A 54,344-nucleotide genomic window follows, 5' to 3' on the forward strand; every position below is an offset into this window, starting at 1 on the left:
CCCCCCCCCCCCCCCCCCCCCCCCCCCCCCCCCCCCCCCCCCCCCCCCCCCCCCCCCCCCCCCCCCCCCCCCCCCCCCCCCCCCCCCCCCCCCCCCCCCCCCCCCGCCGAGGACGGCGACGACGACGTCGACGACGCGCCCGAGCAGCAGCGGCACGAGCACGAGCCCGGCGCTGGAGGCGGCGGTGGTGACCAGCGCGCCCAGCAGGGTGCGCCGGTGCGCGCGGGCGGTGGCCAGCAGGACGGCGCCGGTGCGCCGGGCGGTGGCGACGGGCAGCGGCGCGCCCGGGGCCGCGCCGGCGCCGGGACCGGTGGCCGGGTCGGTGCGGGGACCGGTGCCGGTGGCGTCCGGTCCGGTGGCCTCCGGTCCGGTGGCGCGCGGGTCGGTGGTGGCGCTCACCGCAGCACCGCCGCGGCGTAGGCGGGCTCGCGCAGGAGCTCGGCGTGGGTGCCGGCGCGGCACCCCTCGGCGGTGAGCAGCACGACGCGGTCGCAGCGCGCCAGCAGCATCGGGGAGCTGGTGAGCACCACCGTGGTGCGCGCCGCGCGCGCTCCCGGGGGGCCCTCGCCGTGGCGCAGGGCGCGCAGCCCGGCGGCGACGGCGTCCTCGGTGACGGCGTCCAGGGCGGTGGTGGGGTCGCGCAGGACGAGCACGGGCCGGTCGGCGGCCAGCGCCCGGGCCAGCGCCAGGCGCTGCTGCTGGCCGCCGGAGAGGTTCGCGGCGCGCTCGAGCAGCGGGGCGTCCAGGCCGCCGGGCCGGGCGCGCACGACCTCGTCGGCGGCGGCCGCGGCCAGCGCCGGCTCCAGGCGCGCGTCCACGCCGTCGCGGCCGGGCCCGGAGCCGGTGGTCAGCGCCTCGCGCAGGGTGGCGCCGAGCAGGTGCACGGTGTGCGGCTCGACGAGCAGGGCGCCGGTGGCGGCGGCCGGCTCGCGGGCGGGGTCCAGGGCGCCGAGGCGGACGGCCCCGGCCCGCGGCGCGCGCTGCCCGGCGAGCACCCCGGTGAGGGCGTCGGCGACGGCGACGTCGGTGGTCACCACGCCGAGCATCTCCCCCGGCCGCGCGGTCAGGTCCACCCCGCTCAGCGGGCCGGCGCTGACGCCGTCGAGCACGAGGGGCTCGGCGCCGCCGGCGGGGGCGGCGCCCGGAGCGGTGGCCGCGGGGCCGGTGGGCCCGGGCAGCAGGGCGGCGACGCGACCGGCGCTGGCGCGCGCGACGGCCAGGCCCTGCACGCACCGGGTGATGGTGCGCACCGGGTCCTCCAGGAACGCCGCGGCGCCGACGACGGTGACGAGCTCGCCGACGTCGATGCGCCCGCGCACGGCCAGGGCGGTCGCGGCGGCGGCCGTGCCCAGCAGCAGCAGCCCGGTGGCCAGGGTGCTGGCGCCGACGACGGTGGCGGTGGCGCCGGCGGCGCCGACGGCGGCGTCGCGGGAGGTGCGGCTGGCGGTGCGGTAGCGGCGCACCGCCTCGGGCACGCCCCCGAAGCCGCGCAGCGGGCGCAGGCCGGCGAGCAGGTCGGCGGCGGTGGCCGAGGCCAGGCCGGCGGCCTCCTGCCGGGTGCGCACCCGCCGCTCCAGGCGCGGGGCCAGGCGCTGCAGGCCCAGCACCAGCAGCGGCACCGCCACCAGCAGCCCCAGGCCGAGCAGGACGTCCACGCGCAGCAGCACGACCGCGGAGACCGTCATGCCCACGCCGGCGGAGAACAGGTAGCCCAGCAGGGCCAGGACCTGGGCGGTGTGGCGGGTGTCGGAGGTGGCCACGCTGAGCACGTCGCCGTCGCGCAGGGCCGGCGCGGCGGGCGGGCGGTGCAGCACGGCGCGCAGCACCTCCACGCGCAGGTGGTGCGCCTCGCGGAACTGCGCGCCGTCGATGGTGACGAACGCGAACGCGCCGGCGGAGGTGAGCACCGCGAACAGCGCCAGCACCCCGGCGACCGACCAGGCGATCGCGCCGGTGTCCCCGGTGGCCACGGCCCGCTCGACGACCAGGCCGACGGCCACCGGCACGAGCGCCTCGCAGACCTGGTGCACGGTGGAGGCCGCGCAGCCCACCAGGGCGGGGCGCCGGCGGCGGCGCAGGACGTCGGCGAGCAGCCGGCGCGAGGGGTTCACGGGAGGCGACCCTAGTGCCGCCGCCGCGACGCCCACCGCCGTTTCCGCCGCCGTCGCCGTCGCGGCCCGGCGGGCCGTGGGGGTCCTCAGCCCTGCGCGAGCGCGGCGCGCACCGCGTCGGCGCTGCGGCGCGCGGCCCCGCGCAGCGCCGCCGGGGCCGGGCCGGCGGCGAGCACCTCGCGGGAGCTGGCGGCCAGCACGCGGTGGCGCGCGTCGCCGAAGACGGTGCGCAGGTCCTCGGCGGTGGCGCCCTGCGCGCCGACGCCGGGGGCCAGCAGCCAGCCGTTGACGGCGGCGAGGTCGATGCCCAGGTCGGTCACGGCGGTGCCGACGGTGGCGCCGACGACGAGGCCGACGTCGCCGGCGGGCGGGGCGCCGGCGTTCTCGGCGGCGGCGGCCTCGGCCACGGCCCGGGCCACGGAGCGCCCGTCGGGCCCGAGCGCGTGCTGCACGCCGGGGCCCTCGGGGTTGGACGTCAGCGCGAGCACGAACACGCCGCGGCCGTGCGCGGCGGCGACGTCGAGCAGCGGGCGCAGGGAGCCGAACCCCAGGTACGGGGAGGCGGTGACGGCGTCGCCGGCCAGCGGGGAGTCCCCGGCGAAGGCGTCGGCGTAGGCGGCCATCGTGGAGCCGATGTCGCCGCGCTTGGCGTCCACGAGCGTGAGGACCCCGGCGTCGCGGGCGTCGGCGATCACGCGCTCCAGGGCGGCGAGGCCGCGCGAGCCGTGCCGCTCGAAGAACGCCGCCTGCGGCTTCAGGGCCGCCACCGACCCGGCGAGCGCCTCGACGACGGTGCGCCCGAAGCGCTCCACGCCGGCGGCGTCGTCGGGCAGGCCCCACGCCGCCAGCAGGGCGGCGTGGGGGTCGATGCCGGCGCACAGCGGGCCGTGCTCGGCGACGGCCGCGGCCAAGCGGGCGCCGAAGCGCCGCCCGGCCGCGGGCCCCGGGGCGTTCACGCGTGGAACCCCTCCCAGGCGGCGGCCAGCGCCGCGGCGTGCTCCTGCAGCGGGGCGACGTTCGTGCCGTGCCCGGCGCGCACCGCCTCGATGGCCTGCACGGCCGCGGACAGCTCCTGCACGGTGGTGATGATCGGGGCGCCGACGGCGGTGGAGGCGGCGCGGATCTCGTAGCCGTCGGCGCGGGCCTGGTTGCCCGAGGGGGTGTTGACGACCATCGCGACCTGCCCGGCGCCGATGCGCTCCACGATGGTCGGCTCCCCGCCCTCGCCGGTGCCCTCGGAGTGCTTGCGCACCACGGTGGAGGAGATGCCGTTGCGGCGCAGCACGTCGGCGGTGCCCTCGGTGGCCAGCAGCGTGAACCCGAGGTCCGCCAGTCGCTTGACGGGGAAGACCATCGCCCGCTTGTCGCGGTCGGCCACCGAGATGAACACGGTGCCGGAGGTGGGCAGCCCGCCGTAGGCGGCGGTCTGGGACTTGCCGAACGCGGTGGGGAAGTCCGCGTCGATGCCCATGACCTCGCCGGTGGAGCGCATCTCCGGGCCCAGCAGGGAGTCCACGACCTGACCGTCGGCGGTGCGGAAGCGCGCGAAGGGCAGCACGGCCTCCTTCACCGACACCGGCGAGGAGGGCGGCAGGACCCCGCCGTCGCCGCGCGCGGGCAGCAGGCCCTCGGCGCGCAGCTCGCGGATGGGGGTGCCGGCCATGAGCCGGGCGGCGGCCTTGGCCAGCGGCACGCCGGTGGCCTTGGAGACGAACGGCACGGTGCGCGAGGCGCGCGGGTTGGCCTCCAGGACGTACAGCACCCCGGCGGCCAGGGCGAACTGCACGTTGAGCAGGCCGCGCACCCCCACGCCGCGGGCGATGGCCTCGGTGCTGCGGCGCACCCGCTCCAGCTCGGCGCGGCCCAGCGTGGCGGGGGGGATGACGCACGCGGAGTCGCCGGAGTGGATGCCGGCCTCCTCGATGTGCTCCATGATCCCGCCGAGGTACATCTCCTCGCCGTCGAAGAGGGCGTCGACGTCGATCTCGACGGCGTCGTCGAGGAAGCGGTCCACCAGCACCGGGCGCTCCGGGGAGACCTCGGTGGCGGTGGCCATGTACTCCTCGAGGGAGGCCTCGTCGTAGACGATCTGCATCCCGCGCCCGCCCAGGACGTAGCTGGGGCGCACCAGCACCGGGTAGCCGATGCCCTCGGCGATCGCCCGGGACTCGGGGAAGGAGGCGGCGGTGCCGTGCTTGGGGGCGATCAGGCCGGCGCGCTCGAGCACGCGGCCGAAGGCGCCGCGCTCCTCGGCCAGGTCGATGGCCGCCGGCGAGGTGCCGATGATCGGCACGCCGGCCTCCTCCAGCTTGGCGGCCAGGCCCAGCGGGGTCTGCCCGCCCAGCTGCACGATGACGCCGGCGACGGGGCCGCAGCGCGTCTCGGCGTGCACGACCTCCAGGACGTCCTCCAGCGTCAGCGGCTCGAAGTACAGCCGGTCGGAGGTGTCGTAGTCGGTGGAGACCGTCTCGGGGTTGCAGTTGACCATGACGGTCTCGAACCCGGCGTCGCGCAGCGCGAAGCTGGCGTGCACGCAGGAGTAGTCGAACTCCACGCCCTGGCCGATGCGGTTGGGCCCGGAGCCGAGGATGACGATCGCCGGCTTCTCGCGCGGGCGGGTCTCGTCCTCCTCGTCGTAGCTGGAGTAGTGGTACGGCGTGGAGGCGGCGAACTCCGCCGCGCAGGTGTCGACCGTCTTGTAGACCGGGCGCACGCCCAGGGCGTGGCGCACCCCGCGCACCACGGCCTCGTCCATGTGGCGCAGCTCGCCGATCTGGACGTCGGAGAAGCCGTGGCGCTTGGCGTGGCGCAGCAGGTCCGGCGTCAGCTCGTCGGCCTCGCGGACCTCGACGGCGATCTCGTCGAGCAGGAACATCTGGTCCAGGAACCACGGGTCGATGCGGGTGGCCTCGAACAGCTCCTCGGGCGTGGCGCCGGCGCGGATGGCGCGCATGACCAGCCCGATGCGCTCGTCGGTGGGCTGGCGCACGCGGTGCAGCAGGTCGCGCAGGTCGCCGGGGTCGCCGGCCCAGCTGAACTGCGCGCCGCGCTTCTCGGTGCTGCGCAGCGCCTTCTGCAGGGCCTCGGTGAAGTTGCGGCCCAGCGCCATGGCCTCGCCGACGCTCTTCATCGTCGTGGTCAGCGTGGGGTCGGCTGCGGGGAACTTCTCGAAGGCGAACCGCGGGACCTTGACGACGACGTAGTCCAGCGTCGGCTCGAAGCTGGCCGGGGTGGAGCGGGTGATGTCGTTGGGGATCTCGTCCAGGGTGTAGCCCACGGCCAGGCGCGCGGCGATCTTGGCGATGGGGAACCCGGTCGCCTTGGACGCCAGCGCCGAGGAGCGCGAGACGCGCGGGTTCATCTCGATGACGATGATGCGCCCGTCCTCGGGGTTCACCGCGAACTGGATGTTGCAGCCGCCGGTGTCGACGCCGACCTCGCGGATGACGGCGATGCCGATGTCGCGCATCCGCTGGTACTCGCGGTCGGTGAGCGTCATGGCGGGCGCGACGGTGATGGAGTCGCCGGTGTGCACGCCCATGGGGTCGAAGTTCTCGATGGAGCAGACGACCACGACGTTGTCGGCGCGGTCGCGCATCAGCTCCAGCTCGTACTCCTTCCAGCCCAGGATCGACTCCTCCAGGAGGACCTCGGTGACCGGGGAGTGGTGCAGGCCCTGCCCGGCGATGCGGCGCAGGTCGCTCTCGTCGTAGGCGAAGCCGGAGCCCAGGCCGCCCATGGTGAAGCTGGGGCGCACCACCAGCGGGTAGCCCAGGTCGCCGGCGGCGGCGAGCACCTCGTCCATCGAGTGGCACAGGTGGCTGCGGGCGGACTCCGCGCCGCAGCGCTCCACGACGCCCTTGAACAGCAGGCGGTCCTCGCCGAGCTTGATGGCGTCGACGTCGGCGCCGATGAGCTCGACGCCGTGCCGCTCCAGCGCGCCGTTCTCGTACAGCGCGATCGCGGTGTTCAGGGCGGTCTGCCCGCCGAGGGTGGCCAGCAGCGCGTCGGGCTTCTCCCTGGCGATGATCGCCTCGACGGTGGCGGGGGTGATGGGCTCGACGTAGGTGGCGTCGGCCATCTCCGGGTCCGTCATGATCGTCGCCGGGTTGGAGTTGACCAGGACCACGCGCAGGCCCTCGGACTTCAGCACCCGGCACGCCTGGGTGCCGGAGTAGTCGAACTCCGCGGCCTGGCCGATGACGATCGGCCCGGAGCCGATGACGAGGACCGAGGAGATGTCGGTGCGGCGGGGCATCAGGCGTCCTTCTCGGTCGGGTCGTTCTCGGTGGTGTCGGCGGCGCCGGTGTCGTCGACGAGCTGCGCGGCGGGCGTCCCCTCCATGAGGGAGACGAACCGGTCGAACAGGTAGGAGGCGTCGTGCGGGCCGGCCGCGGCCTCCGGGTGGTACTGGACGCTGAAGGCGGGGGCGTCCAGGCAGCGCAGGCCCTCCACGACGCCGTCGTTGAGGCCGACGTGGCTGACCTCGGCGCGCCCGTAGGGGGTCTGGCGCACCTCCCCGGCCTTGCCCTCGACCGCGAAGCCGTGGTTGTGGGCGGTGACCTCGACCTTGCGGGTGGCCAGGTCCATGACGGGCTGGTTGATGCCGCGGTGGCCGTACTTGAGCTTGTAGGTGCCGAAGCCGAGGGCGCGGCCGAGCAGCTGGTTGCCGTAGCAGATCCCGAAGAACGGGATGCGGCGCTCCAGCACGCCCTGCAGGACCTCGATCTCGTGCGTGGCGGCGGCGGGGTCGCCGGGGCCGTTGGAGAAGAACACCCCGTCGGGGGCGGAGCCGTCGGGCCCGGAGGTCAGCACCTGCTCCAGCGTGGCGGTGGAGGGCAGCACGGCGACCTCCACGCCGCGCTCGGCCAGGCGCTGCGGCGTCATCGACTTGATGCCCAGGTCCACCGCGGCGACGGTGAAGCGGCGCTCGCCGGCGGCGGGCACGACGTAGGGCTCGGCGGTCGTGACCAGCGAGGCCAGGTCGGTGCCGACCATCGCCGGGGCGGTGCGCACCGCCTCGAGCAGCTGCTCGGCGGGGCGCTGGGCGGCCTCGCCGGAGAAGACCCCGACCCGCATGGCGCCGCGCTCGCGCAGGTGCCGCGTCAGCGCGCGGGTGTCGACGCCGGAGATGCCCACGACGCCCTGCGCGTCCAGCTCCTGCTCCAGCGAGCGGCGCGAGCGCCAGTTCGAGGGCACCCGGGCGGGGTCGCGCACGACGTAGCCGGCGACCCAGATGCGCCCGGACTCGGCGTCCTCGTCGTTGTAGCCGGTGTTGCCCACGTGCGGGGCCGTCATCACGACGACCTGGCGGTGGTAGCTGGGGTCGGTGAGGGTCTCCTGGTAGCCGGTCATGCCGGTGGAGAAGACGGCCTCGCCGACGGTCTCACCGACGCGGCCGTACGCGCGGCCGCGGAAGGTGCGGCCGTCCTCCAGCACCAGCACCGCCGCGCCGCGGGCCCCGCGGCCCTGGGTCGTCGCCTCGCTCACCGGGCACCTCCGTCGTCCTCGTCCTCGCGCCTGCTGCGCTCGTTCTCCTCGGTGCGCGCGCCGCGCACCATCCGCTCCACCTGCTCGGCGAAGCGGGCCCCCTGGGCCGGGTGGCGGGGCTTGACGCCGGTGTCGACGACGCGGTCCCCCAGCCGCCAGCGCAGCACCACCAGCCCGTCGCTGCGCCCGACCCACTTGCCCACCATGCCCGGGCCGTGCCCGACGCCCACCACGTCCGCGGTGGGCACCACGAACGAGCGCGCGCCCTGGCGCAGGAAGCCCACGCCCTCGTCGACGAAGCCGACGGCGACGGCGCTGCGCGTGCCCAGGCCGTGGGCGGCGATGCGGTCCAGGGCGTTCTCCGCGTCGGTGGTGGACACGTACACGCCCTCGAAGGCGTCGCGCATGCCCTCCCAGTCCCGCGAGCCGATCGGGCGCGGCAGCGTCTTCTGCCGCAGCGCGCGCCCGCGGTAGCCGGCGAACATCATCCGCCACAGCAGCAGCAGCGCGACGAGCAGGACGATCGTCCAGACGAACCTCACGGCCGCTCCCCCTCCCCGTGCGGCGCGGCGAGCCGGCCGTCGAGCACGGTGGCGCGGCCGCGGAAGAAGGTGGCGACCACGCGCCCGGGCAGCTCGGTGCCGCGGAAGGGCGAGTTGCGCCCGGCGGTGGCCATGCGCTCGGGCTCGACCGTCCAGCGCGCGGCGGGGTCGAGCAGCACGAGGTTGGCGGGGCTGCCGGCGGCCAGCGGCGCGCCCTGCCCGGCCAGGCCGCCGATGCGCGCGGGCGCGGCGGACATGCGGTCGGCCACGTCGGCCCAGGTGAGCAGGCCGGTGTCCACCATCGTGGACTGCACGACCGACAGGGCGGTCTCCAGGCCGGTCATGCCCATGGCGGCCGCGGCCCACTCGCAGTCCTTGGCCTCCACCGGGTGGGGGGCGTGGTCGGTGGCGACGACGTCGATGGTGCCGTCGGCCAGGCCCTCGCGCACGGCCTCCACGTCGGCCTGCGTGCGCAGCGGCGGGTTGACCTTGTAGACGGGGTCGTAGCCGCGCACGAGCTCGTCGGTGAGCAGCAGGTGGTGCGGGGTGACCTCGGCGGTGACCCGCACGCCGCGCGCCTTGGCCCAGCGCACGATCTCCACCGAGCCGGCGGTGGACAGGTGGCACACGTGCAGGCGGGAGCCGACGTGGTCGGCCAGCAGCACGTCGCGGGCGATGATCGCCTCCTCGGCCACGCTGGGCCAGCCGCGCAGCCCCAGCACGGAGGAGACGGCGCCCTCGTTCATCTGGGCGCCCTCGGTCAGGCGCGGCTCCTGGGCGTGCTGGGCGATCACGCCGTCGAAGGCGCGGACGTACTCCAGCGCGCGGCGCATGAGCACGGCGTCGGAGACGCAGTGGCCGTCGTCGGAGAAGACGCGCACCGCGGCGGCGGAGTCGGCCATGGCGCCCAGCTCGGCGAGCTGCTGCCCGGCCAGGCCGGTGGTGACCGCGCCCACGGGCCGCACCTGCGCCCAGCCGGCCTGCTCGCCCAGGCGCTGCACCTGCTCCACGACGCCGGCGGTGTCGGCCACGGGGTAGGTGTTGGCCATGGCGAAGACGGCGGTGTAGCCGCCCAGGGCGGCGGCGCGGGTGCCGGACTCGACGGTCTCGGCGTCCTCGCGGCCCGGCTCGCGCAGGTGGGTGTGCAGGTCGACCAGGCCGGGCAGGGCGACCAGGCCGGTGGCGTCCAGGACCCGCGCCCCCTCGGGGGCACTCAGGCCGGGGCCGACCTCGGCGATCAGCCCGTCGCGCAGCAGCAGGTCGGCGGGCTCACCGCCCAGCGGGCGCGCTCCGGTGACCAGGGTGGTGCTCACGAGTCGCCTCCGGGGGTGGGTGCGGCCGGTGCCTCCCCGGCCAGGAGCAGGTACAGCACCGCCATGCGCACGGCGACGCCGTTGCCGACCTGCTCCACGATCGTGGAGCGGGCGCTGTCGGCGGCGTCGGCGGAGATCTCCAGGCCGCGGTTCATGGGGCCGGGGTGCATGACGATGGCGTGCTCGGGCAGCAGGGCGGCGCGGCGGCGGTCCAGGCCGTAGCGGCGGCTGTACTCGCGCGCGGAGGGGAAGAAGCCCCCGCCGGTGGTGGTCATGCGCTCGGCCTGCACGCGCAGCATCATCACCGCGTCCGGGGCGCCGGTGCTCAGCGCCTCGTCGAGGTGGTGCGAGACCGCGCAGGGCCAGGTGCCCACGCCCACCGGCAGCAGCGTCGGCGGGGCGACGAGGGTGACGTGCGCGCCCAGGGTGTGCAGCAGCAGCACGTTCGAGCGCGCCACGCGCGAGTGCAGCACGTCGCCGACGACGACGACGCGCACGCCCTCGAGGTCGCGGCCCAGCCCGTGGCCGCCGTCGCCGGCGCGCAGGTGCCGGCGCATCGTGTAGGCGTCCAGCAGCGCCTGGGTGGGGTGCTCGTGGGTGCCGTCGCCGGCGTTGACGACCGAGCCGCGCGACCAGCCGGCGTGGGCCAGGCGGTGCGGGGCGCCGGAGGCGGGGTGGCGCACGACGACCGCGTCGGCGCCCATGGCCTCCAGGGTCAGCGCGGTGTCCTTCAGGGACTCGCCCTTGGAGACGCTGGAGCCCTTGGCGGAGAAGTTGATGACGTCCGCCGACAGCCGCTTGGCGGCGGCCTCGAAGGAGGTCCGGGTGCGGGTGGAGTCCTCGAAGAAGAGGTTGACCACGGTGCGCCCGCGCAGCGCGGGCAGCTTCTTGATCTCGCGGCGCTGGGTGGCGGCCATCTGCTCGGCCACGTCGAGCACGCGCACGGCGGCCCCGCGGTCGAGGTCGGCGGCCGAGAGCAGGTGGCGCATCAGCGCTCACCGCCGGCCGGGGCGGGCGTGCTGATCTCCACCGCGTCGCGCCCGTCGCGCTCGGCGAGCAGCACGCTGACGCGCTCGGCGGAGGAGGTGGGCAGGTTCTTGCCGACGTGGTCGGCGCGGATCGGCAGCTCGCGGTGGCCGCGGTCGACGAGGACGGCCAGGCGCACCGCGCGCGGGCGGCCCAGGTCGGACAGGGCGTCGAGGGCGGCGCGCACCGTGCGGCCGGAGTAGAGCACGTCGTCCACGAGCACCACCACCCTGTCGTCGACGCCGCCGACGGGCAGCTCGGTGGGCAGCAGCTCGCGGGTGGGGTTGCGGCGCAGGTCGTCGCGGTACATCGTCACGTCCAGGGAGCCGACGGGCACCCGCGCGCCCTCGACCTCGGCGATGCGGGCCGCCAGGCGCCGGGCCAGCGGCACCCCGCGGGTGGGGATGCCCAGCAGCACCAGGTCGTCCGGGCCCTTGTTGGCCTCGAGCAGCTCGTGGGCGATGCGCGTCAGCGCCCGCTGGACGTCCGCTGCTTCGAGCAGGACACGCCGGGCAGCAGTCACCACCGACCTCCTTCCCCGCCTCACGGGACGGTTCCTTAAAGGACGTCTTCGCACGGCCCGGGGAGCGGGCCGCGGTGAGCGCCACCCTACAGGTGGCCCGGTGCGACCCGCGGGGGGTGCCCGCGGGGCCCGATCACTGTCGTTGTGAGATCAAACGCTCACGCGCAGTGACAGCACTGGTGCCGAGAGGGTGGAAATCCCACGGAGAGCGGCCGTTCACGGTGGGTCAGCTTGACGAAGGTCTTCACGCTCCGTGACGATTCTCGGCATGGCATCGGACTACTCCCGCGCACTCGGATCGCGCCTTCGCGCCATCCGTACCCAACAGGGGCTGTCCCTGCACGGCGTCGAAGAGAAGTCCGAGGGACGGTGGAAGGCCGTCGTCGTGGGCTCCTACGAGCGCGGCGACCGTGCGGTGACCGTCCAGCGGCTCGCAGAGCTCGCGGACTTCTACGGGGTCCCGGTCTCGGCCCTCCTCCCCGAAGGCGCCCCGCAGGGCAGCACCGAGCCGCCGGCGCGGCTCGTGCTCGACCTCGAGCGCCTGCAGGAGGTGCCCGCCGAGAAGGCCGGCCCCCTCGACCGCTACGCGAAGACCATCCAGTCCCAGCGCGGCGACTACAACGGCCGGGTGCTGAGCATCCGCGCCGACGACCTGCGCACCCTGGCCGTCATCTACGACGTGCCGGCCACCACCCTGTGCGACGAGTTCATCGCCTGGGGCGTGCTCAACCCCGACGCGCGGCGCGCCGTCGAGCACGGCTGACCCACCCACCCACCGGACGCGCGACGGCCCGGTCACCCCGCGAGGGGTGGCCGGGCCGTCGTGCGTGGTGCGCGCGGTGCACGGGCCGCCGGGCGTCCGGAGCGGCGAGGGCGGGCGCGCGCCGGCCCCCGGCCGCGGTGCGCGGACGGGGGCGGCGGGCGCGCCTCAGGCGGTGAGGGTCTCCTTCAGCTCCGCGACGCGCGCCAGCAGGCCGTTGACGAAGCGCGGGGACTCGTCGGTGGACAGCTCCTGGCACAGCTCCACGGCCTCGCTGATGGCCACGTGGTCGGGCACGTCGTCGGCGTGCAGGACCTCCCACACGCCCATGCGCAGCACCGCGCGGTCCACCGCGGGCATCCGGTCGACCGTCCAGCCCATCGAGTAGGTGGACAGCACCTCGTCGATGCGGGGCAGCTCGGCCACGACGCCCTCGACGAGCGTGGAGGCGTACTCCCCCACCGGCGGGTCGGCGCGCAGGATCTTGTCCCTGAGCACGGTCAGCGGGTCCAGGCCGCGCTGGTCGGCCTCGAAGAGGACCTCCAGCGCGCGGCGACGGGCCTTGCGGCGGGCCGCCACGTCAGCTCACGCGGCCGAGGTAGTCCCCGGTGCGGGTGTCGACCTTGACCTTGGTGCCCTGCTCCAGGAACAGCGGCACCTGGATCTCGGCACCGGTCTCCACCGTGGCCGGCTTGGTGCCGCCGGTGGAGCGGTCGCCCTGCAGACCGGGCTCGGTGTAGGTGATCTCCAGGACCACGGAGGCCGGCAGCTCCACGTACAGCGGGGTGCCCTCGTGGGTGGCGACGATCGCCTCCTGGCTCTCCAGCATCCAGTTCGCCGCGTCGCCGACCGTGGCCTGCGGGATGGTGATCTGGTCGTAGGTCGAGGAGTCCATGAACACGAAGTCCTCGCCGTCGCGGTACAGGTACTGCATGTCCCGCTTGTCCACGGTCGCGGTGTCGACCTTGCTGCCGGCGTTGAAGGTCCGGTCGACGACCTTGCCGGACAGGACGTTCTTCAGCTTCGTCCGCACGAAGGCGCCGCCCTTGCCGGGCTTCACGTGCTGGAACTCGACCACCGACCACAGGTTGCCGTCGAGGTTCAGCACGGTGCCGTTCTTCAGGTCGTTCGTCGATGCCACGTCGTCTCTCAGTCCGTCTCGTCGTCCGTGCGTCCCGCGGACCGGGACCGGGCGCGGGTGTGGTGACGCCATCGTACCGACGAGCGGCACCACCCGGCTCCCCGCGCGGGTCGCGCACCGCTCAGCCCGCCCGCCGGCGCGCCGATGGGGACGCGTCGGCCCCCACCCGGGCCGTCCCGCGCACACCGCCGCGCAGATCGCCGAGGAGGTCGCCCGTGCCCGAGCAGCGGACGGGCTGCGCGCCCCCCGCGCGCGCCGGCGGCCCGGCGCAGCCGGTGGTCGCGCTCGCCCTGGCGCGGCGGCGCACCCGCGCCCGCGCGCGGCGGGCGGCGGCGCGCGCCGCGGTCCTGGCCGCGGCGGTGGCCGGCGCGGTGCTGCTGCCCCCGCACGCGCTGGCCGCGCACGACCGGGCCGTGGCGGCGGTGCTGCTGCACGACCTGCGGGTCGCGGCGCAGGCCCAGCGCACGCACCACGACCTGTACGGCACCTACGCCGGCGACCTCGCGCAACTGCCCGGCGGGCGCCCGTCCACGCGGGTGCGGGTGGTCTCCGCCGGCCCGGACGGCTTCTGCCTGCTCGCCCGGGCCCGCGGGGTGCTGCGCCACGCCACCGAGGACGGTCCCGCGGCCCACTGCCGCTGACCCCGCCGCAGTGCCGCGAGGGCGCACCGCGGTGACGACCGGGGCAGGGTCCTCACCGACGTCGTCGGTGCGGTCCTCGGCCTGGGCTCCACGGGCCTGGTGGCGACGGTGGCGGTCCCCACCCTGCTTCACCGGCGCGCGGAAGCGGCGGACGCGCGGGTGAGCACGGACCTGCGCGGCGTGGCGAGCGTCCAGGAGGCGCACCGGAACCTGCACGGCAGCTACGCGCCCGGCGTGGCGCTGCTGGACGTGGCCGAAGCGCGCAGCGACGTGGCGGTGCTGCACGCCGCCCCAATGGGGTACTGCTTGGGCGGGCACGACCCGCGGGGGCGGGGCACCGTCCGGTGCTTCTCCTCCACCTCCGGAGCGGCGTCGAGGACGTCCTGCGGCCGCGGCGGACTACGGTCCCCGACGGATCGTGCCGATCACCCCTCGTGCCTACTCCGACGACGCGCTGGACGGTGCCCGACGCGCCGCCGCGCCGGCTGACAGCGCTGGCCCGGGGCCGCTTCGCGCTCCTGGCGCTGGCGGCGCTGATCCCGGCGCTGTGGCACCTGCGCGGCGGAGCGCTTCCCGGGGACTGGCCCTTCTTCCAGCAAGCGGCCGAGGTGCTCCTGGGTCGGTCCGCGACGGCGCCGCTGCACCTGTACGAGGCGCTGCCCGCCACCCAGGTCGGGCCGCTGCCGCTGCTGGTGACCGCCCCGGCCACCCTGCTGCCGGGGACGGTGGGCGGGACGGTCACGGCCGCGGTGCTGGCGATGTGCCTGCCGCTGTGCTGCGCGCTGCTGGAGGCGAGCGCCCGCACGGTGCTGGGACCCGACCCGTGGCTACCGGTCACGACCCTGGCCGCGGGCGCGTTCGCCAGCATCTACTGGTGGCGGCTCGCCGCCGAGTACGCCCACCCGGACGACGCGCTGGTGGGCGTCGCGCTCGCTGGGGCGCTGCTGTGCGTGGTGCGTGGGCGCCACCTGCGAGCGGCCGTGCTGCTGGGCCTGGCCGCCTCGGGCAAGCCGTGGGCGGTGGGTCTGCTGCCGCTGGCCGCGGCGTCCCGGGCGGGCGCGTCCCCGCGCTGGGGCGCCGCGGTCCTCGCCGGCGCCGTCGCCGCGCTGCCGTGGCTGCCGTTCCTGCTGGGTGCGCGGGGGACGTGGAGCGCCCTGAGCGGTTTCCGCGTTGACGTGTGGACGACGTCCCCGCTCACCCTGCTGGGGGTCACCGGCCCCGTCCCGGGGTGGGTGCGGCCGGCGCAGTTCGCGCTCGCCGTCGCGGTGTGCGCCCTGGCCGTCGCCCGCGGCCGCTGGCAGCTCGGCGCCTTCCTGGCCGTGGCCGCCCGCCTGGCCCTGGAGCCGCAGGCGTGGGACTACTACTTCGCCACGCTGGCCCTGGCGGCGCTGGCGGCCGACCTGCTGCGCCGGCGGGGACGGGGGCCCTGGCTGACCGCGGCGACGGTGCTGGTGCTGTACGACGCCCGCTGGCTGGCTGACGACGCCGCGCTGATCGGCGCCCTGCAGGCGCTGCCGCTGGTGGCGGGGCTGGCGCTGCTGGTGCGGTGGCCCCTCCCCGGTCGGGTTCCGGCGCAGGTGGGGCCGACGTGCTGAGGCTCGCGGACGGGCTGCTGCGGCACCGGTTCGCCGTCGTCGCCCTGGCCGCCCTGGCGGTGGTCGTCACGAACCTGCTGGTCTCCGGGGCACCGGACGACTGGTGGTACTTCCAGGAGGCCGCGCGCGTGCTGGCCGGGCTGGACCCGCGGGTGCGCCCGTGGGAGTTCTACGCCGCCCACCCGGGCACCTGGATCGGTCCGCTGCCGCTGCTGGTGGCCACCCCCCTGGCCCTGCTGCCGAACGCGGTGGGCGGGTGCACCGTCGCGGTGCTCAGCGGTCTCGCCCTGGCCGGGGTGGCCGGGCTGGCCGAGGACTGCGCCGCGCACGTCGGCGTGCCCGTCCAGCGGCGGAGGATCGCGGTGGTCGTGGGCGGCTGCCTGGCGGCACCGGTGTGGACGGAGTTCTGCACCACGTACACCCACCCGGAGGACGTGGCTGTGGTCCTCCTCTCCGCCGTGGGGCTGCGAGCGCTGCTGCACGGACGGGCGGTGGCGTGCGGGCTGGCCGTCGGCCTGGCGGCGGGGGGCAAGCCGTGGGCGGTCGGCCTGGTCGCACTGGTGCTCGCCCTGCCCACCTGGCGCGGCAGGCTGCGCGGCGCACTCGCCGCCGGCCTCGCCGCCGGCCTGCCGTGGCTGCCGTTCGCCCTCGCGCCGGGGGCGCTGAGGGCCGTGTCCTCCTCCACCGCGCTGGTCTTCACGGGCACGCCCCTCGGCCTCGCCGGCTGGGCCGGCGAGGCGTACCCGAGCACGGCGCGCCTGACGCAGTTCGCGCTCGCCCTGGTCGTGGTCCTGGCACTGGCCACCGTCGCGAGGCGCCCGGCGCTGGGGCTCTACGCGTGCGTCGCCGCACGGCTGGCGCTGGAGCCCCAGGTCCTGGACTACCACTGGGCGTCCCTGGCGGGTGCGGCCGTCGTGGCGGACGCCGTGGCGGGGCGCCGAACCCCCGCCTTCTCCTTGGCGGTGTTCAGCGCCTACCAGGTCAGTCGGAACGTCGCCCCGGGGACGGAGTGGCTCTCCGCGGGCGGGCAGCTGGTGCCGCTGCTGGTGGTGCTGGTGGTGCTGCTGCGGGCACCGCGCCACCCGGCGGGACGAGCACGCTGGTCACCGCCCGCTGCCACCGTCACGAACGCGGCCGCCGCGGTACCGCGCCCCCGCGCGGCGGCCCGGTTCGACGGGCCGCGACGGCGGGCGCCGCGGTTCACCCGGCGCTGATCTCCGCGTACGCCGCCTGCAGCATCGCGGGGTCCGGGCCCTCCAGCCGCGAGGGCCGGCCGATGCCGTCCAGCACCACGAAGCGCAGCAGGGCGCCGCGGGACTTCTTGTCGCGCTTCATGGCGTCCAGCAGCTGCGGCCAGCGGTCCCCGCGGTAGGTGACGGGCAGGCCCAGGGAGGTCAGCACCTCGCGGTGCCGGTCGGCGTCGGCGTCGGAGAGGCGCCCGGCCATGCGGGCCAGCTCCGCGACGTAGACCAGGCCGACGCTGACGGCGGCGCCGTGGCGCCACTGGTAGCGCTCGACGAGCTCGACGGCGTGGGCGAAGGTGTGCCCGTAGTTGAGGATCTCCCGCAGGTCGGACTCCTTGAGGTCCTCCCCCACCACGTGCGCCTTGACGCGCACCGCCCGCTCGACCAGCTCCGCCAGCACCGGCGAGCGCGGGTCCACGGCCGCGGCCACGTCGGCCTCGAGGAGCTCCAGGATGCGCGGGTCGGCGATGAAGCCGCACTTGACGACCTCGGCCATGCCGGCGCGCAGGTCGTGCGGGGGCAGGGTGTCCAGGGCGTCGAGGTCGCACAGGACGCCGGCGGGCGGGTGGAAGGAGCCGACGAGGTTCTTGCCCTCGGCGGTGTTGATGCCCGTCTTGCCGCCCACCGCGGCGTCCACCATCGCCAGCAGCGTGGTGGGCACGTGCACGACGCGCACGCCGCGCAGCCACGTCGCGGCGACGAACCCGGCGAGGTCGGTGACCGCTCCCCCGCCCACGCCCACGACGGCGTCGGAGCGGGTGAAGTCCGACTGCCCCAGGACCGTCCAGCAGAACGCGGCGACCTCGGCGGACTTGGCCTCCTCGCCGTCGGGCACCTCGGCGAGCACCACCTCCAGCCCCTGGGAGACCAGGTCGTCGCGCACGGCCTCGCCAGTGCTGCGCAGCGCGCGCGGGTGCACGACGAGGACCTTGGCGACCTTCTCGCCGAGCAGCCCGCGCAGCTCCCCCAGCAGGCCGCGCCCGACGACGACGTCGTAGGGCGCCTCCCCCGGCACGGTGATCCGGACGGGTGCGGTGGTCTGGCTGGGCTCGGTCATCGGTCCTCCGGGTCTGGCGCGGCACGTCCCGGCTCGCTGGCGGCCGGCTCGATCTGGGCCAGGACCTCGCGGGCGACCTCCTCGGCCGTCCGCCCGTCCGTGGCCACGCCGACCGTAGCGACCTCCTCGTAGGCGCGCTGACGGGCGGCGTGCAGGTCGGCGAGGTCGGGGCGCTGCAGCACCGGGCGGTTCGGGTCGCCGCCGGTGCGCGCGCGGGTCTGCTCCAGGCTCACCCGCAGGTGCACCACGGTGTGACCGGCCAGCGCCCGGCGGGTCGCCGCGCGCCCGCACGCGCCGCCGCCGAGGGACACCACGGCCTCCGGGCCGGCCAGCACGTCCGCCACGGCGGCCTGCTCCAGGTCCCGGAAGACCTCCTCGCCGTCGGCGCGGAAGACGTCCGGGATCGGCCGGCCGGCGCGCTGCTCGACCACGTCGTCGGTGTCGGTGAACGGCAGATGCAGGTGCCCGGCGAGCAACCGACCCACCGTGGTCTTGCCCGCACCCATGAAGCCGACCAGGACGATCACGGGCGGGCTCCTGCAGGTGGGTTCTCGACGGGCCCGACGATCCTACGGCCCCCACCGGACCGCCCGCCGTGCGGGGACGACGCAGGGCCCCACCCCGGCGGGGGTGGGGCCCTGGAACGGCCGCAGGGGTCAGCGCACGGCGGCGTCGCCCAGGTACACCGTAGTGGCCAGGCTGCCGACGACCGGGGTCGTGCCCGGGGTGGTGGTGACGATCTTCAGGTTGTCGACCCCGCGGACGTCCACGTCGAAGGGTGCGGGCGCGCCGCGGCGGACCTCGGCCCGCGCGAGCAGCCTCTCGTCGCCGTACACCTCGACCGTCGAGGTGGTGCCGGACGTGTTGCCGTCGGCGACACCGGCGACCATCGTGAACCGGCTGTACGCGGCCCCGAGCTTCCACGTGCGGTAGTCGGAGTTGCGCGGGTCGGTGTCGTACGCGGGTGAGCGCGGGTAGAAGCGGCCGGCCATGGTCGCGTGGTCGGAGGCGAAGCGGGCGCTGCCGGTGGGCCAGGGCAGCTCGTCGAGGTACTTCAGCGCCGGGGCCCCGGCGGGCCGGCAGTTGGTGCGCTTGGCGGCCTGCTCCGTGAAGCTGGGAGCGCCGCCGACCGAGTAGAGGCGGGTCGCGCCGGGGCCGTACCCCGCCTCGACCCGTTCGATCTCCAGGTTCACGAACTCGGGCACGCAGTCCCCCGGTGCGAGCAGCAGCGGGCCACCGCGACGGCCCGCCGCCGCGCCGGCCGGCAGCGCGTCGGCGAAGCCGGCTCCGCTGGCGAGGACGACGTCGTCGGCGGTGTCGAAGAACGCGCGGCTGACCGCGACGGCCGTCTCGTAGCGGTCGGCGCCCGCGATGCGGTCGACGGGCGCGTCGGTGTACCGCTGCAGCTCGCGCAGGACCGCGTCGGAGACCTTGCCCGCCCCGCCCACGACGCTGATGGCGCGCGGCCGCAGCCGGACCAGCTCGGCGGCGGTGGCGGCCGGGACGGCGTCGCGCTGCACGAGCAGCAGCGGAGACTCCTCGTGCGCGGCGGCGGCCGAGCCGGCGAGCGCGTCGGGGAAGTCCTCACCGGTGGCGACGACGACGTGGGCGTGCTCGTCGCCCGCGCCGGCCGGTGTGCTGTAGAAGCGGTGGGAGAGGTTCGCCGCGGTGGCGTACCGGTCCACCCCGTCCACGCGCGACAGCTCAGCGCGGGTGTTCTGCCGCAGCCACGTCATGACGTCGGGGCCCACGGCCCGCTCGCTGCCCACCACGACGATCCGCTGGGCGTAGACGACCTGCTCGCGGACCTCCCGGGTGAGCTGCCGCTGGGGCGTCAGGTAGACGTTGCCGCCGATCGTGCCGGCGACCGCGCCGGCGCTGAGGCCGTCGGGGAAGTTCTCGCCCGTGACGATGAACGCGGTGGCCGTGGGGTCGTCCGCGGCCATGACGGAGGTGACGTAGCGGTCGGGACCGTACGCGGGGGTGGTGCGCACGGGGGTGGCCGCAGCCGCACCGGCGACGAGGGTCCCGGCCGTGGCCGCCAGCGCCAGCACCGCCGCGGCGCGACGGGGGCCGGGCGTCTTCTTGATGGACATGGGTTCTCCGCGGAGTGCTGGTGGTGGTCGGGGCGGCGGGTCGGACCGGGAGGACGCGGGCGTCAGAAGCTGACGCCCGCGTCCTCCCCGGCGCCCATGACGGTGAAGTAGGTGATACCGGCCGGGTCCTTGAACGCGAGCACCTCCGGGGCAGTGGCGGCGCGCTCGAGGTCGGCGACACCGGCACCGACGAAGGTGAGGGAGGTGCCGGGCAGGGCGTCGTCCTTCTTCAGGTACACGGCCTCCTGCCGGTCGACGCGCACGAGGTAGCGGTCCCCGCGCTTGCCGACGACGCGCACGGTGCCGGAGGTCTTGCCCACGGCGGCGTCCGGCAGTCGCGTCTCCTCCGGGACCACCCAGCCGCAGTCGGGACCGCTGGTGGGCTTGAACACGGCCTTGACGACGGTCTCGGTGATCGACGTGCAGTTCTCGGTGGCGTTGTTGCGCTGCTCGGCGCTGGCCGGGTCCGTCCCGTTGGCGGCGCGACAGGAGGCCTTCTCGTCGTCCGTCATCGTCCGCGTCGTGGGGGTGCCCTTGCTGGGCGAGAAGAGCGTCGAGGTCCCGGGTAGGACCGCCTCGGAGCCGAAGCTCTTGGTGTAGGTCACGTCGGCGCCGATCTCGAACCGGCCCTGGTTCAGCTGCGCGTCCCACCCCAGGAAGGTGATGCCGGGCTTCACCCAGGCGGGCGCGGTCGAGCGCGACACGGCGGGCGCGGGGGTGGTGACCGTGGTGGACGGGCGGGGAGCCGTCACCGGCGGCGTCGGGGTGCCGGTGACCGGGGCTGCCGTCGCTCGCGGGACGGTGGGGACGACCGCGGGACCCGGAGCACTGCCGGTGGACGTCCCTGCGGAGGTGCCGGCGGAGGTGCCGGCGGAGGTGCCGGTGCTGCGCACCGCCGTGCCGGCGGAGGTCGACGTCCCGGTGGACCCGGACCCGGAGGAGGTACTTGTGGCTCCGGCCCCGGAGGTGCTCGCGACGACCGCGGCGTCCCGGGGCGCGACGGTGGGGGCGAAGAGGTCGCGGCCGCCGAAGGCGAACGCCGCGGGGGTGGAGCCCTCGCTCACCGTGGGGGCGGGGCGCGAGACGGCTCCAGGGACGGCCGCGGCGGCCTCGTCGGCGCCAGGGGCGCTGCTCAGCCACAGGAAGGCGCCGGCACCGGCTCCCAGGACGGCCACGCCGGTGACACCGGCGACCAGCGCCCGCAGCGCACGGCCGTCCAGCGCCCTGCGCGCGGGCGCCGCGTCGAAGCCGTCGGCGGGCTCGGGCGGCATCTGACCGGTCATCAGCTCACCGTCTCGGTCGTGGACGCCGTGGCGTCGCTGGTCGTGGCGCCCTGCTGGGCGGTGGCACCGGTGGAGGTGCCGGTGGACGTGGCGGACGTGGCGTGCGCGTCCTGCAGGACGAAGACGTCACCGGTGACGGTGGTGACGACCTCGCCGGTGGTGGTGGCGCGCTTGACGGACACGGACTGCACGAGGAAGAAGCGCTGCATGTCGGCCTGCACCATCTTCAAGAACAGTTCCGAGCCGGCGAACGAGCCGCGCACGGTGGTGGTCACCGGCACGGCGGTGACGCCGGTCGAGCCGGTCTGGGCGCCGGTCTCGAAGGGTTCGGGCGCTCCGGGCGCCACGCTGTCCAGGCTGACGCCGGCCGCGGTGGCGTAGCCGGAGAACTGCCGCAGCAGGGCGGGGACCTGGGCGCTGTCGGGCAGGGTGGCGCGGATGGCCGCGAGCTCGGCCCTGCGCTGGTCGAGCGTGGCGAACTGCGCCCTCAACTGCTCGGTCTCGGCGGCGAGGCGGTCGTTGGACTGCCGGACTCCCGCCGTCTGGGTGGCCAGGTCGGCGGCCTCGGCCCGCTTGGGCGCGACCGCCAGGAAGTAGGTGGCCACCAGGACGAGGAGGGCGAGGACACCGGTCCCCGCGATCCACGCCGTGTTCTTCGTGCGCATCATGTCGTCGAACCCCCTGTCGTCCGGCCGCTCACCGCTGCGCGGCGAGGGCGTCGCCGTTCACGGTCGCGGTCGCGTTGAAGGTCACCACACCGGTGTCCTCCGCGCGGGTGGCGTCGCTGAGCGTCGGCTCGGACAAGCCCTCGATCGAGGCGACCTGGTCCATCCAGTCGGCGACCTTCTCGGGTGTGCGGGTCTCGCCGGTGACGGTGAGCACCCCCACACCGGGCTCCCCGGCGGCGCTGACGGCGCCGGAGGCGTCCTGCGCGGCGGCGTTCGTCGCGAACTCCACCGAGGTCATCGACAGGTCCGCGGGCGCGCCGCTGGCCAGCTGGTCCAGGTAGGCGTACCAGGGCACCGCACCGGCCTTCACCTGCGTCCTGACAGCCTCGACGGCCTCGACCTCCGCGAGGACGCGGGGGACGTCGGCGTACGGTTGCTGCTCGGCGTGCAGCTGCGCGGTGCGCGCCTGCTCGGCGGCCAGCTCCTGGGCCGCGTCGTCCACGTGCCCGGCGCTGACGGAGTGGGCGACCCCGGCGAACCCCAGGACGCCGGCGAGGGCGAGGCCGAGCCCCGCCTTGAGCAGGCGCCCGCGGCGGGCCTCCTCGAACTCGCGGGGCAGCAGGTCCACGCGCACGACGCGCGTCCGCGCGGCCACCGCCTCCAGGGTCTGGAAGCTCATGAGATCACTCCGAGGGCGAGGCCGACCGGCACAGCGGCCAGCGGCTGGACGGCGGCGAGCTGCTGCTCGTCGAGACCGGTGCGGCCCACGTGCAGGCCGGAGATGGGGTCGGCCAGGACCACCGGCTTGTGCAGCACGGACTCCAGCCGCTCGGCGACGCCGTGCAGCAGGGAACCGCCGCCGGAGAGCACGACGCGCTCGACGGGGAAACCCCCGTTGGAGGCGGCGTAGTAGTTCATGGAGCTGCGGATGTCGTCGACGAAGACCTCGAGCATGAGGTCCACGGCGCTGTCGGCGAGGGCGCGCTCGTCCTCGGGGACGCCCTCGATCGAGCGCTGCTTGACGGCCTCGGCCAGCGGACCGGGCAGGCCGAGGCGCTCGGAGATCGCGTCGGTGACGTCCTGACCGCCGCTGAGCAGCACGCGCACGAACCGCGGCTGACCGCCGGAGTGCACCACCAAGTTGGACACGCGCGCACCGATGTCGACGAGCGCCTCGGTGGCGGCCTCCCCGTTCGGGCGCCCGACGCTGCGCAGCACCGCGAAGGACGTGAGGTCCACGCTGGTGGCGCGCAGGCCCGCGGCCTCGACGGCGCCGACGTTGGCCATCACCATCTCGCGGGCGGCGGCCACGAGCAGGCCGCGCAGCACCCGGCTCTCGCCGTCGACGATCTCCTCGGTGACGTGGAAGTCGATGAGGCAGTCGGCCACGGGCAGCGGCAAGTAGTCCTGCACCTGCAGGGGCAGCGACGCCTTGAGCTCAGCGGCCGGCATCCAGGGCAGGTCGACCTGGCGCACCACGACGCGCTGGTTGGCCACGCCCAGGGCGACCTTCTTGCCCTTGAAGCCGCTGCCCCTCCACAGGGTCTTCAGGGCCTCGGCCACCACGGCGCGGTCGACGACCTCTCCGTCGCGGACCGCGCCCTCGGGGAGGGCGACCTGCCCGAACTTCTCGAGCGTCACGCCGCCGCGCCCGTAGGACAGCTCGGCGGCTCGAACGCCCGACGTCCCGATGTCGAGACCGATGGCGGTGCGTCCGGGCACGTCGCCTCCTTCGTCGTCTGGTCACTGGCCGCGTTCAGCGGGCCGTTGTGGTGATCGGCCCGTGCACCACTGCGCTTGAGCGGTGCGGACCGTGCGTGCTGCACCGTCACGCGGACGGAGCCAGGCCCACGACGCCGAGGTACCAGTGCGCGACGGGTGCGGCGACGAACAGCGCGGCCAGCGCGCCGGCCAGCATGGAGGGTCCGAACGGGATGCGCGTGCCCCGGCCACCGCGGCCGAGCAGCACGACGAGGAGCGCGACGGCTCCGCCGATGAGGAAGGCCGCGAACGCACCGACGGCGAGGGCGTCCCAGCCCCACCACCCCAGGTACGCGCCGAGGACGCCGGACAGCTTGACGTCGCCGTAGCCCATGCCCCCCGGTTTGACGAGGAACGTCACCAGGTACAGCAGGTACAGCGCCGTTCCGCCCGCGAGCGCGCGGCCAGCGGCGGTCCAGTCACCGGTGCCCCAGCTCGCCAGCAGCAGGAGCACGGCCGCGACGGCGTACGAGGGCAGCACGATGACGTCGGGCAGCCGGTGCACGTCGAGGTCGATGAAGGACAGCGCGACCGCGACGGCCGCCAGGTACAGGTAGGCCGGCAGTGCCCACGAGGCACCGACGAGAGCCGCCACCGCTGCGAAGAGCGCACCGGTGAGCAGTTCCACCGCGGGGTACCGGGCGCTGATGGGCGCCGAGCAGTCGCGGCACCGGCCGTGCAGGAGCACCCAGGACAGCACGGGCACGTTGTCGCGGGCCCGGATGCCGCTGCCGCAGCCGGGGCACGCGCTGGGCGGGGCCACGACAGACTCCCCCCGCGGCACCCGGTGGACGACGACGTTGAGGAACGAGCCGACCGCCAGGCCGACCAGCCCGGCGAGGGCCGTGAGCAGGGCGCTCACTGCTGGATCGACGTGGACTTGATGTCCCACGAGTCGTTCTTCGGTTCGATGAAGGCCGGTGGCGGGGTGCCCTCGAGGCGGTCGTCGAACAGGTAGTTCTTGGAGTAGCCGGTACTCGTGGCGACGCCGCTGCCGGTGGCGACCGGACCGCGGTAGCGCTGGATGATGACACCGCGGATCGTGAGGGTACCCAGCTTGAGGCCCTTGTCGTGGTTGAGGACGGTGAAGCTGTTCGTCGTGGAGGCGATCGCGGCGTCGATCTCTAGGTCCGCGGGGGTATTGATGTTCTGCCCCCCGGCGTTGACCGGGTGCCACACGGCGACGTTGTTGGTCCCGATCAGACCCAGAGCGTCGGTGCCTGCGGTCCCACCCCTGTAGAGGACGTCGTCGGTGACGATGACATCGTGCTCGGCTGCGACGGTGAAGCGGCCCGACACCGTGCCCTGGACGAAGGCGTCACCGCGCGTGCAGCCCGCGTTGTCGTAGTTGGTGACGTCCAGGGGGTTGCTCTGGAAGCTGAGGCAGGTGCCGGAGGCGGCGGTGCTCTTCTTGACGTAGACCACGCCGTTGGCGGGGCCCTTGACGGTCTGCTCGTCGCTCATGAGGGTGCTGCCGGCCACGTTGGCGCAGCCGGTGTTGACATCGCCCCCCCTGGTGGCAGGACTGCGCACCTTCATGGACCCGTTGGCGAGGAAGACGATCGAAGTAGGACCGGTGTACACGCACCCGTTCTTGGCCGCGATCTCGGCCTGCTTGTCGGTGGTGGAGGGCAGGTCCTTGCGGCCGGCGCCGACCGGCTTGTTGCCCGCGCCGGACGGCGTGCCCGTGCCGTACCACGGAGTGCCCGAGGTGGGCTTCCACCCGGTGGTCACGTCGTCCTTGAAGGTGACGGGGCCGCTGATGCTCATCGCGTCGTTGGTGTGCACCGGGCCGTCGAAGGTGTCGGTACCGCTGAAGTTGATCGTCAGGCACTGGTAGTTGCCGATGGCACCGGCGCTGGAGGTGCTGCCGGGCCAGTACTGCACCCCTGCGGCCGGCAGGCCGGCCCCGGTGATGGTGCGGGGGAAGTTGGCGCGGTTGGGGACCGTGTTGTCCGCATTGTAGTAGTAGCGCGCGCAGCCGGCGGTCACCTGGTCGAGGGTGGGCTGGGCGACCGTGTACGTCACGTTGGCGGACAGGGTGTGGGTGGCGCCGGTGCGGTAGTCGCGCACCGTGATGCTGCTGGTCGGCTTGACGGTGAAGGGGGTCCTCAGCAGACGGGTGTTCGCCGGGCTGAAGGTCTCGTAGTCGGTGAAGTAGAGGAACCGCAGGAAGCCGTCGCGGCCGAGGTCCGCCACGAGCTTCTCGGTCTCGCGCACCTGCTGGGTGTCCTTGTTGACGACCTGCCCGACGACCTCGACGCGCACTTTGCCGGAGCTGTTGAGGTCGGTGGGCCTGACGAGGACGCGCTGGGAGTAGACGGCCTGCTCGACGCCGCCGGTGCCCGGGACGACGGCGACGTTGGTGTCGGCCGGCGCGGTGCGGATCGCCGGGTTCGGAGTCGTGCTCACGCAGGACTGGTTCGGGTAGGCGTAGTAGTCCTCGCAGGCGTTCAGGCGGTGGATGAAGTCCTGCAGGCCCGCCTGCGCCGCAGACAGCGCGCTCTTGGCGTCCTGGGACGTGCGCGCGGAGCGGTGCGCAGCGACCGCGTAGCCGATGCCCACGAGCACCAGGCCCATGATGAGCACCATGCTGGCCAGCACGGCCAGCATGGTGAACCCGGCGTCGTCGTTCCTGCGGATCCTACGCAGCATTGCCGGCCCTCCGTCCGATCTTGTTCATCAACTGGGTGATGGAGGTGCTCTCCAGGACCACGGGGCGGTTCCCGGTCCCGCCTTGGACCCGCAGGTGCACCTGCAGGGCTCGGAAGTCGTCGGGGTCCGCGGTGACCGGGTTCGCCACGACGTCCGCCGCCGTGGGCGTGCCCGACAGCGGGTCGTAGCTGGCGCGCAGGTAGGTGAACAGCGGCTGCGCCGCGTCGGCCGGTGCGAGGCGGTCCACGAGCAGGTGGCAGGTGCGGTTCGCCGGGTTTGACAGGTCGGGCGTCACCGCCGCCAGCTGCTTCGTGTTCGTCGCCTGCCGCGCCCGCAACCGCGTCTGCTCGCACAGCTGGCGCGCCCCGGTGGAGGTGGTGCGCACCCACAGCCACACTTCGCGCACCTCGGGCAGCGCCCCCGCCGCGGGCGGCTGCGTCGGGTTCGGGACGTTGAGGTACGTGTAGAACCCCAGAGTTTCCGGCCCGGCCGCCACCGGGCCGGCAATGCGGGCACCACCGGCGGTCACCAGCGGGACGTCGCCCACCGGGTCGGCCGTCTTGATGGCCATGGTCCGGGCCAGCTTGCCGACGAGGTCCTGCGCATTGGCCATCTGCGTCGTGGCCGTGGCGCGCTCGTCGGCGTAGTCCAGGGCGCGGACCTGGTTGACGGTGAAGGCCCCGACGAGCGCGAGCAGCAGGGACCCGATCGCCATGCTGACGACGGTCTCGGCCAGGGTCAGGCCCTCGTCGCCGGCGGTAGCGCCGCCGCGGGCGCGGATCCAGGTACGCATCACTTCTTCGCCGTCAGGGTCGTGGTGGTCGTGGGCGCGGTGGGGGTCGCGGTGGTCGTGGTGGTGGCCGACGCCCCGGTGGAGGTGTCGGTCACGCGCAGCGTCCACGTCCCCAGCGGCAGCCCCACCCGGTAGGTGGTGCCGACCGTGGCGGTGCCCAGGTCGACGGTGTGCCCGGTGCAGGAGTCGTGGGTCGCGTGCTCGGCGGTGACCTTCAGCGCACCGACGGAGGTCCCCTTCGCCACGCTGTACTGCACGGCTCCGAGCTTGACGGGCACGGCCGTCGCCGGGGCCGCGGTCGACGGGGTGGGCTCGGTGGTGGTGGCCTTGGTGTCCGCGCAGGCGCCGACGTACACGGCGTACGTCTTGGCGGGGTAGAGCAGGCCGACGGCGCCGTCGGCGCCCAGGCACGGGGTCGTCAGCGGGTTCTGCACCGCGGTGCACAACGGACGCTCGTCGTAGCCGCTGACCGCGTCCGCGTAGAGCACCGCCCCGAACCCGGACCAGTTGCCCAGGGAGGCCGGTGCGGGGTACTGCGCCGAGACGGGCTGGTGCTGCAGCTGGACCTGCCCGGCGGCGGCGTAGCGCAGGGGTTCCACGACGGTCATGCGGCCGGCGGTGACCGTGCCGCTGCGCCTCTGCTGCTGCACGTTGTCCTGCCCGAGGTACCCGGGCACGTCGACGACGGCCTGGTACTCGGCGTTGTCGAGGCCGGAGAAGACCATGCAGCCGTCGGCGTCGCTGACGGCCGTGGCGACCACCGCGGTGCCGCGGTAGAGCGTGCCCTTGACGCCGGCGGCGCCGGTGTACGTCCACGACCCACCGCTGCCGCGCACGGGCTTGTCGACCTGCCAGCCGAGAGAGCCGGGGCTGCTCGCGGCGTCGCTCTGGTAGACGCGGCGGAACGTCTCGTTGCTGACGAGGTCCTGCGGGCGCATGCCCGGCCAGGTGACGGAGACGTCGACCTTCTTGCGGGTCAGGTCCGCGCCGTTGGAGGCGCACGCGCTGTCGGTGCTGGGGACGAGCGTCACCTTCGTGGTGACCGTGTAGGCCACCCCGGTGGAACCGGCCGCGACGGGGGCGCCGGAGGCGTCGACGACGTCGGCACCGGACTTCACCCGGTCCCACTCCGCGCCGAGCAGGTACTCCTTCTTCGTCTCGGCGAGGTTCGCGGCGACCTGCTTCTCGCTCGCGAGGTCCGTGGTCTGCAGGGTCTTGACGGTCAGCGCCAGCACCGCGGAGGACAGGACCGCGAAGACGAGCATCGAGACGACGACCTCGACGAGCGTGAACCCCTCGTCGGCTCCTCGTCGGCCGGGGTGCGGCTCGGGCTGGCGCATGGCGGGCTCCTGTCCGGGGACGGGTCTGGACGTGCGAGGAGGTGGGTGATCCCGGGGGGTCACCCACCTCCTCGGCGGTGTCGCGTTCTCAGCTGCTCAACGTCAGCAGGCCGTGACGGTGGCGGCCTGCTGGCCACCCTTGGTGCTGTCGTAGACCCAGGCGTGGCTGGCCTTGTCCGTGTTGGAGCCCACGATGCAGAACCCGTTGGTGGTGGTGGTGACCGTGTAAGAGTTGCCGGAGGTGACCTTCACGTCGTCGCTGCCGACCTTCAGGTTCGGCGCGGTGCCGGTCGGGGCGGTGTAGGTGCCCGAGTCGGTGTAGTTGGTCTCCAGGGCGGTGGCGATCGTCTTCAGGTCCGACTTGATGGACGAGTCCACGGCCTTCTTGCGCTGGTTCAGGAAGACCGGGATCGCGATGGCGGCCAGGATGCCGATGATGATCATGACGACGAGGAGCTCGATCAGGGTGAAGCCCTGGTCCTTCTCCTCCATCGACTTGCGGATGCGAGCGAGCATTCGACGCTCCCCTTCAGTGAGTACCGGAGCCGCTCGCGGGTCGCGCACCGGGCATCCGGTGTGGCGGCTCTTGTACCCAGTCCTTCGGCCGTCCACCACGCCTCCTTGAGCGGTGACTTCACCCGCTCACCCGGACGGGCCAAGTGGCCTGCCGGGAACGGCGACGGCCCGTGAGCACCCAGCTCACGGGCCGTCGGGGTGGTGCGCTCAGAACGAGGCGGGGCAGGACGTCACCGACGCCGGCTGCTGACCGCCGGCGGAGCTGAGGTAGACCCAGGGGTGGGAGGCGCGGAGGTTGGTCCCTGTGACGCAGTACGCCGTGCCGTGCGCGTTGAGCGTCACGGAGACGGTGTTGCCCGGCGACAGGTCGATGCGGTCGATGACCACGGGTGCCGAGGACACCGGGACGGCCAGGTAGGTCTCGTGGTCCGTGTAGTGGGTCTCCTGGGCCTCGGCGAGCGCACGCAGGTCCGTCTTGACGCCCGCGTCCGCCGCCTTGCGCCGGTGCTCCAGCGTCACCGGCACGGCGACGGCGGCCAGGACCGCGAGGACCACCACGACGACGAGCAGCTCGACGAGGGTGAACCCCTCGTCGAGCCGGTCGTCGCGCCGGTCGGGGATCACTGGATGAGGTTGAACACGCCGAAGATCGGCATGTACATCGCGACGATCATCGCGCCGATGATGCCGCCGAGGAAAGCGATCATGAGCGGCTCGATCAGGCTGGTCAGGGCCTCCGTGGTGGCCTCGACCTCCTGGTCGTAGAAGTCGGAGATCTTGTGCAGCATCGAGTCCAGCGCGCCGGTGTCCTCGCCGACGCTCATCATCTGCACGACCATCGCGGGGAAGACCGCGTGCTCGGCCAGCGGTGCGGCCAGCGACTTGCCCGAGCGCACGCTCTCCATGACGTCCATCGACGCCCGCTCGATGACCACGTTGCCGCTGGCGTTGCCGACGATCTCCAGGCTCTGCAGGATCGGCACTCCCGAGCGCAGCATGGTGCCCAGGTTGCGGGTGAAGCGGCTCAGGGCGATCTTCTGCACCAGCAAGCCGAAGATCGGCACCTTGAGCTTCAGCGGGTCGACGGCGTTGCGGACCCGCGGCTTGTCCTTCACCTTGCGCCACACCACCGGCAGGACGATCGCCAGGACCACCAGGCCAGGACCGGCGAAGGTCAAGCCGTGCGAGAGCGCGACGAGGATCTTCGTGGGCAGCGGCAGCTCTCCGCCCATGTCGCTGAACATCTTCGCGAAGATCGGCACGATGAAGAGCAGCATGCCGACCACGGCGAGGATGGCGATGACGAAGACGACGACCGGGTAGGTCATCGCCGACTTCACCTTCGCGCGCAGCTTGACCTCGGACTCGAAGTTCTCCGCGAGCTGCAGCAGCACCTGGTCCAGGAAGCCGCCGACCTCGCCGGCACGGATCATGTTGATCATCAGCGGGGGGAAGACCTGCGGGTACCGGGCCAGCGCGGTGGACAGCGAGGTGCCGCTCTCGACCTCGGCGCGCACCTCCTGCAGCGTCTCGGCGAGCTTCTTGCTCTCCGTCTGCTCCGCGAGGATGGACAGCGCCCTGAGCAGCGTCAGGCCGGAGGAGACCATCGTGGCGAACTGGCGCGACATCAGCGCCAGGTCCTTCAGCTTGACCCGGTTGGAGCCGGGCAGGCTGATCTCCATCTGCAGGCCCTGCCCGGCCTTCGACTGCGTGACGGAGACGGGGGCCAGGCCCTGGCTCTGCAGGCGGCCGACGACGGACTGCTGGTCGGGGGCCTCCAGGGTGCCCTTGACGAGCTTGCCGGAGCGGTCGCGGGCGGCGTACTCGAACGTCCGCTGCCCGGGCTTGGCGCCCCTCGCGGCCTTCGCGGGCGCCTTGGTGGCGGTGGCCATCTGGGGTCCTCTCTCAGAACCGGCCGGTCAGGCGGCGGAACTCGTCGGCGGCGTGGCACTTCTCCAGGCCGTGCTCGAACGTGATCTGGCGGGTGCGCACCAGCTCGGCGAGGTGCTGGTCGAGGGTGTGCATGCCGAACTGCGCGCCGGCCTGCATCGCCGAGCCGATCTGGTGGGTCTTGCCCTCGCGGATGAGGTTGCGGATCGCCGGGGTGGCGACGAGGACCTCGGTGGCCACCACGCGGCCCTGGCCGTCGGCGCGCTTGCACAGCGTCTGGCACACCACGCCCTGCAGGGCGCCGGCGAGCTGGACGCGGATCTGCTGCTGCTGGTGCGGGGGGAAGACGTCGATGACGCGGTCGATGGTCTGCGCGGCGTCCTGGGTGTGCAGGGTGCCGAAGACGAGGTGGCCGGTCTCGGCGGCGGTCAGCGCCACCGAGATGGTCTCCAGGTCGCGCATCTCGCCGACGAGGATGATGTCGGGGTCCTGGCGCAGGACGTGCTTGAGGGCGTTGGCGAAGGACTTGGTGTCCTCCCCCACCTCGCGCTGGTTGACCAGGCAGCCCTTGTGGCGGTGGAGGAACTCGATCGGGTCCTCCACGGTCATGATGTGGTCCTTGCGGGTGCGGTTCGCCAGGTCGACGATCGAGGCCAGGGTGGTGGACTTGCCCGAGCCGGTGGGCCCGGTGACGAGCACGAAACCGCGCTGCAGGCCCGCGAAGGAACCCACGACCGGCGGGACGCCGAGGTCCTCCAGCGGCTTGATCTCGTAGGGGATGCGCCGGAACGCCGCGCCGATCGACTCGCGCTGGCGGTAGACGTTGACGCGGAAGCGGGAGTGCCCGGGCACCTGGTAGGCGAAGTCCAGCTCCAGGGCCGCCTCGAACTGCTCGCGCTGCTTCTGCGTGAGGATCGCGTAGACGGCCTGCTGCAGCACCGGCGGGGTGAGCTTGGGGAAGCCCTCCAGCGGCGTCAGCTCGCCGGACAGGCGCACGGTGGGCACGGCGCCGGTGGTGAGGTGGATGTCGGAGGCGCCGGCCTGCAGCCCGGCGATGAGGACGTCGTTGACCTTCAGCGCCGGTGCGGTCCCGTCCGGGCCGCCGGGGGCGGGCGGCGCCTCGCCCGCCGGCGCCTGCTGCGGGTCCGGGGCCAGCAGCGGCACGGCGGGGCGCACCAGCTCGTCGGCCAGGCCGGGCGTCGCGGGGCGGGCTGCGGGAGCGGCGGCCGCGGGCGCCGGGGGGGCGACGGCGACGGGCGCGAGGGGGGCGGCGGCGACGGGCGGGGCCGGGGAGGCCGGTCGGGGCGCGGGCACGTCGGCGGTGGGCGCAGCACCGGTGAGCTTGGCCAGCAGCGCGCTGACGTCGCGGCGCGGGGCGACGGTCCCGTCGTCGGGCCGCAGGTTGACCGGCACGTACGGGTCGGTGGGCCGGCCGGCGGCACCCGCGTCGTTCATCTCGCTCCCTCCGTCGCGCCCCGCGGGACGCACGGGGGCACCGCCCCTCGACGCCCCGGGGTAGTGATCGGCCCGGCGGGGCGGCGCCTTGAGGGGGCCGTGGGGGTGACACGAGGGGACGACGAGGGGGCAGCGAGGGGGCGACGAGGGAGCGACGAGGGAGCGACGAGGGGACGACGAGGGGGTCAGCGCGCGCGCCGGGCGGCGCCCACCCACACCCCCGACGGCAGGTGCACCAGCCCCGCCGCCCGCGCGGTCGCGGCGGCGTCGCGCCGCGCGTCGTCGGCGCGGGCCTCCTCCCCGGCGGCGTGGCGCACCGCCGCCCGGGCCAGCAGCCGCAGCACCGCCTCGCGCGGCATGCCGGTGGCCTCCCCCAGCGCGCGGTCGCAGCGGTCGAAGGCCGCCGCCGCCGCCGGCAGGTCCCGGTCGGCGAGCAGCAGCACGAGCTTGGCGGCCGCCTCCGGCACCACCAGCACGCACCGGGACGCCTCGGAGGCCGCCAGCAGCTCCTGCAGCACGCGCTGGGCGGCGGCGCTCTCGCCGCGGGCGCGCAGCACGGCGGCGGTGGCGAGCTGGGCGAGCTGCACCGCCCCGTGGCCGGCCTCCAGCTCCACCGGGTGCTCGGCCAGCAGCCGCTCGACCCGCTCCACCGCGCCGCGCTCCAGCAGCACCCGCGCCGCCACGCCCAGCAGCCCGCTGGTGCCCTCGCCGCGGGAGCGGTCGCGGGCCAGCAGCTCCTCGGCGCGCTCGCGCAGGGCCTCCAGCTCCGGCAGCGCGAGGTCGTGCGCCACCGCCAGGCGCAGGTTCAGCGCGCTGCGCGCGACCCGCTCGTCGCCGGCGCGCCCGGCGAGCTCGTCGGCCTCGGCGAGCTCCTCGCGCACGTGGGCGCCCCCGCCCAGCAGGGCGTCGGCGAAGTGCTCGTGCAGCAGCGCCCGCGCGCGCACGAGCGGCTCGACGCTGTGCGAGACCGCCTCCGTGGCCAGGCGCCGGGCGGTGCGGAACTCCCGGCGCGGCAGGTGCACGACCCCCGACAGCAGCAGGCGGGCCTCCACCGCCACCGCCGTGTCGCCGGCGCGGTCGGCCGCCTCCAGGACGGCGGCCAGGCGCCGGGCGGTGTCCTCGTCGGCCGGGGCGAGCGGGCCCACGCCGGCCCGGCGGGTCACCTCGGCCGCCACGCTGGTGCCCTCGTCCAGGGCGGCCGGCCCGTCGAAGGACGGCCCGGTCTCCAGCCAGTCCCGCGCCTCGAGGTCGACGACCTTCGCGCGCAGGCGCTCGGCGCCGGGCACGCCGTGCTCGAGGGCGGCGCGCAGGGCGTCCTGCCACGCGGCGCGGGCCTCATCGGGCCGGCGCAGCAGGGCGCACGCGTCGCCCAGGCGCTCGCACAGCTCCACCACGTCCACCGGCGCGGCACCCTCCAGGCCGCCCAGGGAGGTCACCCGCCGCAGCGCGGCGCGGGCGGTGCCGTAGTCGCCGCGGGTGGTGGCCGCCGTGGCCGCCTCCAGGGCCGCGCCGCAGGCCAGGGCGCGCTCCCCGGCGGCGAGCCAGTGCTCCACGCGCTGCTCGGCGGGGATGACCGCTCCCCCGGCGATGCGCCGGTGCAGGGCCACGCGCACCATCGGGCGCACCCAGGCGCGCACGGCGTCGCGCACCAGCGGGTGCCGCCAGGTGAACCCGGCGGCCCCGGCGCGCAGCATCGAGAGGTCGACCAGGTGCGCCAGGGCGCGCGCGGCCGCGACCGCGGTGCCGTCGGTGCCCGTCAGCAGCGGCTGCAGCACCGCGGGCGTCACCGGCCCGTCGAGGAACGCCGCCAGGCTCAGCACCTCCAGCTCGTCGTCGCTCAGCTCGGTGACGGCGCGGTTGAGCAGGACGCCGGCGTCGTCGCCGGCGGGGGCGGCCCCGGGCGCCGGGGCCAGGGCCAGGCCCTCGGTGGTGGCGACGACCCGCCCGCCGCGCACCCACTCGGTAGCGGCGGCCACCAGGGGGCCGGGCAGCCCGCCGGACTCCTCCTGCAGCCGGGCGGTCAGCGACGGCGCGGGCTCGCCGGCCAGGACGCCGGCGGCCAGCTCGGCGCTCTCCTCCTCGCTCAGCGGTCCCAGCGGCAGGTGGTGCAGCTCCGCCCCGCGCGGGCCGGCCACGCGCGGGGGCCGCACGCCGACGCCGGGGGCGGCCGGGGCCCGGACGTCCTCGAGCAGCACCACGGCGCCGCCCGCGCCCGGCGGCCCCTCGCCGTCCAGCAGCGCCCCGACGCTGCCGGCGTCCACCTCGACCCCCGGGGGCACGACGACGACGGGCTCGGCCCGGCCGCCGCCGCGCGCGCCGGCGAGGGTGCGGACCAGGTCCAGGGGGGCGCCGTCCGGCGGGGCGGTGGCGGTCACGACGCGCCGGCCGGAGCTGGCCTCGCTCACCAGCCGCCGGCGCCCGCTGCCCGGGGGCCCGCTCAGGACGACCAGCTGCGCCCGCCGCTGCCCGGCCAGCAGGTCGGTGAGCCAGCCCAGCTCCGGGCGCCGGCCGGTGAAGGGGACCACCGCCCGGTCGGGGGGCGCGGCCCCGTTGAGGATCTGCAGGTGCAGCGCCCGCGTCTGCGCGGACAGGTCGGCGCCGGTGCTCTCGGCGACGTCGCGGCGGCAGCGCTCCAGCTCGCGCAGCGCGCGGTCGGTCTCCCCCAGCCCCGCCCAGCCCGCGGCCAGGGCGCGCGCGGCGCGCTCCTCCAGCGGGTCCAGCTGCACCGCGCGGCCGGCCAGCTCCACCGCGTCGGCCATCCAGCCCAGCCGGACGGCGGCCTCCGCGGCGGTGACGAGCAGCTCGTCGTGCGCCCGGGCGACGACCTCGCGCTCGTGCCGCACCCAGGCGGCCTCGTCGTCGGAGGCGCGCAGGGGCTGCAGGTGCAGGCCCAGCGCCTCGCGGGCGGTGGTGACGGCGTGGGCGTCGTCGCCGGCGGCGACCAGGTGCCGCACCTCGGCGACCAGGCGGGTGAAGGCGACCGCGTCCACCCACGCGTCGCGCAGGACCAGCCCGTCCAGGCGGCGCTCGACGCAGTCGCCGCCGAGCACCCGGCGCACATGGGCGACCGCGGTGCGCAGGCTCGCCCGGCCCCGGACGGGGTCCACCGAGGGCCACAGCTGCTCCACGAGCACGTCCGCGGGGACGGGGTCGCCGGCGCGCACCGCCAGCCAGCGCACCAGGTCGGCGGTCTTGCTGGTGCGCCACTCGCGGTCGCGCACGCGCGTTCCGTCGGCGCGGCGCACCTGCAGCGGGGCCAGCACGCGGACCTCCACGCGCGGTGCGGAGACCACACCCGCCGCGCTCACGCCCCCCACCGCGCCACCCCCGTCACGACCCCGTCACGACCACCCCCCGGCGACCGGCCCGCGGTCCCCGGGGCGCGGTCGAGAGGTGCCCGGGCACCACGTTGCACCACGTCCTGCGATCGATATAGCGCACGGTGACCAGCGCGTCGAGGGGGGACGGCGGACGTGTCAGGGACCGGGACGGGCGCGGCCCCCGGACGGGGGACGCGCGGTTTTCACGGGTGTTTCACGCACGGGCGGTGCGCTGTCGGGCGGCGCGGCACCCGGCCGCGGGACAGGGGGGTTCCCGGTGGCAGCTCGCACGCAGGTGGGCACCGCCCCGCCCGCCCCGGAGGGGACGGCCGCGGCCGGCGCCGCGGCCGCGGGGGCGCGCACCGGGGCCCGGCAGCAGCGCGCCGGCCGCGCGGGGGCTCTCGCGCCCGGCGCCGCGGCGCGCACCGCCGCGGCCGCCGCGCTGCTGCTGGGCCCCGGGGTGCTCGTCCTGGCGCTGGCGCTGGGCGGCGGGGTGGAGGGCGCGCGCCACGGCGCCCTGGGCGACGGCGGGGCCGCGGTGCGCTGGGGGCTGCCGCTGGCCCAGCTCGCGCTGCGCGCCACCTCCGCGGCGACCGCGGGGCTGCTGCTGTGCGCCGTGGCGCTGCTGCCGAACCCGGACGCGGCCCTGTCGCCCGCGGCCGCCGCCGTGCTGCGGCGCTGCCGGCCCTGGGCGCTGGCGTGGGCGGCGAGCGCGGCCGCGGCGAGCGTGCTGACCGCCGCCACGGTCGCCGGCACGACGGTGCCCGGTGCGCTGGCCGCCCTGGCCGCGCCGGGGACCTGGCAGGCGTGGTGGGCCGTGGAGCCCGTGCGGGCGCTGCTGGAGTGCACCGCCCTGGCCGGCGTCGTCGCGCTGGGCGTGCGCGCGGTGCGCTCGCACACCGCCGGGTGGGCGCTGCTGCTCGCCGCCGGCCTGGCCCTGCTGCCGCAGGCCCTGACCGGTCACGTGGTGCACGCCCAGGCCCCGCGCCTGGCCGCGGCGGCGCTGGCCGTGCACGTGCTGGGCGCGGCCACCTGGACCGGCGGGCTGCTGGCGCTGGTGCTGCTGCGCCGCGCGCCGGGCCCGCACCTGGCGCACGCGCTGCCGCGCTACAGCCGCGTAGCGCTGGTCTGCTTCAGCGCCGTGGTGCTCTCCGGCGCCGTCAGCGCCGCGGTCTCGCTGGGCTCGGCCGGCGCGCTGACCTCGACGTCCTGGGGGCGGCTGGTGCTGCTGAAGACCGCGGCGGTGCTGGTGCTGGCCGCGGCCGGCGCCGCGCACCGCCGCTGGAGCGTGCCGCAGGTGCTGGCCGGCTCCCGGGGCGCCTTCGCGCGGCTGGGCACCGCGGAGCTGCTGCTCATGGTGGTGGCCGTGGCGCTGGCGGTCGCCCTGGGCCGCACCCCCTCGCCGTGAGCGCTAGGACCCCGCCCGGCACCCGCACCGCTCCCCCGCGCCCCGCTCGCCCTCGCACCGGCGCGCCGCGCCGACCGCGCCGGCCGCCGCGGGCGGTGCTCGCCCTGGCGGTCGTCGCCGCGCTCGTGGCGCTGCTGCGCTGGCAGGTGCTGGACACCGAGCTCGTGACCGGCGAGAGCATGTCCCCGACCCTGCGCCCCGGCGACGTGCTCCTCGTCGCGCGCACCGCGGCCCCCCGCGAGCGCGACCTGGTGGTCTTCCGCGACCCCGTCGACGGCGCCCGCACCGTCAAGCGGGTCGTGGCCACCGCCGGGCGGCGCGTGGAGGTCCGCGACGCGGTGCTGTTCGTGGACGGGCGCGCGGTGGCCGAGCCGGGCGTGGACGCCTCCCTCGTCGACGGGCTCTACTACGGCCCGGTCGAGGTGCCCGCCGGGCACCTGCTCGTGCTCGGCGACAACCGCCGGTACTCCGTGGACTCGCGCGCCTACGGCCCGGTGCCCGCCGCGGCCGTCGCGGGGCGGGTCGTGCTGCACCTGCGCACGCCCTGGTCCTCGTGAGCGCGGCGCGCGTCGGGCGCGGGCGCGGGGCGCGTTTGACGGCGGCGTGACACCGGCGGGCGAAGGTCGGGGTGGCCGCGACGTGGCGGCCGGCAACCGTGGACCCGCAGGAGGACGTCGTGACCGTGCACCACCGCACCACCGCCCCCCGGCCGGCCGGAGCGCACCGCCGCGAGCGATCGCGCCGCGGCCGCCGCGCCCGGCTCGGCACCCGCCGCACCGCGGCCCTGCTGACCGCGCTCGTCCTGCCGGTCGCCGGCGCGGGCACCGTCTGGGCCGCCACCGGCGTGACCGCGACGAACCCGGACAAGCTGGTCGCGCGCGGCGCGGTCGACACCACCACCGGCTTCCCCGCCTGGTACCAGGACTCCAAGGGGACCCGCCTGGAGCTGTGCCTGGACGCCACGAACCCGTTCTGCGGGTTCCTGCCCGGCGACGTCCCGGACCCCGAGGCCCCCGTGGTCTTCCCCGAGAACTTCCCCGAGGAGGCGTTCTACTTCCTCGCGGGCTCCTCGCTGAACCTGCCCGGCGGCGGCACGCTGACCTACACCACCGGCCTGGAGGCCGCGTTCGCCAACGCCGTGCAGACCGGCGACCAGCTCGTCTTCGGCCGCGTGCGCCTGGTCCTCAAGGGCGGCCCGCGCAGCACCACCGTCACCGTCAAGCACCCCTACGGCGAGGCGCAGATCGACACCGACGCCACCGGCGCCGGGCGCATCGTGGAGGACATCACCGCCGCCCCGGGGCAGTTCGACCTGGCGCTGAAGAGCAACGTCGGCCCCTTCCTCGTCGACGCCGACGGCCCGGTCACCGGCCCGGACGGGGCGAAGTACGTCGGCAACCCCGACGTGGCGACCACCGTCACCGGCGGGCTGAACGGCACCAGGATCAGCGTCACGTGGCCGGGGCAGACGGACGCCGCCGCGGCGGCCGCCCAGACCGACCTGTTCACGGTGCAGGGGCGCATCTCCACCAACACCGGCGTGCGCGCCGACGCCGCCGTGGTCGACGCCGACGGCTACCTGGACGTCTTCGCCACCTCCGCCGGCTCCGCGCTGGAGGTCGTCGGGCAGGGCGGGTTCCCCACCACCGGCATGGTCGACGACCCCGGCTCGCAGCGCTTCTACGCCCGCATTCCCTTCACGGGCACCAGGCCGACGTCGGTGCAGGTGCGCAACATCTCCGACAAGCCGGCCAGCACCAGCACCGTGGACGTCGTGGTCCGCGACGTCACCGTCAGCCGGGCCGAGTACGACGGGTCCGTGCTCACCGTGGCCGCCACCGCCAAGGGCGGCGGGGAGCTCACCGTGGCCGGGCTGGGCACGCTGACCTCCGGCACCACCGCGACCTTCCCCGTGCTCGCCCCGCCGGCCGTCGTCACCGTCACCAGGGGCGGCTCCTCGGCCACCGCACCGGTCGTCGTCACCGGCGGGGAGCTGACCAGGCCGCTGCCGCCGACCCCGGCCGGACCGACGGACCCGGACCCGGGCGGCGAGACCTCCACCAGCACCGGCGGCACCGTGACCCCCGACCCCGGCACCCCGCCGGCCGTCCAGGGACCGGTCGCCAAGGTCGCCTCGGCCACCGCGAGCGTCGTGCGCGGGGCGAGCACCGCGCTGGACGCCAGCGCCTCCACCGGCGCGGTCTCGTACTCCTGGAAGCAGGTGGGCGGGCCGGCGGCCACGCTCAACGGGGGCACCACCGCCAAGCCGACGGTGACGCTGCCGCTGGCGGTCAAGGCGAACGCCGCGGCGCCGGCGGCCATCGACAACGCCCCGGCGGTCTTCGAGGTCACCGTCACCGGCGCCCAGGGCACCGAGCCCAGCACCGCCACGGTCAGCGTCGTCCCCGACGTGGACGCCGTGGCCGTCACCGGTGCGCGCCACCGCGCGGGCACGGAGCTGCGCCTGGACGGCACGGCGCTGTTCGGCGGGGCCGCGCGGACGCTGTCCCCGGCCACCCAGGTCAACCTCTACGACACCAGCGGCGCCACGCCGAGGTTCCTGGCCACCGTGAACGTCGACACGCTGGGCGCCTGGACGTACCGGGTCAAGCCCGGCCCGACGACCCAGATCACCAGCGTCCTGGCGCAGTCCAGCCGCGGCGGTTCGGCCACCTCGGCGGTCACCCCCCGCTGACCCGGGCGTTTCACGCCGCCGTGATGCGCCTGCCGTGTGCTGGGCGCGTCGACGCACCGCCCGGGCGGTGCCCCTGGGGAGGAGCGGGTCGTGAACAGCACGGTGCAGCAGCGGCGGGGAACGGTGGAGGCGCGGGCCACGCAGACCGCGCAGTCCGCGCAGGGCGCTCGGGCGGCGCGGGGCGCGGGGCCGCTGCCCTCGCGGCGGGCGGTGCTCGCCGGTGCCGCCGCCGGTGCCGCGCTCGGCGGCGGGTGCCCCTTCTCGGGGGCGTCCGCCGCCGCGCCCACCGCAGCGTCCGCCGGAGCCGGCGCCGGCCGGCACGGCAGCGCGCTGCGGGGGCTGGACATCGCGCTGGACAACCGGCAGGCGCAGGCCCGCTTCGGGCTGATGTTCCCCAAGGCGCCGGCCTTCGCCCCCTCCGACGCCCTGCTGGGGGACCTGGCCCGCACCATGACCGACCTGCGCGTGCCCGGCACCGACCCCAGCACCACCGACGAGCAGGACAACCCCGCGGTGCCCTCGGGGTACACGTTCTTCGGGCAGTTCGTCGACCACGACATGACGCGGGACACCACGCCGCTGAGCGAGCAGGCCCAGGACCCCAGGGCGACGAAGAACTTCGACAGCCCCTGGTTCGACCTGCGCTCGGTGTACGGGCGCGGCCCGGCGCTGGACCCGCAGCTGTACGACCCGGCCCGGCCCGGCCGGATGCTCCTCGGCGGCGGCGAGGTCGAGGACCTGCCGCGCGACGCGGCCGGCACCGCGCTGATCGGCGACCCGCGCAACGACGAGAACCTCCTCGTCGCCCAGGTGCACCTGCTGTTCCTGAAGCTGCACAACCACTTCGTCGACGCCGGCCTGGACCACGCCGCCGCCCGGCAGCAGACCCGCTGGCACTACCAGCACCTCATCGTCGAGGACTTCCTGCCCCGCCTGGTCGACCCGGACCTGGTGCGCTCGCTGCTGACGACGACGAAGAAGGGCACCACCTCCACCGGCACGTTCTACAAGCCCAGGAACAAGTCCAAGCCCATGGTGCCGGTGGAGTACTCCGGAGCCGCGTACCGCTTCGGGCACAGCATGGTGCGCTCGGAGTACGAGGTCCACCAGGGCTCGATCGTGCCGATCTTCGCCTCCGACGGGCGCGACCTGCGCGGCGGGCGCCCGCTGCCGGCGTGGGCGCAGGTGGACTGGAACTACTTCGCGGAGGTCCCCGGCGTCAGCGCCCCGGACGACCGCAACGTCACCCGCCGCTTCGACACCCGCGTGGCGATGCCCCTGCACGACCTGCCCGGCAGCGTCGCGGCCAGCGGGCCCAGCAGCCTGGTGGTGCGCAACCTCCAGCGCGGCGTGCGCTACGGCCTGCCCAGCGGGCAGGCCGTGGCCCGGGCCATGGGGCTGGCGCCGCTGAGCAACGCCCGGCTCGGGCTCACCGACCCCGCCTGGCGCGACGAGGCGCCGCTGTGGTTCTACGTCCTGAAGGAGGCCGAGCTGCAGAGCGGCGGCACCCGCCTGGGCGCGGTCGGCGGGCGCATCGTCGCCGAGACGGTCCTGGGCATCCTCGCGCTGGACCCCACGTCGTACTTCCAGGCCCCCGGTTTCCGGCCGGTGCGCGGGACCTGGACCCTGGGCGCCCTGGCGGACCTCGTCGGCGCCCGCGTCGACCGCCCCTGAGCACCCCGCACCACCGCAACCGCACCCGCACCCGCACCGGGCGTTTCACGCTCCCGTCGCGGTCCGCGGGCACGCTGCTCCCACGGCGACACCGCCGAGAGGACCCCGCACCGCGACGACCCGGTCCAGGAGGACCCCCATGTCGATCTCCCGCCGCAACGCCCTCGCCCTGGGCGGCCTGTCGCTGCTGGGCGCGGCCGGCCTGACGGTCCCCCTGGGGGGAGGCACGCAGGCCAAGAGCGTCAGCCGCCTGGCGGACCGCAACTTCCCGCGCCGCTACGCCAGCGCGTTCGTGCGCCAGCCCCTGCTGCAGCCGGTGGGCACCGAGGACGGGCAGCCGCTGTACGAGGTCACCGCCCGCCGCGGCAGCGCGCAGATCTGCCCGGGCCTGACGACCCCGGTGCACGCCTACAACGGGCAGGTGCCCGGCCCGCTCATCAAGGTCGAGCAGGGCCAGCCGGTCAAGCTGCGCGTGCGCAACCACCTGCCCACCGCCGGCCCCTGGGGCGGCGAGTTCGCGATCTCCACGCACCTGCACGGCTCGGCCAGCCTGCCCGAGCACGACGGCTACGCCTCCGACCTCACCCGGGTCGGGCAGTTCAAGACGTACGAGTACCCCAACTCCCAGGCCGCGCGCACCCTCTGGTACCACGACCACGGGCTGCACTGGACGGCGCAGAACGCCTACGGCGGGCTGGCCGCGCAGTACCACCTCAGCGACGCCACGGAGCGGGCGCTGCTGCCGCAGGGCGAGTTCGACGTGCCGCTGACCGTCACCGACGCGATGTTCAACGCCAACGGCTCGCTGGCCTACGACGACTCCAGCCACTCGGGCCTGTGGGGCGACGTCGTCCTCGTCAACGGCGTGGCCTGGCCGGTGATGAAGGTCAAGCGGCGCACCTACCGCTTCCGCATCCTGGTGGCCTCCATCGCCCGCTCGTACCGCTGGAGGCTGAGCAACGGCCTGCCGCTGCAGGTCGTGGCCACCGACGGCGGGCTGATGCCCAAGGGCGTCGCGCTCAGCTCCTTCCGGCACGCCGGCTCCGAGCGCTACGAGGTCGTCGTCGACTTCTCGAAGGTCCCCGTGGGGACCAGGGTCGAGCTGCAGAACCTGTCGAACCCGAACAACGTCGACTACGACCACACCGGCAAGGTGATGCAGTTCGAGGTGGTCGGCGACCCCGTGCAGCCGGACGAGAACGGCAGCTACAACCGCAACTACGACGGCCTGGAGCTGGCGCCCGGCAACCCGGTGATGACCCTGCAGCCCACCGGCAGCGAGAAGAAGGTCAACCTGCGCGTGGAGCGCAGCAACGGCGAGTGGCAGATCAACGGCAAGACGTGGGTGGACGTGGAGGAGTCCCGCTACCGCGACGTCGTGGCGAACCCCGCGGTGGGCGAGACGCAGGTGTGGACGATCCAGAACAGCTCCGGGGGCTGGTTCCACCCGCTGCACGTGCACCTGGTCGACTTCAAGGTCATCGGCCGCACCGGCGGCAGCGGCACGGTCCAGCCGCAGGAGCGCGGCCCCAAGGACGTCGTGTACGTCGGGGAGAACGAGACGGTGCAGCTGCTCATCCGGTTCGGCAGCCCCGACCCGGGCGCCCCGGCGTGGGAGCGGCGCCAGGGCCGCTACATGGTCCACTGCCACAACCTGCCGCACGAGGACCACGACATGATGCAGCAGTTCTGCGTGGGCGACGTGGACGCCGAGGAGGACCCGCACGACCCCATGGGGGCCGCCCCGGCGGTGCCGGACCCGACCTACCGCGGCTGACGCGAGCGCAGCACCGCCAGCCCCGCCTCGCGCATCGCCGCCAGCGGGGCGCTGCGGCCGGTCATCAGCTCCACCTGCGCCGCGGCCTGGTGCAGCAGCATCTCGAAGCCGCCCAGGACCGGGCCGCCCCAGGCGCGCGCCAGCGGGGTGGGCCAGGGCGCGTAGACCACGTCCAGCAGCAGCGGGCGCGCGCCGGTGAGCACGCCGGCCACCGCCTCGGAGGCGTCGGCCGGGACGGTGGAGACCACGACGTCCGCGTCGGCGACCGCGGGCAGCTGCGACCAGTCGCGCACGTCCACCCGCCCGCCCACGCGCTCGGCGACGGTGCGCAGCTGCGCGGCGCGCTCGGGGCTGCGCACGACGGCCACCGGGCGCGGGCAGCCCGCGCGCAGCAGCGCCACCAGCGCCGAGCGGGCCGTCGCCCCGCCGCCGACGACGGCACCGCTGCCCACCCGCTCCGCGCCCGCCCCGGCGAGCGCGGCCAGGACGCCGTGCACGTCGGTGTTCTCCGCGCGCAGGCGCACCCCGGCGCGGCCGGGGGCGCCGCGGGGGCCGCCGTCGCCGGGGCCGCCGTCGCCGGGGCCGCCGTGGCGGGGGGTGACCACGACGGTGTTGACGGCGCCGACCGCGCGGGCGAAGGCGTCGACCTCGTCGACCAGCGGCAGCACCGCGCGCTTGAGCGGCATGGTCAGGCTCAGCCCGGCCCAGCCGGCGTCCAGGGACGCCACCAGGGCGGGCAGGCCCTCCTCGTCGACCTCCAGCGCCTCGTACTCCCAGCCCTCCAGGCCCAGCTCCGCGTACGCGGCGCGGTGCAGCGCCGGGGAGAGGGAGTGGGCGATGGGCGAGCCGCAGACCGCAGCCCTCACGGGGTCTCCGGGTGCTCCCGCAGGTACCGCCGGAACAGCTCCACGTTGGCGGCGTGCTCGGCGCCGGTGGTCGCGAAGCGGGTCTCGCCCGTCGCCAGGTCCACGGTGACGAAGAACATCCACGGGCCCGGCTCGGGGTGCACGGCGGCGCGCAGCGCGTCCTCGCCGGGGTTGCTGATCGGCCCCGCCGGCAGGCCCGGGTGCAGGTAGGTGTTCCAGGGGGTGTCGGTGGCCCGCTGCTCGGCGGTGGTGGTCACGGTCGTGCCGCCGGTGCCGTAGCTGACGGTGGAGTCCAGCTGCAGGTTCATGCCGTCGGCGATGCGGTTGGCCAGCACCTGCGTCACCTTGGCCATGTCCTCGGGGGTGCGGGCCTCCTTCTGCGCGATGCTCGCGGTCACCAGGACCTCGTGCTCGCGCTCGGCCGGCACGCCCAGCTCGCGCAGCGCCTGCCCCGTGCGCTGGACCATCGCGCGCAGCAGCTCGGTGGCCGTCTCGTCGGGGTTGACGTCGTAGGTGGCGGGGAAGAGGTACCCCTCGGCGTTGCCGCCGGCGGAGGCCGGCAGGCCGATCGCCGCCGGGTCCCTCAGGGCGGCCTCGAGCTCCTCCACGGCGATGGGGGTCTGCTCGCCGACCAGGGCGACGACCTGGCTGACGCGCAGGCCCTCGGGGACGGTGAGCCGGGTGGTGACCTTGGCGGCGGGGTCCAGCAGCAGCGAGACGGCCGAGGCCGCCGACATGCCCTTGCGCAGCCGGTAGGTGCCCGGCTGGATGCCCGCCATGCCCGGCTGGGCGGAGGCGGCCGAGACGAACGCGTCGGTGGTCTTCACCACGCCGGCGCCCTGCAGGGTGCGGGCGATGGCGCGGCCGGAGTCGCCGGACTCCACCTTCACGTCCACCGTGCCGGTGCCGGCGCCCTCGAAGTCGTCGCTCTCGGTCAGGCGGGCCACCACCGGCGCCAGGGTGCCCCAGGCGGCCACCGTGCCGCCGCCGACGAGGGCGAGCGCGAGGAGCAGCACGACCAGCACCCGCCCGCGGCGCCGCCGGGGGCGGCGCTCGCGGGTACCGGGCAGGTCCATCAGGTCCATCACCGTTCTCGGCCCTCCGTGGCGTCGGGACGCCCGCGGGCGCCCGCCTCCGCGTCCGCCCCGGCGGGGCGCGCGGTCCTGACCTGCCTGGGCTTGCGCCGCTTCTCGCGGCCCGGTGCCCCGCCGGCCGGCAGCACCCGGCCGGGCGCTCGGCCGCCGGCGCGCTCGGCGTCCAGGGCTGCTTGCAGCAGCACCACCGCGGCCGCCTGGTCGACGACGTCGCGGAACTGCTTCTCCCGCCGGCCCGCGGCGTGCAGGGCGCGGTGGGCGTCGACGGTGCTGAGGCGCTCGTCCACGAGGCGCACCGGCACCGGGTCGACGGCCAGGGCGATCTTCGCGGCGTGCTCGATGGCGCGCAAGGCCGCCGGCCCCTCGCTGCCGTCCATCGACAGCGGCAGGCCCACGACGACCTCCACGGCGCCGCGCTCGCGCACCTCCTGCGCCACCTGCGCCACGTCGGCGTCGGCGTCCGGGTCGCGCGCGAGCGTGCGCACCGGCGAGGCGATCACCCCGGCAGGGTCGCACGCGGCGAGGCCGACGCGGACGCTGCCCACGTCGACGGCGAGTCGCACCCCCTGGCGCACGGTGGTCGCGCCCGCCTCAGGCGGAGCCGGTGACGCGGCGGCCGACGGCCTCGCGCAGGCCGTCGAGGGCCTGGCCGACCTTCGCCGGGTCCTGCCCGCCGCCCTGCGCCACGTCGTCCTTGCCGCCGCCGCCGCCGCCGAGGGTCCCGGCCGCGCCGCGCACCAGCTCACCGGCCTTCACGCCCCAGCGACGGGCCTCCTCGTTGGTGGCCACGACGACCACCGGGCGGTCCTTGGCGACGCCGGCGACGGCGACGACCGCCGGCGCGGAGTCGCCCAGGCGCGAGCGCACGTCCAGCGCGAGGGTGCGCAGGTCGTCGGCGCTCGCCGCGCCGGCGTCGTGGGCGACGACGCGGACGCCGAAGACGTCCTGCGCGCCGGAGGCCAGCTGCGGGGCCAGCGCGAGCACCTGCCCGGCGCGCAGCCTGGCGATCTCCTTCTCCGCCTCGCGCAGGCGCGCCATCAGCTGCCCGACGCGGTCCGGCAGCTCCTCCGGGCGCGCCTTGACGACGTCGGTGAGCCGGCTGACCAGCAGGTGCTCGCGGGAGAGGAAGTCGTAGGCGTCGGTGCCGACCAGCGCCTCGATGCGGCGCGCGCCGGAGCCGATGGAGCCCTCCGAGACGATGGAGACCAGCCCGACCTGCTGGGAGGTGAGGGTGTGCGTGCCGCCGCACAGCTCCCGGGACCAGTCCCCGCCGATGGTGACCACGCGCACGCGGTCGCCGTACTTCTCCCCGAACAGGGCCATCGCGCCCAGGTCCAGGGCGGCCTGGCGGTCCATGACCGCGGCCTCGACCTCGAGGTCGTCGGCGACGCGCTGGTTGACCACGCCCTCGATGTCGCGCACGACGTCGGCGGGCACCTGCGCGGTGGAGGAGTAGTCGAAGCGCAGCCGGCCGGGCGCGTTCTCCGAGCCGGCCTGGGTGGCGCCGTCGCCCAGGTGCTCGCGCACCACCTGGTGCACGAGGTGGGTGGCGGTGTGGGCGCGGCTGACCGCGCGCCGGCGGGTGGCGTCCACGACGGCGTGCGCCGCGTCGCCGGCGACGAGCTCGCCGTCGCGCACGGTGCCCTTGTGCACGTACAGGCCCTTGACGGGCTGCTGGACGTCCACGACGTCGACGACGGCGCCGGAGGCGGTGGTGATCGTGCCGTGGTCGGCGAGCTGGCCGCCGCCCTCGGCGTAGAAGGGGGTGCGGTCCAGGACGACCTCGACGTCGGTGCCGGCCGGCGCGGAGGGCGTGCTGACCCCGCCCTGGAGCAGGACCGTGACGCGGGCCTCCTCGCGGGCGCGCTCGTAGCCGGTGAAGACGACCGGGCCGGTCAGGCCCTCCAGGGCGGAGCGGTAGGCGGTCAGGTCCACCCCGCCGGTCTTCTTGGCCCTGGCGTCGGCCTTGGCGCGCCCGACCTGCTCGGCCATCAGCGCGCGGAAGCCGGCCTCGTCGACGCTCACGCCGGCCTCGGCGGCCATCTCCAGCGTCAGGTCGATGGGGAAGCCGTAGGTGTCGTGCAGCGCGAACGCGCGCTCGCCCGACAGCGCGGTGCCGCCGGCGGCCTTCGTCCGCGCCACGGCGCCCTCGAAGATCGAGGTGCCGGCCACCAGGGTGCGCCGGAAGGCCTCCTCCTCGGCGTACGCGACGCGGGCGATGCGCTCGAAGCCGGTGCGCAGCTCCGGGTAGGAGGCGCTCATGACCTCCATCGACGCCGGCAGCAGGTGCGGCAGCGCCGGCTCCTCCACGCCCAGCAGGCGCACCGCGCGCACCGCGCGGCGGATGAGGCGGCGCAGCACGTAGCCGGCGCCCTCGTTGCCGGGGGTGACGCCGTCGCCGATGAGCATCAGGGCGCTGCGCACGTGGTCGGCGACCACGCGCATGCGCACGTCGTCCTCGTGGACGGCGCCGTAGCGCTTGCCCGACAGCTCCGCGGCCCGGTCCAGGACGGGGCGGACCTCGTCGATCTCGTACATGTTGTCGACGCCCTGCTTGAGGAACGCCACGCGCTCCAGGCCCATGCCGGTGTCGATGTTCTTGGCGGGCAGCTCGCCGGCGACGTCGAAGTCCGTCTTCGAGCGCACCGCGGAGAGCTGGTACTGCATGAAGACGAGGTTCCAGATCTCGATGTAGCGGTCCTCGTCGGCCTCGGGGCCGCCGTCCGCGCCGTACTCGGGGCCGCGGTCGAAGTAGATCTCCGAGCACGGGCCACCAGGGCCGGGCTGGCCGGTGTTCCAGTAGTTGTCGGCCTTGCCGCGGCGCTGGATGCGCTCGGCGGGCACGCCGACCTCCTGCCACAGCCGGAAGGCCTCGTCGTCGTCGAGGTAGACGGTCGTCCACAGCCGCTGCGGGTCGAAGCCCAGGCCGCCGTCGGCCTCGGGGGTGGTCAGCAGCTCCCACGCGAAGGCGACGGCCTCGCGCTTGAAGTAGTCGCCGAAGGAGAAGTTGCCGTTCATCTGGAAGAACGTGCCGTGGCGGGTGGTCTTGCCGACCTCCTCGATGTCGAGGGTCCGCAGGCACTTCTGCACGCTGGTGGCCCGCTTGTACGGCGCGGGCGCCTGGGCGGTCAGGTACGGGATGAACGGCACCATGCCGGCCACGGTGAACATGAGGCTCGGGTCGCTCGACACCAGCGAGGCGCTCGGGACGACGGTGTGACCCTTGCGCTCGAAGAAGTCGAGCCACCGGCGACGGATCTCTGCCGTCTGCATCGGACGTGCCTCCTGTACTGGGACTGCTGTGCACCGGGCCGCCGACGCGGCGGACCGCCCACCGACCCTACCCGGCGGCGGGGGCACCCGGTGCGCGGCAGGTGCCGGGCCGGGTGCCGCGCGGGTGCCGCGCGGGTGCCCGGCGGGCTCAGCCGCCCAGGGCCTCCCGCGCCTCCCGCGCCACCCGCTCGAAGCGGGCGCGGTCCAGCGCGGCGCCCTCGCGGCGCACGTCGGCCGGCGCCACCCGCAGCAGGCGGTCCACGCGCACCTCGCTGGGCCGGCCGCGCCGGTCCCAGGCGCCGGTGCCCACGTCGACCCAGCGCCGGCCGCGACGGGCCTCGTCGGCGGCGTCGCGGTCGTGGTCCTTGCTGGTCATCGCCAGCGCGAGCAGGTCGGCGTCCGGCCCCGGGCCGGTGCGGCCCACGACGAGCACGGGGCGGTCCTTGCCGCGCCCGTCGCCCTCCTCGAAGGGCACCCACGCCCACACCACCTCGCCGGGGTCCGGGCGGCCGTCCTCGCGCGGGGCGTAGCTGAAGGCGCCCGCGCCCGCCGCGCCCACCGAGCCCGCGGGGGCCTCGGCGGCGCCGGCCGGGCGGCGGCCGGCGCGCGGGCGGGGCCGCTCGGCGCCGGCCCCCGGGTGCTCGGGGGCGCGGCGCGGCGCGGCGGCGGAGCGCTGCAGCTCGCGCAGCGCCAGCTCCCCGGCGGCGCGCAGGGCGGAGGTCAGCAGGCGGGGCAGGGCGGGCACCCGGGCACCGTAGCGAGCCGCGGGGGCGCCGGCGGGGTCAGCGCCCGCGCAGGATGCGGCGCAGGCGGGCCAGGCGCTCGCGCACCTGCGCCTCGAAGCCGCGGTCGGTGGGCACGTAGTAGTCCTTGCCGACCAGCTCGTCGGGGGCGTACTGCTGCGCGGCCACGCCCGCGGGGGTGTCGTGCGTGTACACGTACCCCCTGCCGTGCCCCAGGCGCTGGGCGCCGGAGTAGTGCGCGTCGCGCAGGTGCGCCGGCACCGGCCCGCCCAGGCCGGCGCGCACGTCCGCGATCGCGGCGTTGACGCCGTTGTAGGCGGCGTTGGACTTCGGGGCGGTGGCCACGTGCACCACCGCCTGGGCCAGCACGATGCGCGCCTCGGGCATGCCGATCTGCGCCACCGCGTGCATCGCGGCCACCGCGGTCTGCAGCGCGGAGGGGTCGGCCATGCCCACGTCCTCGGAGGCGGCGATGACGACGCGGCGGGCGACGAAGCGCGGGTCCTCCCCCGCCTCCACCATGCGCGCCAGGTAGTGCAGGGCGGCGTCGACGTCGGAGCCGCGCATGGACTTGATGAAGGCGCTGGCCACGTCGTAGTGCTGGTCCCCGGCGCGGTCGTAGCGCACCGCGGCGCGGTCCAGGGCCCGCTCGGCGTGCTCCAGCGTCACCACCGCCCGCCCGCCGTCGGCGGCGGGGGCGTCGAACGCCGCGCCGGCGGCGGCCTCCAGCGCGGTCAGCGCGCGCCGGGCGTCGCCGTCGGCCAGGCGCACCAGGTGCTCCAGCGCCTCGCCGGTCAGCTCCACCTCCCCGGCCAGCCCGCGCGGGTCGGCCACCGCCGCGCTCAGCAGGGCGCGCACGTCGTCGGCGCTCAGCGGGCGCAGCGTCAGCAGCAGCGAGCGCGACAGCAGCGGGGTGACCACGGAGAAGTTCGGGTTCTCCGTGGTGGCGGCCACGAGCACCACCCAGCGGTTCTCCACCCCCGGCAGCAGCGCGTCCTGCTGCGCCTTGGTGAAGCGGTGGATCTCGTCGAGGAAGAGCACGGTCTGCCGGCCGTGCAGGTCGCGGTGCTCGCGCGCCTCGTCCATGACGCGGCGCACGTCCTTCACCCCGGCGGTGACGGCCGACAGCTCCGCGAAGCGGCGCCCGCCGGAGCGGGCGATGACGTGCGCCAGCGTCGTCTTGCCGGTGCCCGGCGGGCCCCACAGCACCACCGAGGCCGGGCCGGCGCGGCCGAGGTCGCCCTCGGTGGCCAGCCGGCGCAGCGGCGAGCCGGGCCCGAGCAGGTGCTGCTGGCCCACGACCTCGTCGACGTGGCGCGGGCGCATCCGCACCGCCAGGGGCGCGCCGGCCAGGACGGCGGGGCCCGGGCCCGCGCCGCTCGCCGGGTCGCTCGCGGGGTCGGCGGAGAACAGGTCGGCCACGGCCCGCACGGTAGCCCCGCCGCCGCTCAGCACCGCTCCCCGCCGTCCCGGGCGGCGCCCCCTGAGCGGCGCCCCCGTGCGCCCCCGGTGCCCGCGGGGTGCCCGCCCGGCGGCTCCGGGGTGCCCGCGGGGCGCCCGCTGGGCGGGGTCGCTGCGCCGTCCGGGTGAGGATGCACAGGGGTTTCCCAGGGTTCGCCCCGCACGGTCGCAGGTGCGGGGCCGACGATGGGGGCATGACCGCGACCACCACCCGCGCCGAGCTGCAGCGTCCCGACGGCAGCGCCCTGCGCGTGCTCGTCGTCGACGACGAGTCGACCCTGTCGGAGCTGCTCAGCATGGCGCTGCGCTACGAGGGCTGGGAGGTGCGCACGGCGGCCGACGGGCTGGAGGCGGTGCGCACGGCGCGCTCCTTCCGCCCCGACGCGGTGGTGCTGGACATCATGCTGCCGGACATCGACGGCCTGGAGGTGCTGCGCCGGCTGCGCGCGGACTCCACCGAGGTGCCCGTGCTGTTCCTGACGGCCAAGGACGCCGTGGAGGACCGCGTGGCGGGCCTGACCGCCGGCGGCGACGACTACGTCACCAAGCCGTTCAGCCTGGAGGAGGTCGTGGCGCGGCTGCGCAGCCTGGTGCGCCGCTCGGGCCTGGCCGCGGCCAAGCAGGAGCCGGTGCTCAGCGTCGGCGACCTCGTCCTGGACGAGGACAGCCACGAGGTGTTCCGCGGCGGCGAGGAGGTCAAGCTCACCGCCACGGAGTTCGAGCTGCTGCGCTACCTGATGCGCAACCCGCGCCGGGTGCTGTCCAAGGCGCAGATCCTGGACCGGGTGTGGAACTACGACTTCGGCGGCCAGGCGAACATCGTGGAGCTGTACGTCTCCTACCTGCGCCGCAAGATCGACGCCGGGCGCGCGCCGATGATCCACACCGTGCGCGGCGCCGGGTACGTGCTCAAGCCCGCCGCGGCCCAGCCCGCCGCCTGATGCGCCCGCCGGCGCCGGGCGCGGTGCCCGGCGCGGCGCCGGCCGCAGCGGTGGGCGCGGCGGTGGGCGCGGCGGTGGGCGCGGCGGTGCGGTGAGGAACCCGGTGCGCCGCCCGCAGTCTCTGCAGGGCCGGCTGATCCTGACGCTGACCTCGCTGCTGGTCGCCGTGGGCCTGGTGATCGGCGTGGTCACCACGTACGCGCTGCGCCAGGAGCTGACGGGGCAGGTCGACGGGCAGCTGCGCGAGTCCGCCCAGCGCGCGCAGCGCGCGGAGTTCGGCGGCCCCGGCGGCCCCCGGCAGCGGCAGCAGGACGCGGCCGCCTGCCCGACCGGCACGCGCCCGGCGTTCGTCGGGCCCGGGCAGGTGGACGGGACCCTGGGCGCGCGCTTCTCCGGCGGCGCGCTGGTCGACGCGCAGTCGGGGGTCATCGACACCAGCGCCACCGGCGCGCAGGACTGCGCGGTGGCGCTGACGGGCGCGCAGGCCGAGGCGCTGCGCGCGGTGGGCCCGGGCGAGCCCACCACCGTGGAGCTGCCCGGGCTGGGCAGCTACCGGGTGGTGGCGGCCACCCTGCCCGCCGGCGGGGCCGTGCAGGTCACCGGCGTGCCGCTGGCGGGCGTGGAGACGACCCTGCTGGGGGTGCTGGGCGTCGAGGCCGCGGTCATCCTGCTGGGGGTGGCGGCCGCCGCCGCGACCGGCACCGCGCTGGTGCGCCGGGACCTGGAGCCGCTGCGGCGGGTGGCGGCCACCGCCACGCGGGTGTCCGAGCTGGAGCTGGACCGCGGCGAGGTGGACCTGGAGCACCGCGTGCCCGCGCGCGACACCGACGAGCGCACCGAGGTGGGCCGGGTCGGCTCGGCGCTGAACCGCCTGCTGGACCACGTCGGCTCGGCGCTGAGCGCCCGGCACGCCTCCGAGCAGCGCGTGCGGCAGTTCGTCGCCGACGCCAGCCACGAGCTGCGCACCCCGCTGGCCGCGATCCGCGGCTACTCCGAGCTGGCCCGGCGCAGCCGCGAGCCGGTGCCCGCCGACGTCGCCCACGCGCTGCGCCGGGTGGAGTCGGAGGCGGTGCGCATGACGGGGCTGGTGGAGGACCTGCTGCTGCTGGCGCGCCTGGACTCCGGCCGGCCGCTGGAGCGCGAGCGCGTGGACCTGACGATGACGGTGCTGGACGCCGTGAGCGACGCGCGGGTGGCCGGGCCCGAGCACATCTGGCGCCTGGAGCTGCCCGAGGAGGCCGTGGAGGTCACCGGTGACGCCGCCCGGCTGCACCAGGTGCTGGTGAACCTGCTGGCCAACGCCCGCAGCCACACCCCGCCGGGCACCACGGTCACCGTGCGCCTGGAGCAGGGGGGCGGCCAGGACCGGGACGGCGGGCGGGTGCACCTGGACGTCGTCGACGACGGCCCCGGCATCGCCGCGGACCTGCTGCCGCACGTCTTCGAGCGCTTCGCGCGCGGGGACTCCTCCCGCGCGCGCGGCGCCGGCAGCACCGGCCTGGGCCTGGCGATCGTGCAGGCGGTGGTGGCCTCGCACCACGGCGACGTGGAGGTGCGGAGCCGGCCGGGGCGCACCGCGTTCCGCGTGAGCCTGCCGGCCGCCGCGGCGGGCGGGCCCTCCCCCGCCTGAGGGGCCGGCGGGGGCCGGGCGCGGATCCACAGCGCCGCCACAGCCCGGCCCCACGCCCGCGGGAGGGGCGCGGCCGACCCTCGGGGGCATGACAGCCACACCCACCGGTCCCGCGCCCGTGCCGCCGCGGCCGCGCTCAGCGCCCGGTCCCGCACCCGGCTCCGCACCCGGCCACGCGCTCGGCCCCGCCGCGGACCGGGCCGCTCCCGTCCTGGACGTCGTGGTCCCGGTCCTCGACGAGGAGGTCGACCTCGAGCCGTGCGTGCGCCGCCTGCACGCGCACCTGAGCTCCTTCCCCTTCGCGTGCCGGATCACGATCGCCGACAACGCCAGCACCGACGCGACCCCGCGGGTGGCGGCCGAGCTGGCCGCGGAGCTGGGCGGGGCCGCGGTGCAGGTGCGCAGCGTGCGCCTGGAGCAGAGGGGCCGCGGCCGCGCGCTGAAGCACGTGTGGTCCACCTCGGACGCCGCCGTGCTGGCCTACACGGACGTGGACCTGTCCACCGACCTGGCCGCACTGCTGCCGCTGGTGGCCGGCCTGGTCTCCGGCCACTGCGACGTGGCGATCGGCTCGCGGCTGGCGCACGGCGCCACCGTGGTGCGCGGCGCCGAGCGCGAGGTGATCTCCCGCTGCTACAACCTGCTCCTGCACGGCACCCTGCGGGTGCGCTTCAGCGACGCGCAGTGCGGTTTCAAGGCGGTGCGCGCGGACGTGGCGCGCACGGTGCTGCCGCTGGTGGAGGACACCGGCTGGTTCTTCGACACCGAGCTGCTGGTGCTGGCCGAGCGTGCGGGTCTGCGCATCCAGGAGGTCCCGGTGGACTGGGTGGACGACCCCGACAGCCGCGTGGACATCCTCGCCACCGCCCTGGCGGACCTGCGCGGCATCGGCCGGCTGGGCACCGCGATCGCCCTGGGGCGCCTGCCGCTGCGCGAGGTGCGCGAGAGCCTGGGGCGCGGCACCCGGCCGGCCGCGGTGGCGGGCGTGCCCGCCAGCCTGGCCGGGCAGCTGACCCGGTTCCTGGCCGTGGGGCTGGCCAGCACCGGCGCGTACGCGCTGCTGTACCTGCTGCTGCAGCGCTCCACCGGCGCGCAGGCCGCGAACTCCCTGGCGCTGCTGCTCACCGCGGTCGCCAACACCGCGCTGAACCGGCGCCTGACGTTCGGGGTGCGCGGGCCCGAGGGGGCCGGCCGGCACCAGGTGCAGGGGCTGTCCGTGTTCCTGCTGGGCTGGGCGCTGACCTCCGGCAGCCTGGTGCTGCTGCGCTCCGGGGCCCCGGGCGCCTCGCGCGGCACCGAGCTGGCGGTGCTCACGGCGGCGAACCTGGCCGCGACCGCGCTGCGCTTCCTGCTGCTGCGCTCGTGGGTGTTCCGCGACCGCCGCCACCACCGCCCCGGCCACGAGGACGTCCCCGCGGCACCGGCACCGGCACCGCCGCCCGCGTGACCGCCGCGCGCGCCCTGACGGCGGGCGCTCAGCCCCCGGGCCGCCGGGCGGGCGCCGGGGGCGGCGGCCCCCCCCGGGGGGGGGGGGGGGGGGGGGGGGGGGGGGGGCGCGGGGG

44 protein-coding genes and 1 pseudogene are annotated in these 54,344 nt (G+C 75.8%); 12 read left to right on the forward strand and 33 right to left on the reverse strand.

Annotation, left to right across the window (positions count from 1 at the left end):
• The 9 genes and pseudogenes from ACRYR7_RS05410 to pyrR all read right to left on the reverse strand — a co-directional run.
• A pseudogene (locus ACRYR7_RS05410) lies at positions 1-399 on the reverse strand (hypothetical protein); the annotation flags it as partial.
• Entirely contained in the window at positions 396-2,111 is a 1,716-nt protein-coding gene (locus tag ACRYR7_RS05415) for an ABC transporter transmembrane domain-containing protein (protein WP_432571050.1), read from the reverse strand. The gene ACRYR7_RS05415 and the pseudogene ACRYR7_RS05410, both read right to left, overlap by 4 nt.
• 86 nt (positions 2,112-2,197) lie before the next feature.
• Positions 2,198-3,067, reverse strand: a complete 870-nt coding sequence (pyrF, locus tag ACRYR7_RS05420; protein ID WP_432571051.1) for an orotidine-5'-phosphate decarboxylase — start codon at positions 3,065-3,067, stop codon at positions 2,198-2,200.
• A complete protein-coding gene (gene carB, locus ACRYR7_RS05425) occupies positions 3,064-6,369 on the reverse strand; it encodes a carbamoyl-phosphate synthase large subunit (protein ID WP_432571052.1) in 3,306 nt (1,101 codons plus the stop codon). The genes pyrF and carB overlap by 4 nt, the downstream gene beginning before the upstream one ends.
• Complete coding sequence (gene carA, locus ACRYR7_RS05430) at positions 6,369-7,601, reverse strand: glutamine-hydrolyzing carbamoyl-phosphate synthase small subunit (protein ID WP_432571053.1); 1,233 nt, start codon at positions 7,599-7,601, stop codon at positions 6,369-6,371. The genes carB and carA overlap by 1 nt, the downstream gene beginning before the upstream one ends.
• Complete coding sequence (locus ACRYR7_RS05435; protein ID WP_432571054.1) at positions 7,598-8,143, reverse strand: PH-like domain-containing protein; 546 nt, start codon at positions 8,141-8,143, stop codon at positions 7,598-7,600. Before ACRYR7_RS05435 ends, carA begins: the two co-directional genes overlap by 4 nt.
• Positions 8,140-9,456 carry a dihydroorotase gene (locus ACRYR7_RS05440; RefSeq protein WP_432571055.1) on the reverse strand — a complete coding sequence of 439 codons (1,317 nt, stop codon included), beginning with the start codon at positions 9,454-9,456 and terminating at the stop codon, positions 8,140-8,142. The genes ACRYR7_RS05435 and ACRYR7_RS05440 overlap by 4 nt, the downstream gene beginning before the upstream one ends.
• Positions 9,453-10,445, reverse strand: a complete 993-nt coding sequence (locus ACRYR7_RS05445; protein WP_432571056.1) for an aspartate carbamoyltransferase catalytic subunit — start codon at positions 10,443-10,445, stop codon at positions 9,453-9,455. The genes ACRYR7_RS05440 and ACRYR7_RS05445 overlap by 4 nt, the downstream gene beginning before the upstream one ends.
• Positions 10,445-11,008 (reverse strand): bifunctional pyr operon transcriptional regulator/uracil phosphoribosyltransferase PyrR, encoded by a 564-nt coding sequence (pyrR, locus tag ACRYR7_RS05450; protein ID WP_432571057.1) that lies wholly within the window; start codon positions 11,006-11,008, stop codon positions 10,445-10,447. Before pyrR ends, ACRYR7_RS05445 begins: the two co-directional genes overlap by 1 nt.
• A gap of 265 nt (positions 11,009-11,273) precedes the next feature.
• On the opposite strand from pyrR, the gene bldD reads away from it, so the two are divergent.
• Positions 11,274-11,768, forward strand: a complete 495-nt coding sequence (bldD, locus tag ACRYR7_RS05455; RefSeq protein WP_166609695.1) for a transcriptional regulator BldD — start codon at positions 11,274-11,276, stop codon at positions 11,766-11,768.
• A 165-nt stretch (positions 11,769-11,933) separates the two neighbouring features.
• Here the strand turns inward: bldD and nusB are convergent, their stop codons facing one another.
• Both nusB and efp read right to left on the reverse strand, forming a co-directional pair.
• Positions 11,934-12,344, reverse strand: coding sequence for a transcription antitermination factor NusB (nusB, locus tag ACRYR7_RS05460; protein WP_432571058.1), 411 nt, complete (start codon positions 12,342-12,344; stop codon positions 11,934-11,936).
• Between the two features lies 1 nt (position 12,345).
• A complete protein-coding gene (gene efp, locus ACRYR7_RS05465; RefSeq protein WP_432571059.1) occupies positions 12,346-12,906 on the reverse strand; it encodes an elongation factor P in 561 nt (186 codons plus the stop codon).
• Between the two features lie 215 nt (positions 12,907-13,121).
• Here efp and ACRYR7_RS05470 point away from each other — a divergent pair, with 215 nt between their 5' ends.
• The 3 genes from ACRYR7_RS05470 (at position 13,122) to ACRYR7_RS05480 (ending at position 16,356) form a co-directional block, all read left to right on the forward strand.
• Positions 13,122-13,547: a hypothetical protein gene (locus tag ACRYR7_RS05470; RefSeq protein ID WP_432571060.1), complete on the forward strand. Its 426-nt coding sequence runs from the start codon at positions 13,122-13,124 to the stop codon at positions 13,545-13,547.
• 434 nt (positions 13,548-13,981) lie between these two features.
• On the forward strand, positions 13,982-15,142 hold the full coding sequence (locus tag ACRYR7_RS05475) for a hypothetical protein (protein WP_432571061.1): 1,161 nt from the start codon (positions 13,982-13,984) through the stop codon (positions 15,140-15,142).
• Positions 15,136-16,356 (forward strand): hypothetical protein, encoded by a 1,221-nt coding sequence (locus tag ACRYR7_RS05480; RefSeq protein WP_432571062.1) that lies wholly within the window; start codon positions 15,136-15,138, stop codon positions 16,354-16,356. The genes ACRYR7_RS05475 and ACRYR7_RS05480 overlap by 7 nt, the downstream gene beginning before the upstream one ends.
• Here ACRYR7_RS05480 and aroB read toward each other — a convergent pair.
• The 16 genes from aroB to ACRYR7_RS05560 all read right to left on the reverse strand — a co-directional run bounded on the left by aroB (position 16,343) and on the right by ACRYR7_RS05560 (position 35,208).
• Positions 16,343-17,443: a 3-dehydroquinate synthase gene (gene aroB / locus ACRYR7_RS05485; RefSeq protein ID WP_432571063.1), complete on the reverse strand. Its 1,101-nt coding sequence runs from the start codon at positions 17,441-17,443 to the stop codon at positions 16,343-16,345. The genes ACRYR7_RS05480 and aroB overlap by 14 nt on opposite strands.
• A complete protein-coding gene (locus ACRYR7_RS05490) occupies positions 17,440-17,970 on the reverse strand; it encodes a shikimate kinase (RefSeq protein ID WP_432571064.1) in 531 nt (176 codons plus the stop codon). The genes aroB and ACRYR7_RS05490 overlap by 4 nt, the downstream gene beginning before the upstream one ends.
• A 129-nt stretch (positions 17,971-18,099) precedes the next feature.
• Entirely contained in the window at positions 18,100-19,539 is a 1,440-nt protein-coding gene (locus ACRYR7_RS05495; RefSeq protein ID WP_432571065.1) for a cell wall-binding repeat-containing protein, read from the reverse strand.
• Between the two features lie 62 nt (positions 19,540-19,601).
• The gene (locus ACRYR7_RS05500; RefSeq protein ID WP_432571066.1) at positions 19,602-20,822 is read right to left on the reverse strand and encodes a hypothetical protein; all 1,221 of its coding nucleotides are present in this window, start codon (positions 20,820-20,822) and stop codon (positions 19,602-19,604) included.
• Entirely contained in the window at positions 20,822-21,487 is a 666-nt protein-coding gene (gene pilO, locus ACRYR7_RS05505) for a type 4a pilus biogenesis protein PilO (protein ID WP_432571067.1), read from the reverse strand. The genes ACRYR7_RS05500 and pilO overlap by 1 nt, the downstream gene beginning before the upstream one ends.
• A gap of 31 nt (positions 21,488-21,518) precedes the next feature.
• Positions 21,519-22,169, reverse strand: a complete 651-nt coding sequence (locus ACRYR7_RS05510) for a PilN domain-containing protein (protein ID WP_432571068.1) — start codon at positions 22,167-22,169, stop codon at positions 21,519-21,521.
• Positions 22,166-23,212: a type IV pilus assembly protein PilM gene (gene pilM / locus ACRYR7_RS05515; RefSeq protein WP_432571069.1), complete on the reverse strand. Its 1,047-nt coding sequence runs from the start codon at positions 23,210-23,212 to the stop codon at positions 22,166-22,168. The genes ACRYR7_RS05510 and pilM overlap by 4 nt, the downstream gene beginning before the upstream one ends.
• A gap of 106 nt (positions 23,213-23,318) precedes the next feature.
• Positions 23,319-24,113, reverse strand: coding sequence for a prepilin peptidase (locus tag ACRYR7_RS05520; RefSeq protein WP_432571070.1), 795 nt, complete (start codon positions 24,111-24,113; stop codon positions 23,319-23,321).
• Complete coding sequence (locus tag ACRYR7_RS05525) at positions 24,110-25,906, reverse strand: type IV pilus modification PilV family protein (protein ID WP_432571071.1); 1,797 nt, start codon at positions 25,904-25,906, stop codon at positions 24,110-24,112. The genes ACRYR7_RS05520 and ACRYR7_RS05525 overlap by 4 nt, the downstream gene beginning before the upstream one ends.
• Positions 25,896-26,699 (reverse strand): PulJ/GspJ family protein, encoded by an 804-nt coding sequence (locus ACRYR7_RS05530; protein WP_432571072.1) that lies wholly within the window; start codon positions 26,697-26,699, stop codon positions 25,896-25,898. The genes ACRYR7_RS05525 and ACRYR7_RS05530 overlap by 11 nt, the downstream gene beginning before the upstream one ends.
• Entirely contained in the window at positions 26,699-28,039 is a 1,341-nt protein-coding gene (locus ACRYR7_RS05535) for a prepilin-type N-terminal cleavage/methylation domain-containing protein (RefSeq protein ID WP_432571073.1), read from the reverse strand. The genes ACRYR7_RS05530 and ACRYR7_RS05535 overlap by 1 nt, the downstream gene beginning before the upstream one ends.
• A 102-nt stretch (positions 28,040-28,141) precedes the next feature.
• Positions 28,142-28,555, reverse strand: a complete 414-nt coding sequence (locus ACRYR7_RS05540) for a type IV pilin protein (protein WP_432571074.1) — start codon at positions 28,553-28,555, stop codon at positions 28,142-28,144.
• Between the two features lie 207 nt (positions 28,556-28,762).
• Positions 28,763-29,179 (reverse strand): prepilin-type N-terminal cleavage/methylation domain-containing protein, encoded by a 417-nt coding sequence (locus ACRYR7_RS05545; RefSeq protein ID WP_432571075.1) that lies wholly within the window; start codon positions 29,177-29,179, stop codon positions 28,763-28,765.
• Positions 29,176-30,447, reverse strand: coding sequence for a type II secretion system F family protein (locus tag ACRYR7_RS05550; RefSeq protein WP_432571076.1), 1,272 nt, complete (start codon positions 30,445-30,447; stop codon positions 29,176-29,178). Before ACRYR7_RS05550 ends, ACRYR7_RS05545 begins: the two co-directional genes overlap by 4 nt.
• Positions 30,448-30,460: 13 nt before the next feature.
• The gene (locus ACRYR7_RS05555; protein ID WP_432571077.1) at positions 30,461-31,900 is read right to left on the reverse strand and encodes a type IV pilus twitching motility protein PilT; all 1,440 of its coding nucleotides are present in this window, start codon (positions 31,898-31,900) and stop codon (positions 30,461-30,463) included.
• Positions 31,901-32,085: 185 nt separating this feature from the next.
• Entirely contained in the window at positions 32,086-35,208 is a 3,123-nt protein-coding gene (locus ACRYR7_RS05560; protein WP_432571078.1) for a BTAD domain-containing putative transcriptional regulator, read from the reverse strand.
• A gap of 289 nt (positions 35,209-35,497) precedes the next feature.
• Between ACRYR7_RS05560 and ACRYR7_RS05565 the strand changes: the two genes are divergently transcribed.
• The 5 genes from ACRYR7_RS05565 (at position 35,498) to ACRYR7_RS05585 (ending at position 42,774) form a co-directional block, all read left to right on the forward strand.
• Positions 35,498-36,628 carry a CopD family protein gene (locus tag ACRYR7_RS05565; protein WP_432571079.1) on the forward strand — a complete coding sequence of 377 codons (1,131 nt, stop codon included), beginning with the start codon at positions 35,498-35,500 and terminating at the stop codon, positions 36,626-36,628.
• Complete coding sequence (gene lepB, locus ACRYR7_RS05570; RefSeq protein ID WP_432571080.1) at positions 36,625-37,185, forward strand: signal peptidase I; 561 nt, start codon at positions 36,625-36,627, stop codon at positions 37,183-37,185. Before ACRYR7_RS05565 ends, lepB begins: the two co-directional genes overlap by 4 nt.
• A 119-nt stretch (positions 37,186-37,304) precedes the next feature.
• Positions 37,305-39,323, forward strand: coding sequence for a hypothetical protein (locus tag ACRYR7_RS05575; RefSeq protein ID WP_432571081.1), 2,019 nt, complete (start codon positions 37,305-37,307; stop codon positions 39,321-39,323).
• 90 nt (positions 39,324-39,413) lie between these two features.
• Positions 39,414-40,997: a peroxidase family protein gene (locus ACRYR7_RS05580; RefSeq protein WP_432571082.1), complete on the forward strand. Its 1,584-nt coding sequence runs from the start codon at positions 39,414-39,416 to the stop codon at positions 40,995-40,997.
• Positions 40,998-41,136: 139 nt separating this feature from the next.
• Positions 41,137-42,774: a multicopper oxidase family protein gene (locus tag ACRYR7_RS05585; protein ID WP_432571083.1), complete on the forward strand. Its 1,638-nt coding sequence runs from the start codon at positions 41,137-41,139 to the stop codon at positions 42,772-42,774.
• Here the strand turns inward: ACRYR7_RS05585 and ACRYR7_RS05590 are convergent.
• The 6 genes from ACRYR7_RS05590 to ACRYR7_RS05615 form a co-directional block, all read right to left on the reverse strand.
• Positions 42,762-43,640: a shikimate dehydrogenase gene (locus tag ACRYR7_RS05590; protein WP_432571084.1), complete on the reverse strand. Its 879-nt coding sequence runs from the start codon at positions 43,638-43,640 to the stop codon at positions 42,762-42,764. The genes ACRYR7_RS05585 and ACRYR7_RS05590 overlap by 13 nt on opposite strands.
• Positions 43,637-44,725 (reverse strand): endolytic transglycosylase MltG, encoded by a 1,089-nt coding sequence (gene mltG / locus ACRYR7_RS05595; protein ID WP_432571085.1) that lies wholly within the window; start codon positions 44,723-44,725, stop codon positions 43,637-43,639. Before mltG ends, ACRYR7_RS05590 begins: the two co-directional genes overlap by 4 nt.
• Entirely contained in the window at positions 44,725-45,309 is a 585-nt protein-coding gene (gene ruvX / locus ACRYR7_RS05600) for a Holliday junction resolvase RuvX (protein ID WP_432571086.1), read from the reverse strand. The genes mltG and ruvX overlap by 1 nt, the downstream gene beginning before the upstream one ends.
• 16 nt (positions 45,310-45,325) lie before the next feature.
• A complete protein-coding gene (gene alaS, locus ACRYR7_RS05605; protein ID WP_432571087.1) occupies positions 45,326-48,007 on the reverse strand; it encodes an alanine--tRNA ligase in 2,682 nt (893 codons plus the stop codon).
• Between the two features lie 148 nt (positions 48,008-48,155).
• Complete coding sequence (locus ACRYR7_RS05610; protein WP_432571088.1) at positions 48,156-48,752, reverse strand: type II toxin-antitoxin system PemK/MazF family toxin; 597 nt, start codon at positions 48,750-48,752, stop codon at positions 48,156-48,158.
• A gap of 37 nt (positions 48,753-48,789) precedes the next feature.
• Positions 48,790-50,172 (reverse strand): replication-associated recombination protein A, encoded by a 1,383-nt coding sequence (locus tag ACRYR7_RS05615; RefSeq protein WP_432571089.1) that lies wholly within the window; start codon positions 50,170-50,172, stop codon positions 48,790-48,792.
• 233 nt (positions 50,173-50,405) lie between these two features.
• Here ACRYR7_RS05615 and ACRYR7_RS05620 point away from each other — a divergent pair, with 233 nt between their 5' ends.
• The 3 genes from ACRYR7_RS05620 to ACRYR7_RS05630 all read left to right on the forward strand — a co-directional run bounded on the left by ACRYR7_RS05620 (position 50,406) and on the right by ACRYR7_RS05630 (position 54,229).
• Positions 50,406-51,152: a response regulator transcription factor gene (locus tag ACRYR7_RS05620; RefSeq protein WP_432571090.1), complete on the forward strand. Its 747-nt coding sequence runs from the start codon at positions 50,406-50,408 to the stop codon at positions 51,150-51,152.
• Between the two features lie 91 nt (positions 51,153-51,243).
• Complete coding sequence (locus ACRYR7_RS05625) at positions 51,244-52,782, forward strand: sensor histidine kinase (protein ID WP_432571091.1); 1,539 nt, start codon at positions 51,244-51,246, stop codon at positions 52,780-52,782.
• Positions 52,783-52,870: 88 nt separating this feature from the next.
• A complete protein-coding gene (locus tag ACRYR7_RS05630; protein ID WP_432571092.1) occupies positions 52,871-54,229 on the forward strand; it encodes a bifunctional glycosyltransferase family 2/GtrA family protein in 1,359 nt (452 codons plus the stop codon).
• The last annotated feature ends 115 nt before the right edge of the window (positions 54,230-54,344 follow it).

The organism is Kineococcus gurbantunggutensis, assembly GCF_050871925.1.
Classification (GTDB): Bacteria; Actinomycetota; Actinomycetes; order Actinomycetales; family Kineococcaceae; genus Kineococcus.

Coding starts and splice junctions, on each gene's coding strand:
- ACRYR7_RS05620 (WP_432571090.1), top strand. CDS start 50,406: ATGACCGCGACCACCACCCGCGCCGAGCTGCAGCGTCCCGACGGCAGC.
- bldD (WP_166609695.1), top strand. CDS start 11,274: ATGGCATCGGACTACTCCCGCGCACTCGGATCGCGCCTTCGCGCCATC.
- ACRYR7_RS05530 (WP_432571072.1), bottom strand. CDS start 26,699: ATGCGTACCTGGATCCGCGCCCGCGGCGGCGCTACCGCCGGCGACGAG.
- ACRYR7_RS05535 (WP_432571073.1), bottom strand. CDS start 28,039: ATGCGCCAGCCCGAGCCGCACCCCGGCCGACGAGGAGCCGACGAGGGG.
- alaS (WP_432571087.1), bottom strand. CDS start 48,007: ATGCAGACGGCAGAGATCCGTCGCCGGTGGCTCGACTTCTTCGAGCGC.
- carB (WP_432571052.1), bottom strand. CDS start 6,369: ATGCCCCGCCGCACCGACATCTCCTCGGTCCTCGTCATCGGCTCCGGG.
- ACRYR7_RS05495 (WP_432571065.1), bottom strand. CDS start 19,539: ATGTCCATCAAGAAGACGCCCGGCCCCCGTCGCGCCGCGGCGGTGCTG.
- ACRYR7_RS05525 (WP_432571071.1), bottom strand. CDS start 25,906: ATGCTGCGTAGGATCCGCAGGAACGACGACGCCGGGTTCACCATGCTG.
- aroB (WP_432571063.1), bottom strand. CDS start 17,443: ATGACCGAGCCCAGCCAGACCACCGCACCCGTCCGGATCACCGTGCCG.
- ACRYR7_RS05550 (WP_432571076.1), bottom strand. CDS start 30,447: ATGGCCACCGCCACCAAGGCGCCCGCGAAGGCCGCGAGGGGCGCCAAG.
- pilO (WP_432571067.1), bottom strand. CDS start 21,487: ATGCGCACGAAGAACACGGCGTGGATCGCGGGGACCGGTGTCCTCGCC.
- ACRYR7_RS05630 (WP_432571092.1), top strand. CDS start 52,871: ATGACAGCCACACCCACCGGTCCCGCGCCCGTGCCGCCGCGGCCGCGC.
- ACRYR7_RS05555 (WP_432571077.1), bottom strand. CDS start 31,900: ATGAACGACGCGGGTGCCGCCGGCCGGCCCACCGACCCGTACGTGCCG.
- ACRYR7_RS05500 (WP_432571066.1), bottom strand. CDS start 20,822: ATGACCGGTCAGATGCCGCCCGAGCCCGCCGACGGCTTCGACGCGGCG.
- ACRYR7_RS05540 (WP_432571074.1), bottom strand. CDS start 28,555: ATGCTCGCTCGCATCCGCAAGTCGATGGAGGAGAAGGACCAGGGCTTC.
- ACRYR7_RS05585 (WP_432571083.1), top strand. CDS start 41,137: ATGTCGATCTCCCGCCGCAACGCCCTCGCCCTGGGCGGCCTGTCGCTG.
- mltG (WP_432571085.1), bottom strand. CDS start 44,725: ATGGACCTGATGGACCTGCCCGGTACCCGCGAGCGCCGCCCCCGGCGG.
- ACRYR7_RS05510 (WP_432571068.1), bottom strand. CDS start 22,169: ATGAGCTTCCAGACCCTGGAGGCGGTGGCCGCGCGGACGCGCGTCGTG.
- ACRYR7_RS05445 (WP_432571056.1), bottom strand. CDS start 10,445: ATGCGCCACCTGCTCTCGGCCGCCGACCTCGACCGCGGGGCCGCCGTG.